We start from the raw sequence: 56,780 nt of genomic DNA, 5'->3' as shown, positions 1-56,780 counted from the left end.
CGATGGCGAACAGGATGACCTGCGAGGCGCTGAACCCGAACACCTGCGCCGCGATGATCCCGCCGAAGGTGAACACCGCGCCGACGCCGTCGCGGAACACCGCGCTGGCGACCAGGAACGCGAGCACGTTGCGTCGCTCGCGCCAGAGCCGGGCGATGTCCCGACCCAGGTCGCGGTAGGCACCGAGCACACCGCCGGTGTGCCGGTCGTCGGGCGCGGCCTCCGGCACGACGATGAAGAGCGGGATCGAGCTGACCGCGAGCCACACGGCGGCGATGCCGATGGCGACGCGGACGTCCCACTGCCCGGTCGCGACGGTGGCCGGCAGCTGCAGGAGTCCACCGACGACGCCGTCGCCGCGGAAGTCCTGGATGCAGAGCACGAGCAGCAGCACGAGCAGCACGATGCCGCCGAAGTACCCGGCGGCCCACCCGATCGCGGACACCCGCCCGGTGCGCTCGCCCGACGAGATCTGCCCGATCATGGCGTTGTAGCCGACGCTCGCGATCTCGTACGCGACCGTGCCGATGCCGAGCAGCGCCGCCCCGAGCACGAGGTACGGCTGGCTCGGCGCGACGAAGACCATGCCGCCGATGGACAGCACGATGCCGATCGTGGCGATGAGCACGGACCGGCGGCGGTGCCCGGACGAGTCCGCCAGGCGCCCGATCGCGGGGGCCACGAGCGCGACGACGATGCCGGCGATCGTCAGTGCCGTGGAGACCACCGCGGCGTTGTGGGCGAGTTCACGTTCCACCAACGCCGTGCCCGCGGCGGACGTGTCGGCCACCTTCGCCGGGTCGACGAACGCCCGGCTGGCCAGGTACGTGCTGAACACGAACGTGGTGACGACGGCGTTGAACGCCGCGGACCCCCAGTCCCACAGCGCCCAGGACACGAGCGCGCGCCGGTCGGTGCGCTGCGGCACGACGGCGGCCGGTGAAGCGGTCATGCGCGAACCGTAGCGCGTCCCGGTGACGCACCGGTGGCCCCGTTCCGGGTCACGTGCCGGACGGGAGGCCCGTGGCGGCCTGGCCACGGGCCTCCCGTCCGCCCTGTGCGGTGTCCAGCACCCGGCGCGCGTCGCGCACGCCGGCTCAGGCGGGCACGCCGCCGGGGTAGACGACCGACTTGAGGGACTCCGGGTCGGTGTCGCTCTCGAGTGCCTCGCGGACCTCGTCGAGGCCGAACCGACCCGTCACGAGCGAGTCGAGGTCGATCTGCCCGGACGCGACCAGGCCGATCGCGACGGGCCACGTGCCGGTGTAGCGGAAGATCCCGGTGACCGTGACCTCGAGGTTCTGGATGTGCTCGATGGGCAGGGTCATCTCGGAGTTGCCGAGCCCCGACGAGCACCGCGGCGCCGGCCGGTCCGACGGCCTTGATGCCGTCGGACACGGCACGGGGAGCACCGCTGGCGTCGATGAACGCGTCGACCGGGGCGATGTCCGAGGCGACGGACACCACGGTCGGGTCGACGACCTCCGTGGCGCCGTACTGCAGCGCACGCTCCGGCGCTCGGGGACCAGGTCGCTGATGACGATCCGGGTGGCGCCGAAGGCCCGCGCGGTCTGGGCGCAGATGATCCCGATCGGACCGGCACCGGCGATGAGCACCGAGGACCCGGGGACGATGCCGGCCTTGCGGACCGCGGCGATCCCGACGGACAGCGGTTCGAGCAGGGCACCGGCCTCGAACGAGACGGAGTCGGGCAGGACGTGGGCGAACTCGGCCTCGATCGTGACGAACTCGGCGAAGGCGCCGTCGACCGGCGGGGTCGCGTAGAAGCGCATGTGCGGGCAGAGGTTGTAGCGGCCGGCCAGCGCTGCGCGCACCGGTGGCACGGGCGCTGCGGTTCGACGGCGACGCGCTCCCCGACGCGGGCGGGGTCGACGCCAGCGCCGACGGCGGTGATCGCTGCCGGACAGCTCGTGACCGAGGACGAGGGGCTCCTCGACGACGAAGTCCCCGATGCGGCCGTGGCGGTAGTAGTGCACGTCGGAGCCGCACACCCCGACGGCGGCGACCCGGACGAGCACGTCGCCCGGTTCGACCTCGGGCACGGGGCGGTCCTCGACGGTCAGGTCCTGGGTCCCGAGCAGCACGCTGGTGCGCTGGCGCTGGATGGAGGTCATGGGGTTCTCGCTTCCTCGGCCGCGGCGGTGCGGTCGGACGTGGGGTGGTGGAGTGGTCGGACGTGTGGGTGGTCGTGGAGTCGGCTGGGGCGGGCCTCGGGACGAGTCCGGCTGCCGTCGGGTCGCGCAGCAGGTCGCGGAACCCGAGTTCGGCGGCGCCGCGGAGCAGGACGTCCCGCCCGAGGGCTGCCGGCACGACGCGCAGCCGGTCGGTCATCGCGGCCATCGTCTGCGCCCGGACGTCGTTCTCGACGCGGTCCCTCGACGTGTCCGAGCAACGTGCTGAGGAACCCGCCGAGCACCACGACCTCGGGATTGACGGTGTGGATCGCGTTGCGGAGCGCGGTGGCGAGCGCCGTCACCTGACGGTCGACCACCTGCTCGACCTCGGGCCGGTGCTCGGCGAGCGCTGCGGCGAGCGCGTCGAGGTCGTCGGGCGGTGTCCCGGTGACGTCGGTGAGCGCCGACCGCGACGCCTTCGGTCTCCGAGGCACCCGACGGCGCCGCAGTGGCACCGGATGCCGTTCGCCGCCACGAAGGTGTGGCCGAGTTCCCCCGCGTACCCGTCGGCGCCGCTGAAGGGCCGCCCGGCGCTGACGATCCCGCCGCCGATGCCGCTCGCGCCGCCGTTCAGGTACACGAGGGCGTCGACTCCGCGGGCGCTGCCGTACAGGCGTTCGGCCCAGGCACCGAGGTTGGCGTCGTTCGCAGCCCGGACGGGCAGGCCGAGACGTTCGGCGAGCGGCACCGCGAGCGGTTCGTCGCGCCAGCCGAGGTGTGGGGCGTTGCGGACGGTGCCGTCCTCGACGCGCACGATGCCGGGAACGGCGACCCCGACGCCGACGATCCGGGTGCCCGGGGCTGTCCGTGCCCGCGCGGTGGTCCGAGTGCTCAGCACGCCGAAGATCCGTTCGACCGCGTCGATCGCCCGGGCTGCTGTCGGCACGGTGGCCTGCGGCTCGACGAGCCGGTCGCGCACGGTGCCGTCGAGGGCGACGAGGGTCACCTCGACCGCGTCGATCTCGACCGTGACGGCGGCGGCGAGCACGTCGCCCGACGCCCGCACGACACCGCTCGGACGTCCGACCCCGACGCCGGGGGCACCGGCGGAGGGCATCTCCTCGAGCACGAGTCCGGCCTCGACGAGTTCGCCGACGAGCGCCAGTACCGGTCGAGCGGGTTCAGGCCGGTGCGCCGGGTGAGTTCGGCGCGGGTGACCGGGCCTTCCTCGTGCACCAGGCGGAGGACGCGCGCGGCGTTGCCGGGTGTCGCGGTCGGTTGCCGGACCATGGGCCTCCTCGTCGGTTGGTTGGTTGCGTCGGTGGGTGGGGCTGCGCCGAGTCTCGCGCTGAGCGACAGTCCTCGCGCTCGCGGGCCCGCGAAGTCGCTCAGCCCGAGTCTCGGCCCCGGCTCACGCCCGCGACTGCGAGAACGCGGCGTCGAACGAGGCCTCCGGCGGCGCGATCGTGCCGAGCTGCCGCACGAACGCCAGCGCTCGGGTCCTCCGACGAGTCGGTCCATGCCGGCGTCCTCCCACTCGACGCTGGTCGGTCCGGTGTGCCCGATGTGGTTCAGCACGCGGAACACCCGCTCCCACGGCACGTCGCCGTGTCCGGCGGTCACGAAGTCCCAGCCGCGGCGCGGGTCGCCCCACGGCAGGTGCGAGCCGAGCCGGCCGTTGCGCCCGTCGAGCTGCTTCACCGACTCCTTGCAGTGCACGTGGTACACCCGGTCGGCGAAGTCGAGCAGGAACGCGGCGGGGTCGAGGTCCTGCCGGACGACAGTGCGAGGGGTCGAAGTTGAACCCGAACGCCGGCCGGTCCGCGAACAGCTCGAGCGTGCGCTTGGCGGTCCAGTAGTCGTAGGCGATCTCGGACGGGTGCACCTCGAGCGCGAAGCGGACCCCGACTTCCTCGAACACGTCGATGATCGGCGACCACCGGTCGTGGAAGTCCTGGTACCCGGCGTCGATCATGCTCGGCGGGACCGGCGGGAAGCCCGCGACGGTCTTCCAGATCGACGACCCGGAGAACCCGGTGACGGTGTCGACCCCGAGCGCTGCTGCGGCGCGGGCGGTCCACTGCAGTTCCTCGGCGGCACGCTGCCGGACGCTCCTCGGGCTCGCCGTCGCCCCAGACGTGCGGCGGCAGGATGTCCTCGTGCCGCTGGTCGATGGGGTCGTCGCGCACGGCCTGGCCGACCAGGTGGTTCGCGATCGTCCAGACGCGCAGCCCGTTGCGTTCCAGGATCGCCTGCCGCTCGGCGACGTACGAGCGGTCCGTCGCGGCGCGCCGGACGTCCAGGTGGTCGCCCCAGCAGGCGATCTCGAGTCCGTCGTACCCCCAGTCGCCGGCGAGCCGGGCGACCTCCTCGAAGGGCAGGTCGGCCCACTGTCCGGTGAACAGCGTGACCGGCCGGGAGGCCCGGTTCGGCTCCGCCTGGTCGCGCTCGCGTCCGTCGTCGTCATCGTCGTCGTCCTTCCGTGCGGTGGTCGGGGTCCGTGCTGTGGTCGAGGTGCGTGCTGTGGTCGAGGTCCGTCACCACGATCCGGGTGCGGACCCGGCGGGGACGGTGGCGGGTCGCTCGACGCGCGAGCGCACGTCGACGACCGCGTGGTCGCGGGCCGCGGCCGAGACGGCCTCCATGACCTCGAGCACGTGGAACGCGAGGTCGCCCGAGGCCCGGTGCGGACGGTCGGTGGCGATCGCGTGCGCCAGGTCGGCGAGCCCGTACCCACGGCCGGCGTCGGCGTACCCGGCGGAGACCGGCAGCCTGCGCCACTCGCGGTCGTCCGCCGTGGCGATCGACACCGGGTCCGAGAACCGGTTCGGGTCCGGGACGCCGAGGGTGCCGCCCGTGCCGGTACACCTCGAAGAGCGGTGCGCGTGGCCCAGACCTCGAACGAGACGGTGACGGTCGAGACGACGCCGTCCTCGCGCTCGAGCGATCGCGACCACGTGGGTGTCGATGTCGACCGGGATCGCCGTGCCGGCGTTCGGTCCGGTCGCGACGGTCCGCTCACGGGTGGAGCGGGCGGCGCTGCCGCTCACCCGGACGACCGGTCCGAAGAACGTGACGAGGCTGGTCAGGTAGTAGGGGCCCATGTCGAGCAGCGGGCCGCCACCGGGCTGGTAGTAGAACGCGGGCGCCGGGTGCCAGAGCTCGTGACCGGGGCGCTCCAGGCGACGGCCGCGCCGACCGGGGTGCCGATCAGGCCGTCGTCGAGGGCGGCCCGAGCGGTCTGGATGCCGGTGCCGAGCACGGTGTCCGGAGCACTGCCGACCCGGAGGCCCGCGGCCCGGGCCGCCTCGAGCACCGGTTCGGCCTCGGCCGTGGACATCGCCAGGGGCTTCTCGCCGTAGACGTGCTTGCCCGCGGCGAGCGCCCGGGTCGCGACGTCGGCGTGGGCGGCGGGGATCGTGAGGTTGAGCACCACGTCGACGTCGTCGGCCGCGAGCAGCTCGTCGACGCTCGTCCCGCGCACGCCCTGTGCGGCGCCGACCGTCTGCGCCCGGTCGACGTCGAGGTCGGCGACCGCGACGAGCGACAGGCCGGGCAGGGCCGGGAAGTGTTCGAAGTACTGCTGGCTGATCACGCCGACGCCCACCACCCCGACGCGGAGGACGGGTTCGTTCACCGTGCTGCCCACAGGAGGCCCCTCTCGATGATGGTGCGGAGTGGCTGCGACTCGACGACCTCGAGGCGGTGCCCGGGCGCGGAGACGAACACGCGGCCCTCGCCCCACTAGCCGTGTCCAGATCGCCGGTGCGGTGACCGGTCGGTTCCAGGCGTCGAAGTCGCGCGCTTCCTGCGTGGTGGTCGCGAGGACGTCGTTGTACTCGTCGGAGCACCCAGTACTGCTCGGTGACGAGGTCGAAGTCCTCGATGCCCTGCGTGATCGGGTGCGACCGTCCGAGGTCGGTGAGGTGCACCGTGTACGGGATGTAGTTGTCGGACTGTTCCCCGACGCGCTCGTCGGGGTGCTTGCCGGCGGGGGCGAACTGGCCTCTCGACCATGTGCAGGTAGTCGGCGGTGTCCGGAACGCGTCCGCGATCCCGCCGTGCCAGCCGGCCAGTCCGGCGCCGTTCAGCACCGCGCGCTGCAGCCCGGCGAACTCGTCGTCGGCGATGGTCGACATGCGTGACGACCTGCACGATCGTCGACTCCGCCATGACGGACTCGTCGTAGACGGCCGTCGAGTCCGACACCACCGCGAACCCGTTGTCGCGCAGCCGGACGAACAGGTCGGTGGTCTCGACGGGCTGGTGGCCGTCCCAGCCTCGCGGACGACGAGCGCCTGGTGTCGCGCGGGTCACGCGGTCACCGTCCAGCTGCTGCCGTCGGCGGCGCTGCGTTCGACGGCGTCGAGCACCCGCTGCACGTGCAGGCCGTCCTCGAACGAGGGCGACGGCTCGGTGCCGGCGACGATCGCCTCGACGAAGTCCTTCACCTGGTGGCTGAAGGTGTGCTCGTACCCGATGAGGTGTCCGGTGGGCCACCACGCCGCCATGTAGGGGTGCTCGGGTTCGGTGACCAGGATGCGGCGGAAGCCCTGCTCCCGCGGGTGCCGACGACTCGTACAGCCGCAGTTCGTTCATGGACCTCGAGGTCGAACTGGATCGCGCCCTGACCCGCTGATCTCGAGCGTCAGGCCGTTCTTCCCGGCTGCGGCGGCGCGCGGCCTCGAACGTGCCGATCGCGCCGTCGGCCGCACCGCCGCCGAGTCGGGCGGTGAAGAACGCGGCGTCGTCGACGGTGACCCGCCCGCGCTCGCTCGATGCCGTGCCGGAGAGTCCGACGCCGTCGGCGAGCAGGGGGCGCTCGGTCGCCGAGCGTCTCGAGCAGCCCGGACACCCGGGTGAGGCTCGGCGCCGGCGACGTGCCGACGCAGGTCGATCGCGTGCGCGCCGATGTCGCCGAGCGCACCGGAACCGGCGAGCCCTGGTCGAGGCGCGCAGGTCATCGGGCCGTCCTCGTCGGCGAGCCAGTCCTGCAGGTAGAGCGCGGACCTGGCGTACGGTGCCGATCCGGCCGTCCTGCACGAGCTGTCGGGCGCAGGCGATGGCCGGCACCCGGCGGTAGCTGAACCCGACCATGGCGCGGACCCCGTGCGCCCGGGCTGCAGCGGCAGCGGCGGTCATCGCCTCGGCCTGTTCGACGGTGTTGGCGAGCGGCTTCTCGCACAGGACGTGCTTGCCGGCCTCGAGCGCGGCGATCGCGATCTCGACGTGCGACGAACCGGGCGACACGATGTCGACGACGTCGATGTCCGGATCGGCCACGACGGCGCGCCAGTCGGTGGACGCCGACTCAGCCGTACTGCACGCGAGCCGCCTCGGTGCGTTCCGGGTCGCGCCCGACGATCACCGCCATCTCGGGCTCGACCCCGAGGTCGAAGAACCCGGGGGCGGTCCCGCCACGCTCAGAGTGTGCGGCTCCCATGAAGCCGTGCCCCACCATGGCGATCCGCAGTCGTTGCTGCCGTCGAAACACTTGCCATCCGCTCGCTCCTTCGCGATCACGTCCTTACCACAGCCAACACTACCGCTTATGTTGGGCGCGGCAACATTTTGTTTCGACGACGAACGGTGACCACCATGGCAACGACGCCCACCCGCTGCCAGACAAGTTCTCCTTCGGTCTCTGGACCATCGGCTACAACGGCCTCGACCCCTTCGGCGGGCCGACCCGTCCGGCCCTCGACGTGGTCGAGGCGGTCGAGAAGCTCGACGAGCTCGGCGCCTACGGCCTGACCTTCCACGACGACGACCTGTTCGCGTTCGGCTCGACCGACGCCGAGCGGCAGACGCAGATCGACCGCCTCAAGGGTGCGCTCGACTCCACCGGCCTCATCGTGCCGATGGTGACGACGAACCTGTTCTCGGCGCCCGTGTTCAAGGACGGCGGCTTCACCTCGAACGACCGCCAGGTCCGCCGCTTCGCACTCCGCAAGGTCCTGCGCAACATCGACCTCGCCGCCGAGCTCGGTGCGTCGACGTTCGTGATGTGGGGCGGCCGCGAAGGCCCCGAGTACGACAGCGCGAAGGACGTGCAGGCCGCACTCGAGCGCTACCGCGAAGCCGTCAACCTGCTCGCCGACTACGTCACCGACAAGGGCTACGGCATCCGCTTCGCCATCGAGCCGAAGCCGAACGAGCCCCGCGGCGACATCCTGCTGCCGACCCTCGGCCACGCGATCGCCTTCACCGAGACCCTCGAGCGCCCCGAGCTGTTCGGCATCAACCCCGAGGTCGGCCACGAGCAGATGGCAGGCCTGAACTTCACGGCCGGCATCGCCCAGGCGCTCTACCAGGGCAAGCTCTTCCACATCGACCTCAACGGACAGCGCGGCATCAAGTACGACCAGGACCTGGTGTTCGGCCACGGCGACCTGCAGAACGCGTTCTCGCTCGTCGACCTGCTCGAGCACGGTTCGCCGCAGGGCGGCCAGGCCTACGACGGCCCGCGCCACTTCGACTACAAGCCGAGCCGCACCGAGGACATCACGGGCGTCTGGGACTCGGCGGCCGCGAACATGCGCATGTACCTGCTCCTCAAGGAGCGCGCGCAGGCCTTCCGCGCCGACCCCGAGGTGCAGGCCGCGCTCGAGGCCTCGAAGGTCGGGGAGCTCAGCACGCCGACCCTGCACGACGGCGAGTCCTACGACGCCTTCCTGTCCGACCGCTCCGCCTACGAGGACTTCGACGCCGACGCGTACTTCGGCGGCAAGGGCTTCGGGTTCGTCCGACTGCAGCAGCTCGCCATCGAGCACCTGCTCGGCGCGCGCTGACAGGCTGCAGGGATGACACAGCTCGTCGCCGGCGTCGACTCGTCGACCCAGTCCTGCAAGGTCACGATCCGCGACGCGGCGACGGGTGCCGTCGTCCGTGAGGGACGTGCCGCCCACCCGGACGGCACGTCCGTCGATCCCGCCACTGGTGGGACGCCCTCGGCACCGCGGTCGCGGACGCCGGCGGGCTCACCGACGTCGGCGCCGTCGCGATCGCCGGGCAGCAGCACGGCATGGTCGCACTCGACGCCGACGGTCACGTGGTCCGCGACGCCCTGCTCTGGAACGACGTGCGCAGTGCGGATGCGGCCGCGCAGATAGTCGAGGAGATCGGACGGGAGTCCTGGGTCGCCCGGACGGGACTGGTCCCGGTGGCATCGTTCACCGGTACCAAGCTGCGGTGGCTCCGCGACGCCGAGCCGGACGACGCCGACCGCGTCGCAGCCGTCGCGCTCCCCCACGACTGGTTGTCGTGGCGGCTGCGCGGGTACGGCCCGGCCGACGAGAGTCCGCTCGGCCCCGACCTCGACGCACTCGCCACCGACGCCTCGGACGCCAGCGGCACGGCCTACTGGGACCCGGTACGCCGGGAGTACGACCCGGAGCTGTTCGAACTCGCGCTCGGTCGCCCGATGCGCGTCGCCGGCTCCGAGCCGACCGCGGACACGGTCGTCGTGCCACGTGTCGTCGCCCACGACGAGGCGATGGGGACGCTCGACGTCGACGTGACACTGCCGAACGGCGCGGTCGCACCGTCCGGACTGGTCGTGGCGGCCGGACTCGGCGACAACGCCGGCGCGGCGCTCGGACTCGGGCTCGCCCCCGGCGACATCGCGGTGTCCCTGGGGACCAGCGGGACCGTCTTCGGCGTCACCGCGACCGAGGTCCTGGACCCGAGCGGGACCGTGGCGGGCTTCGCCGACGGGACCGGGTCGCGCCTCCCGATCGTCACGACGCTCAACGCAGCCCGCGTGCTCGAGGTGATCGGCGGCCTGCTCGGCGTCGACCACGACACGCTCGGCGAGCTGGCGCTGCAGGCGCCAGCCGGGGCCGACGGCCTCGTGCTGGTGCCGTACTTCGTCGGCGAGCGCACGCCCAACCGGCCGGACGCGACCGCGTCACTGCTCGGGATGACCCCGGGCACGACCGACCGACCGCACCTGGCGCGCGCCGCGGTGGAGGGCATGCTCTGTGCCCTGGCCGACGGACTCGCCGCGGTCGAGGGGACCGGCGTGACCGTGTCACGACTGCTGCTCATCGGCGGGGCAGCGCGGAACGAGGCCGTCCGGACCGTCGCCGCGCAGGTGTTCGGGCGCGACGTGCTCATCCCGGAACCCGGCGAGTACGTGGCCTCCGGGGCCGCGCGTCAGGCAACCTGGGCATTGACCGGCGCGCTGCCGTCGTGGGACATCGCGACGACGACCGTGCCGGCGGACCCGCACCCCGAGGTGCTCGAGCAGTACCGCGCCGCGGCGCGCTGACCGAGGAGACCCATGGCACGCACCGACCTCCCGCTCGACGAACTCCGTCGACACCGACCCGAGGTCCGGCGACCGGCCGACTTCGACGCGTTCTGGGCGGACACGATCACCGCGGCCCGGGCGGCCGGAGCGGAGACGGCTCCCGTCCTCGCTCCGGCCGACACCCCCGTGACCGGACTCGTCGTCGAGGACCTGACGTTCCCGGGGTTCGCCGGCGATCCGGTGCGCGCCTGGGTCTCGCGACCGCTGGCCGGTCGTGCGACGGCGCTGCCCGTCGTGGTCGAGTTCCTCGGCTACGGCGGCGGCCGCGGGCGCCCCGGCGAACGCGTGCACTGGGCCCTCGCCGGGTACGTGCACGTCGTCATGGACACCCGTGGCCAGGGCAGCGGGTGGGCCGGTGGCGACACCCCCGACCCGCACGGCTCCGGACCGCACGCGAGCGGGTGGATGACGAGCGGCATCGGCTCCCCCGCCGACCACTACTACCGCCGCGTGTACACCGACGCCGTCCGCCTGGTGGACGCCGTGCGGACGCTGCCCGGTGTCGACCCGTCACGCATCGCCCTGACCGGCGGCAGCCAGGGCGGCGGCATCGCCATCGCCGCAGCTGCCCTGGTCGAGGCCCACGTCGGCCCGATCACCGCGGTCCTGCCCGACGTCGCGTTCCTGTGCGACTGGGAGGGCGGCACCGACATCGCCATCGGCGGCCCGTACCTGGAGCTCGCGACCTACCTGTCCGTGCACCGCGACGCAGCCGACACGGTGTGGGACACCGCGGCGTACTTCGACGGGGTGAACCACGCCGCCGGCATCACCGCCCCGGCGCTGTTCTCCGTGGCCCTGATGGACGACGTCGTGCCGCCGCGCACGACCTTCGCGGCCTTCAACGCGCTGGGGTCGGACGACACGCACGCGTCGGCCGACCGCCGGATCGAGGTCTACCCGTACAACGGGCACGAGGGCGGCGGGTTCCGGCACTGGGAACGACAGGTGGCGTTCCTGCGCGCACGGGCGTGACGGCGATGACCGCGTAGCGTGCCACGCATGGGCGTCAGGAACTTCCTCGTGGAGGGCGTCTCCGGTACCGGGAAGACGGCTGTCTGCCTCGAGTTGCGCCGGCGCGGCTTCCCGGCGGTGAACGGGGACCGTGAACTCGCGTACCAGGGAGATCCCCGCACCGGTGCCGCCGTCGACGCAGCGACGCTCGACGACCGACTCGATGCGCGCGCCGGCGACGAGTGGGCGGGGCGGGGCCGCACGGCCGAGCGGGCCCTGGTCCGTCAGCTCCACACGTCCGGTGCGGACACGCCTCCCGGCACGCCGATCGACGCGACCCGGCCGCTGTCGGCGGTCGTCGACGAGGTCCTGCGGCGGTGCGGCCTGCTCGGGGCGTGACCGACGACCACCCCAGGCCGCCGCGTTCGCTCGCCGCTCACTCCCCCGAAGCGCGCTCGATGCGCTCGAGACCCACCCGGCACCGGTCGACGTACTCGCCGTACCGGTCCGGCCGCTGCTCCCGCGCCCACCGGGTCACGTCGACGAGGTGCAGCGCGGTGAGCGACGCCAGGGTCGCGTGGTCAGCCGGAGTGGCCAGCCCGGCGGCGGCGGTGAACTCGTCGTACTCGGCCCGCGAGATCGTCTCGTCGACGAACGCCCACTCGAACACCCGACGGGCGTCGGTCCACGGTGACGGACCGGTCTCGGCAGCACCCCAGTCGATGAGCACGGGCGCACGACCCGGTCCCCGTGCGATCAGGTTCCGCGGTGCCAGGTCGCCGTGCGCGACCCCGAATGCGAAGTGCTCCGCGGCCAGCCGCTCGAAGTGCCTCCGGAGCGCGACGGCCGAGGCGTAGGCGCCGTCCCGGCGGAGTGGATCGTCCGCGACGAGCGCTGCGCTGTTGTACGCCAGGTGCGCCGACCACGCCCGAGCCAGGTCGGTGCCGAAGCGGGTGTACAACGACGGCGGCGCCTCCGCCAGGCTGATCGAGGCAACGGTGCGCGCGGACGACCCGAGCCACGTCCAGGGTGCTCGATCGGCCGCGGGTCGGGTTCGACGTACTCGGACACGATGAAGGGGACGCCGTCCTGGACACCGTGGCCGATCGGACGAGCGACGGTGATGCCCGCTGCTGCGGCCGCTCGCGCGGCCCACGCCTCGACGGGGAACTCGTCCGAGCGCAGGGGGTCGACGGGGAACCGCACGACGACGTCGGCACCGGCCGCTCGCCGCACCCGGTACGTGTGGTTCACGGATCCGCCCAGCAGCCGTTCGGCCTGGCCGTCCGAGGTCCCGACGGCGCGCAGGACCGCGTCCAGTCGGTTGCGGTGGGTGTCGTCGTCGAGCACGCACCCATCATGACCGTCGCGGTGTCACGCCCGCCGCATCGTGTCCCGGGGGTACTCGCCGTGGCGCTCGAGGTAGGCGGCCGAGAACCGACCAGCGTGGGCGAACCCCCACTGCCGGGCGACGTCGGCGATGCTGGTCCCCGCCGGGTCGGCGTGCAGGAGCTCGTCGCGCACCCGGTCGAGACGGACCCCGCGCAGGTAGCCGTTCGGGCTCACCCCGAGCTGCCGCTGGAACGCCTGCTGCAGTGCACGCAGGCTCAGGGAGGCCACCTCGGCCAGGTCGGTGCTCGTGATCGGCAGGTGGGCGTGCTCGTGCACGTACTCGACGGCCCGGCGGATGTGCGCGTTGCGCGGGAGCAGCAGTTCGTCCGACAGCGTGGCCGACACGACCGGGTACAGCTCGAGCAGCGCCAGTGCCCCCAGCCGGCCCATCTCCGCCTGCAACAGCGGCGAGACCTGCCGATCCAGCACCGTGTGCGAGATGAGCTTGACGGTGTTCCGCCACATCGTCACGGCCCGGTCGTCGGGTTGCACGGTGTGGTCGAGCTGCACGCCGCCCGACGCCGCGCCGCGCTCGCCGGCGACCTCCTCGAGCGACGCCCGGTTGATCTGGACGAGACGCTGGTCGTAGTCCTGGTACGTGAACGCGGCGCCGTCCTGCGGCCAGAGCTGCGGCCGGCCCACGGCGCTCACGAGTCGGTCGTCACCCTCGCCGATGAAGCCGGTACCCCGGGTGATCCACTGCACGACGAAGTCGTCCGACGGCGTCATGACACCGTCGAGGTGCCCGTCGAACCGGATCGCGCGCAACGTCATCGTCGAGTCGCCGACCGCCGAGTACCGGAAGGTGAAGGGCTGCGCGGTCGTCTCGGCGCGCCATTCGGAGGCGTCGTACGCGCCGACCAGGAAGTCGCGTGCTTCGTCGACGTCGGCGGACCGGACGTCGTCCTGCACGCGAGCTCGTTCGTCTGTCATCGGTTCACCGAGAGCAGTGTGACCGAACGGATGCGCGTCGTCCGTGTCGCTGTCCGAGAAGCGCTACCGACGATCGTCGGCGCGTGGACCGGATGCTCGTGGCGACGGGACGATGTCCGGATTTCGACCGCCGGGCCGCTCCCGACATCCGCGATCCGTCGAGTCTCCGGTCCTGGCGCGCACCGACGACCCCGCTGCTTCGTACGGTCGTGTCATCCAGCGGCAACGGGCCGCTCAGGAGAACACGAGGACGACATGACCGCCGTGACCGCAACTCCGGTCCACCCGATCAGCGCACCCAAGCACGCCTTCGAAGCGACGTCGGTGTCCGGCCGGCGCAACCGCCACCGCGGCGGCTTCAGCGAACTGCGGGATGCCCAGCGACAGCGCACGCTGCAGATCGCTGCGGTGAGCACCGGGATCGTCTCGGTGAGCGTCCTCGCGTCCGCCGCCGCCGTGCTCGGACTCTCCGCGTGATCCGCGACGGATCCGCGGTCGAGGACGTCCGCACCCAGGCCATCGACATGACCGCGCTCTTCGCAGAACAGGAACGGCACGATGCCTGACCAGACCACGCTCGAGCAGCTCCGCCAGAGCCCGGTCGAGTGGCGACGACGCGGTCTGACGCCGCCCGCCGACCTCCACGAGATCGTCCAGGCTCGCCTCAGTGCGCACATGGGTCACGCCGACCCGTCCTACGCGGACTTCTTCGTGTCCTGACACCTGCCGCCGTCCGCACCGATCGATAGGGTGATCCACACTTCCCCATGACGCTCCTCACACTCACGCCCCCGGCCGTCGAGACGACCGCGCAGCGCACCGCATCCAAGGCCGCCGACGACCTCTTCACGGCGTACGGCGTGATCCCGGTGCGCTTCGAGGACGTCGCCGCGCACGCGGGCATGAGCGTGGACGAGCTGACGGCGGCCTACCCGTCCAAGCAGGCGCTCGTGGTGGCGGTCCTGCGACGCTGGCACGGTGCGTGGCGTCGGGCCCTGGACCACATCGCCACCACCTCGGCGGATCCCCGCGACGAGATCCTCGGCATCTTCAGCTACCTCGAGGAGTGCTTCGCGGACGAGGGGTGGCGGGGCTGCGCGTTCATCAACGGACACGCCGAGCTCGGACGGCAGGACCCGGAGATCGCCGCGCTCGCAGCCGAGCACTTCCGCGACGTCGCGAGCCACCTCACGTTGCTCTGCACCCGTGCGGACATGCCGGCGCACATCGCCGAGACCCTGTCGCTGCTGGTCGAGGGCGCCCGGGTGGAGTCAGCCGTGCAGGGGTCGGCGAAGCCGGCCCGGAGCGCGCGACTCGGAGCGGCCATGATCATGTCGGTGTTCGAGGAGCGCACGACGTTCTGACCGGGGGCCGGACGTATGATCCGGGGAACCACTCGTCACCGAAGACGGAGACCGGAATGACGCGCACCGAGCCCACCACCACCGCTCACCACGGCACCCCCAGACCGACCCGAGCCACCGCCTCGGTCGCCGCGATCCTGGCCGAGTCCGCCGCGCGGTACCCGGACGACGTCGCCGTGATCGTCGGTGACCACCGCACCACCTACGCCGAGCTGTGGTCCGAGACCCTCGCCTACGCCGGAGCACTCCGGGCCCGCGGGGTCACCGAGGGATCGCGCGTGGCGATGCTCGTGCCGAACGTCGCGGACTTCGCCCGCGTCTACTACGCCACGCTCGCACTCGGCGCCGTCGTCGTCCCCGTGCACGCGCTGCTCAAGCGGCGCGAGATCGAGTACCTGCTGCAGGACAGCGGCGCCATGCTGCTCGTCTGCGCTGCCCCGCTGCTGGCCGAGGGCGCAGCCGGTGCCGAGCTTGCCGGCGTCGACGTCATCACGGTCCTCGCACCGGCCGACCACGACGACCGCGACAGCCACGACGGCCACGACGGCCACGACGGCCCGGACCGCCTCGAGGCCCTGGCCGCGGCAGCCGAACCCCTCGACACCTACGTCCCCCGCGACCCCTTCGACACCGCGACGATCCTGTACACGAGCGGGACCACCGGCAAGCCGAAGGGTGCAGAGGGCTCGCACTTCGCCCTGCTCGAACAGGTCAACACGAACCTGATGAGCACCTTCGACATGCACCGCGGCGACGTCCTGCTCGGGGCGCTCCCGCTGTTCCACACGTTCGGTCAGACCTGCACGATGAACACGGGGTTCCGCGCGGGCGCCACCATCGTGATGCTCCCGAAGTTCGACGGCGACGCAGCGCTGTCGGCGATGGTCGAGCACGGCTGCGAGATCTTCATGGGGGTGCCGACGATGTACATGGCACTGCTCGACGCCGCGACCCGCAACGACGCGAGACCGGACCTGCGCTACGCGATCTCGGGCGGGGCGTCTGCTGCTGTTGGCCGTCCTCGAGCGGTTCCAGACGGTGTTCGACGCGCCGATCCACGAGGGCTACGGCCTGACCGAGACGTCGCCCGTGGCCACCTTCAACCACGTCGGCCGAGCGCCGCGACCGGGGACGATCGGGACGCCCGTGTGGGGTGTCGACGTCGAGATCGCCGACCCGGCCACGCCCGACGCGATCGTGCTGCTGCCGCACGGCGAGATCGGTGAGCTCGTCATCCGCGGGCACAACCTGATGAACGGGTACCTGGACCGGCCGGAGGACACCGACGCGGCGATCGTCGACGGGTGGTTCCGCACCGGCGACCTCGGCACGAAGGACGACGACGGGTTCCTGACGATCGTCGACCGCACCAAGGACATGATCATCCGCAACGGCTACAACGTGTACCCGCGGCAGGTCGAAGAAGTACTGGCGACGCACCCGGACGTCACCATGGCGGCGGTCTTCGGCGTCCCGCACGAGCTGCACGGCCAGGAGATCGAGGCCGCCGTGGTGCTCCGAGCCGGCGCGACCGTCAGTCCGGACGAGCTCGTCCACTTCGTGTCCGACGAGATCGCGGCGTACAAGTTCCCGCGCGTCGTGCACGTGGTCGACGCCCTGCCCCTCGGACCGAGCGGCAAGGTCCTGAAGCGGACGCTGGTCGAGCAGTTCAGCACACCGGTCGACGCGGCGGCTGCTCCGGCCTGACACACTCGGGGCGTGATCACCAGGCCGCGTTCCGCATGCTTCGCCGTCGCCCTGACCGCGGGCCTCGTCCTGTCCGGGTGCGCCGGCCCCGCGGGCGTGGGCGCCGGTCCCACGGGCGCGGACGTCAGCACGCCCGCCTGGTTCGACGTGACGGGCTTCCAGCCGGAGGGAGCGGACCCCGGGCTGATCGACGCCAGCGCATCGGCGTTGGACGTCGTCGGCGTCGACGGGCTGCTGCTGAGCCGGACCGGCGAGCGCGTCACCGCACCGTCTCCCGAGGCCAGGACACAGCGCGACCGGGCGCACGCCCGCGGGCTCGAGGCGCAGCTGCTCGTCAGCAACTACGCCGACGGCGACTTCAGCGAGCCGATCGCCCGGAGGATGCTCCGGTCCCCGCCAACCGCTCCCACGTCGTCCGCGCGCTCGCGACCGACGTGCGATCCGGCGGGTGGGACTCGGTCATGATCGACCTCGAGGCGTTGACCGCGGCCGACACGGCGGGTTTGACGGCCTTCGCGCGGGAGCTCCGTGCGGCGGTCGGCGACGACGTCCGGCTCGACATCGCCCTGTCGGCGTCGACGACCGCGGCCGGGTACGCGCGCATGGGGTACGACCTCCGGGCACTCCGCGCTCCGCTGGACCACCTCACACTGATGGCCTACGACCAGCACGGCCCGTGGGAGCCGGACGCACCGGGGCCGGTCGGGTCGTTGCCCTGGGCGGCGGAGTCCGCCAGGGCGCTCGCCACCCTCGCGCCCGCCGACCAGATCGTGCTCGGCGTCGCCGGGTACGGCTACCACTGGAAGGGGCCGCGACCGGCGGGGCAACTGTCCGACGACCAGGCCCGTCGTCGCGTCCGGAAGGCCGGCGTCACCCCGACCTGGAACGCGACAACAGGCGAGTGGACGGCGGCCCTGCCCAGCGGCGAGGTGCTCTGGTGGTCCGACGCGCGGTCGCTGCGCGAGCGCGTGGCCCTCGCCGAGCGGCTCGGCCTGACCGGGGTCGCCGTCTGGTCCCTGGACCTGTCCGACACGCTGGTCACGGTGCACTGACGGCGACCGACGAGCGGACGGGAGGCCTCGGTGCGGGCCCGCCACGGGCCTCCCGTCCGCCGCCGCGCGACGCAACCGCCGTGGCGGGCTTGACAGCGTAGGCTAATGGTCTTAGCTTTAGCTAACACACTTAGCCATGGAGGCAGTCATGCTCGAACACCTGCGCACCGACGACGGCACCATCGCGTACGACGTCAGCGGCGACGGACCGCTCGTCGTCCTCGCACACGGCATGGGCGACAGCCGGCACGCGTACCGGTTCCTGGTCCCCGAACTCGTCGCCGCCGGCTACCGGGTGGCGAACGTCGACATCCGCGGGTGCGGCGACTCGAGCACCGCCTGGCCGTCGTACCAGCGCGCCGACATCGCCCGCGACCTGGTCGCCGTCGTCCGGCACCTCGGCGGCCCCGCGGTCATCGTCGGGCAGTCGATCAGCGGCGGGGCGGCCACCATCGCCGCCGCCGATGCCCCCGACGTCGTCACCGGCATCGTCGAGCTCGCGCCGTTCACGCGCAAGCAGTCGTTCGACCTCGGCGGCCTGCTCCGGAACCGCCACCACCGTGCCGGCACGTTCCAGCTCGCCAAGGTGATGACGACCGGGAGCCTGGCCGGCTGGCTGGCCTACCTGGACCTCGCCGTGCCGACGAAGCCGACCGACTGGACCGAGGAACTGGGCCGCATCGAGTCGACGCTGCGGCAGCCGGAGCGGATGGCGGTGCTGCGCGCGATGACGAAGACCTCACCCGCCGACGCCGGGGCACGGCTGGCGGACGTGCAGTGCCCGGTCCTGGTCATCGAGGGCAGCGCCGACCCGGACTGGGCCGTCCCGCGGGCCGAGGGCGAGCGGGTCCTGGCCGACCTGTCCGACGGGCTCGGCGAGCTGGCCGTCATCGACGGTGCAGGCCACTACCCGCACACCGAGACCCCGACCGAGGTCCTCGCGCTCGTGCTCCCCTTCCTCGGCCGCACGCTCGCGCCGGTCCGGTGGCCACCGTGGCTAGGGCAGGACTCGACCCCGCCGCCGTCACCACCGCCGCGGCGGGCTGGCCGACGAGATCGGGCTCGCACGGCTGAGCATGAGCGTCGTCGCCGAGCGGCTCGGCGTGAAGTCGCCGTCGCTGTACAAGCACGTCGACGGGCTCACCGACCTGACCCGCCGGATCGCGATCCTCGCCGCGAACGAACTCGGCGACGACCTGCGCGACGCGATGCAGGGGCTCGCCGGGCGCGACGCCGTCGAGGCGGCCGCGCAGACCGTCCGCCGGTACGTGCAGCGGCACCCCGGTCGGTACGAGGCGACGGTCGGGATCCGTCCCACCGGGCCGGACGACCCGTTGGCCGTCGCCCTGGAGCGCACCCTCGCCTCGTTCGCAGCGGCGCTGCGCGGCTACGGGCTCGACCCCGCCGACGAGGTGCACGCGCTCCGCCTGCTGCGCAGTGTCCTGCACGGCTTCGCGACCATCGAGACGTCGGGCGGGTTCCAGATGCGCACCGACGTCGACACGAGCTTCGGGTGGATCATCGCGTTCCTCGACCGGGGGTTCCGCGCGACGACCGCCGCCGCCAGTCATGGTCACGATCCGGACTCCCTGAACCGGTAGGGTTGTCACGAGCCAACATTCACTGCGGAAGGTGTGCCATGCCCCTCGACGATGAAGCCCCTGGTCGTGTGCTCGCACCGGGCCAGACTTGCCGGATCCGGATCTGGCACCGAGCCGATCGCAGTGTGACGACCGTGCACGAGTCCGCCGAGCGGCTCTACGAAGCGCCGAACTGGACCACCGACGGCCGCCTCGTGCTGAACGGCGACGGGGCGCTCTGGACCATGCCGGCCGACGGCGCCGCAGCTCCGGAGCACGTCGCGATCGAGGGCGTCCCGCCGCTCAACAACGACCACGTGCTCGATCCCGACGGCGTCACCGTGCACGTCAGCGCGAACGACTTCCACATCTGGAGCGCCCCGCTCGCCGGCGGCGCAGCGACCCGGGTCACCGCGGACGACGGCGGCCTGCACTTCCTGCACGGCGTCAGCCCCGACGGCTCCGAGCTCGCCTACGTCCGGCTCGAACCGTCCGGTGACGCCGTCTGGTCCTCGGGGACGATCCGGGTGATGGGCGTCGACGGCGGCGCGGACCGCGCCGTGACGACGGACCCCGCCGCTGCCGACGGCCCGGAGTGGACGCCGGACGGCGCGTGGATCCTGTTCAACACCGAGCTGTTCGAGTCCACACCGGGGCACGCGCAGATCGCCCGGATCCGACCGGACGGCACCGGGATCGAGCAGCTCACGGTCGACGAGCACGTCAACTGGTTCCCGCACCCCGCCCCGACCGACGACGCCGCCGTCTACCTGTCGTTCCCGCCCGGCACCGAGGGGCACCCGGCCGACGAGCGCGTGCGGCTGCGCCTCGTCACCGGTGACGGATCCGTCAGCGCCTGGGGACCCGAGGTCTGGCAGGCAGCCGAGACCGTCGTCGAGCTCGACGGCGGGCAGGGCACCCTCAACGTCAACGGGTGGGCTCCCGACGGGTCCGCCTTCGCCTTCGTCGACTACCCCACCGGAGACCCCGCATGATCGTCCACACCGTCTGCTTCACGCTCGTCCACGCCGCCGGCTCCCCGCACGAGGCCGCGTTCCTCGAGACCGCCCGCGACACCCTGCCGGCGATCCCCGGCGTGCAGGACTTCACGGTGTCGCGCCAGGTGTCCACGCAGAGCGACTTCCGGTTCCAGTTCTCGATGGTGTTCGCCGACCAGGACACCTACTCGGCGTACGACGCGCACCCCGCGCACCAGCGCTTCGTCGCCACCCGCTGGGCGGACGAGGTCGCGTCGTTCCAGGAGTTCGACTTCGTGCCCCTGCCCGGCTGAGCGGGCGTCCGCTGGGCGTCCCCAGGTTCCGAAATCCTCGCATCTCGGGGCGCCCAGGGGCCGTCCGCGGAACCTCGGGGAACGTGAGCGGCGGGTCGTGGAACCTCACGGGTCGCGGACGCGGGCTGCGAAGGCAACCACCCGGGTTCCGAAATCGTCGCATCTCGGGGCGCCCGGGGGCCGTCCGCGGAACCTCGGGGAACGTGAGCGGCGGGTCGTGGAACCTCACGGGTCGCGGACGGGACCGGGTGACGGACAGGAGGCACGGTGCCAGCTGGCACCGGGCCTCCCGTCCGTATCTGGTCGCGTCAGGGACGCAAGGCGAGGAACGCGCGCAGGCCAGCGACGACCAGGTCGTGGTCCTCCATCGAGGACAGGCCGGAGGCCGTCGCGGCCGCGACCACACCGGCACCGCGGACCCGGATCGGGAACGACCCTCCGGTCACGGCGTACTCGGCGCCGAGCCACCCGATCGCGGCGGGATCGACCCCGGCGGCGGACAACCGGGCGTCGACGAGCGCACTCGACTGCTCCATCCGGAGCACCACCGCGGCCTTGCGGTCGATCCAGACGTGCTGGTCCGGGGTGATGCCCGGGGTCGCCGCGCGGAACAGCCCGAGGCCAGGACGCCGGATGTCGATGCCGACGGCGTGGCCGGCCTCGTGGGCGATGCCGCGGATCAGGGAGCCCAGCTCCCAGGCGTCGTCGTGGGTGAAGGCGTCGAGCACGAGGTCGCGCTCCTGCTGTTCGAGGGTGGTGATGCGGTCGGACATCGTCGTCTCCTGCTCAACCCGTGGCGATCTGCGCGCGGGCGGTGTCGATGGTCTCGAGGATCGAGATCGTCTCGTCGAGGGTGTGGAACGGGGACTCCGTCCGCCCCTCGCCGACGAAGCGTGCCAGGGCGGTGGCTTCCCAGGCCAGGGCGGCAAAGCCCCGCAGGGGTGTCGGGTCCTGCCAGTGCAGGGCGGGCGAACCGTGTGCTGCTGCCGAGATCGTGAAGGTCGTCGGGTTGTAGAACGGTCCGGCGAAGTCGATCGTGCCCTCGGTGCCGGCGATCGACGCGGTCGTCGGCGTCCGCGCGGCGATGGTCGTGTGCAGGACGGCCTGGGCGGCGCCGTGTTCGAGGACGAGTGAGCCGGAGGCGTCGACGCCGGACTCGGTCATCCGGCCCCGTGCCGTGACGCGGTCCAGGGACCCGAGCACCATCGAGGCGAACTGCACGGTGTAGATGCCGAGGTCGAGCAGCGCTCCCCCGCCGAGCTCCGGACGGAACAGCCGGTGGTCCGGGCCGAACGGGATCGCCTGGCCGTGGTCGGCGAGCACGCTGCGCACCGCACCGAGCGCACCGTCCGCCAGCAGGGTGCGGAGCACCGATGCCTGCGGCAGGTAGCGGCTCCACATCGCCTCCATGACGAACACGCCGGCTGCGCGGGCGGCATCGGCGACCGCACGGGCTTCGGCAGCGGTCGCCGTGAAGGGCTTCTCGACCAGGACGTGCTTGCCGGCGGCGATCGCGGCGAGGGCGGTCGGCGCGTGGTCGCTCTGCGGCGTCGCGATGTACACGACGTCGACGTCGGACCGTGCCAGCAGTGCGTCGACGCTGCCGAGCGCGTCCTCGATCCCCCGTTCCGCGGCGAACCGTTCGGCCCGGTCGAGCGAACGTGAGGCCACCGCGACGACGCGTTGGGCGGTGTGGGCACCGAGCGCGTCGGCGAACTCACCGGCGATCCAGCCGGGGCCGACGATGCCCCAACGCAGGGCGGGCTCGCCGGAGTCGGCGGTGAAGACGTCGGGTTCAGGCAGGGCGCTCGGGATCATGGTGGCGAGGTTAGCACGAGCCAAACGACGTGTGGGCGATGCGGAACGACATGGTGGACGTCGTGCGACGACCACAATGTCGTTCCGGGTCAGCGCGCGACGGGACCCGTCGACTCGCGCACCACGAGGCCGGTCGGTGTCGCGACCCGACGTCGCTCACCACCGTCACCCGAGGTCCGGTCGAGGACCGCAGCGACGGCCGCGTCGACCGTCGCCTCGACGTCCTGGTGCACCGACGTCAGGCGGTGGTAGCTGAGCGACGCGAGGTAGCTGTCGTCGAAGCCGACCACCGACACCCGCCCCGGCACGTCGACCCCGTGCTGCGCGAAGACGGCGAGCAGGCCGGTGGCGCACTGGTCACCGCAGCAGACCACGGCGGAGGGCAGGGCGTCGCGGGCGACGAGCGTGCGGGCGGCTGCGGCGCCATCCTCTTCGCTGAAGCCGCTGGGGACGACGTCGGTCTCGGCTGCGAGTCCGGCGCCCTGCATCGCGTCGCGGTAGGCGGTCGCACGATCGCGGCCGACCAGCCCGTCCTCGCCACCGACATACGCGATGCGGCGGTGCCCCAGGTCGACCAGGTGCTCGACCGCCGCGCGGAGCCCACCGACCTCGTCCACGTGCACGTTGTCGGCGTACGGGGCATCAGTCCACTCACCGAGGAGCACGACCGGCACGAGACGGCTCGCCTCCTCGAGCGCGGTCGCGTCGGGGTCGGGGTTGAACACGACGAGGGCCTCGACGCGTTCGCCGAGCAGGTCGGCCACCACCTGGTCCGTGGAGCGCTCGGCGCCGGCGGGCCCGAGGGCGACGCCGAAGCCCTGCTCGGCCGCACGCGCGAAGAGCCGTTCGACGAACCGCACCTGGAACGGGTTGCGCATGCTGAAGACCGCGCCGATGAGCCGCGTGCGGCCCTCGCGGAGCAGCCGGGCCGAGGTGTGCGGCCGGTAGCCGAGCTCAGCGGCCGCGGCGAGGATCCGGTCGCGGGACTCGGCGCTGGGACCGGGCGCACCGCGGAGCACGAGCGAAACGAGCTGCCGGGACATCCCGACGTGCTCGGCGACGTCGCGCATCGTCGGCAGGCGGCCACCGGTGGGGCGCCGCTCCGGCAGGTCGTCGATCCCCGTCGTCACCCGGCCAGTCTGGCACGGGCGAACGGCTCGACCGGGCGGCTAGGTTCGAGCCATGCCGAGCCGTCGCCTCATCCACCACCTCGGGGTCTTCGCCAGCGACTTCGCCGCGAGCGAGGCGTTCTACACGGCGGCACTCGCGCCACTGGGGGTCGAGGCGGGCTACCGCACCGAGTCCGTCGCCGAGTACTGGACCACCGGCCAGGACACCCCGAGCGTCTCGCTCGAGACCGCACCCACGACGGCGGCGGTGACCCGTGGTCTGCACCTGGCGTTCGAGGCGGCGAGCCGCACCGAGGTCGATGCGTTCCACCGGGCGGCCGTCGCGTCCGGCGGGCTCTCGCGCCACGAGCCTCGGTACTGGCCCGAGTACCGCGCCTACACGGCGTTCGTGAGCGACCCCGACGGCAACAACGTCGAGGCGCTCGTCAAGGAGCACTGAGCGCGGCGACGCCGCCCGTCGGTTCCCTCAGCGTGCCTGCAGGCGACCGTTCGCCGACGCGGCGGCGTCGGTCATGCGTCGCAGGAACGCCAGGACGACCCGCGTCTCCTCAGGATCGGTGTCCCTCACCGTGGCGGCGATCTCGGCACCGGAGAACGCGAGGAACCGCCCGCTCTCGGCTCGCGCGGACTCGGTCGGCCGCAGGGTGACCCGCCGTCGGTCGGCGCTCTCGCGGTGCCGGGTGACGTGCCCGGCCCCCTCGAGGCGGTCGAGCAGTACCGACGTGGCGCCCGACGTCATGCCGATCCGCCGGGCCAACTGCGCCGGGGAGAGTGGCTCGCCGGCCTGGTCCGCCCACACGATCTGCCCGAGGGCGTTCGCGTCGGAACCGGGCAGACCGATCCACGACGACAGGTGGCGCTGGAGTTCGTCGAAGGTGACGGCCCAGTCGCGCAGCGCGTGCATGACGGCCACCTCGTCGTCGGACCACACCGTGGTGAGGGGGTCGATGTCGGGCATCCAGGTTCCTTTACTGTGCAGTCGCTTTACTGTAAAGCATGACCTCACAGCACGCAGTGATCTCCGGAGCCAGCATCGCAGGCCTGTCCGCCGCCTGGTGGTTGCGCCACGTCGGGTGGCAGGTGACGGTGATCGAACGTGCGCCGTCCTTCCGCGACGGCGGGCAGAACGTCGACGTCCGCGGCGTCGCTCGCGAGGTGCTCGAGCGCATGGGCCTGGTCGACGCCGTCCGCGCACGCAACACGACCGAGACCGGGACGGTGATCGTCGATCGTGACGGCAAGGTCCGGTCCGAGCTGCCCTCCGACGGCCCGGACGGTGCCACCGCAGAGCTCGAGGTCCTGCGCGGCGACTTCGCCCGGGTGATCCTCGACGACCTGCCCGACGGCGTCAGCATCGTCTACGGCGAGACGATCCAGGACGTCGACGACCAGGCCGGCGGACGCCGGGCGACCGTGACCACCGACGCCGGACGGGTGCTCGACGCCGACCTCGTGGTCATCGCCGAGGGCGTCCGCTCCCGGACCCGCGACCGGCTCTTCGCCGCGGAGGGCGAGGTCGACGAGCGGGACCTCGGGGTGACCATGGTCTTCGGGACGATCCCGCGCACGCCGTCCGACGACGACCGCTGGCGCTGGTACAACGCTGTCGGCGGGCGTCAGGTCCACCTGCGCCCGGACCCGTACGGCACGACGCGGGCGATCCTGGCCTACGCCGGCGGCGACGACCTGGTCGGCCGCTCGCGGTCGGAGGCCCTGGCGACACTGCGGACCCGCTACGCCGACGCCGGCTGGCAGACCGAGCGCGTGCTCGACGGGTTCGACGGCTCGGACGACGTCTACCTGGACGAGCTGACCCAGATCCGGATGCCGCGCTGGCACCGCGGCCGCGTGTGCGTGATCGGCGATGCGGCCTGGTGCGTGACACCGATGGGTGGCGGTGGCGCTTCGCTCGCCCTGACGAGCGGGTACGTGCTGGCGGCATCGGTCACGGCGGACGAGGACCTCGACCGCGCGCTCGACGCCTTCGACACGTGGATGCGCCCCCTGGTCGACAAGATCCAGGGCATCCCGAAGGGCATCGTGCACTTCGCGTACCCGCAGACCCGGCTCGGGCTCGCCGCCCGGGGTGTGGCGGACAAGGTGCTGCTGTCGGCGCTCTTCCGACCACTGGCAGCACGGCTGACCCGGGTCGCCGACAGCGATCGCCCCCTGCCGCCACAGCCCGAGACCCTGCAGCAGGGTTCGCGGTAGCGCTGCCGGGGCGGGCCGTGCGTCCTGATCCGTCCGCACGGCCCGCCCCGTCGGCGCAGCCCCGGTTCAGGCCACCGTCCACTCGACGACCCGCGGGTCGTCCAGCGTCACCTCGTGCACCGGCCCCGTCACGTCGACCGTGGCGCGCTCCGTCGCGGAGCCGGGGACGGGGTGTCGGACCGGCCCGTCGCCGGACGCGACGATCCCGCCTGCCGGCACCGGGCCTCCCGGTCGTGACGCCGCCGCGTGGGACGCGACCCAGACCTGCACGGCACCGGGTTCGACGACCCGGCGCATGCGACGGTCGGTGAACGCGAACCGCTGGACGGGGACGCGGAAGCGGACCCGGGTGGACTCCCCGCGGCGAGCGCGACGCGCGCGTAGCCGAGCAGCTGGACCTCGGGTCGGGTGACGCTGCCGTGCACGTCGTGGCCGTAGAGCTGGACGACGTCCTCGCCCGCGTGTGCGCCCGTGTTCCGGACGGTCACCGAGGCGTCGAACCACCCGTCGGAAGGCACCGACGCGTCGACCGTCAGCTCCTCGTACGCGAACGTCGTGTAGCCGAGGCCGAAGCCGAACGGGCGGACCGGCGTCGAGTCGGCGGCGGTGACGTCGGACGGCCCGCCGAGCCGCGGGTGCAGGTACGTGTACGGCTGGGCACCGGCGGCACGGGGCAGCGAGACGGGCAGGCGGCCGGACGGTGACGCGGCGCCGGTGAGCAGGTCGGCGATGGCGGTGCCGCCCTCCTCGCCGGGGAAGAAGGCCTGCACGACGGCGGCCGGACGTCCCGCGCCGGCCGGGCCGGCGGCGACGACGCCGTCGCCGCCGCCGTCGAGCGCCCACCCGATGGCGTACGGCCGCCCTGTGAGCAGCACCATCACGGTCGGCGTGCCGGTGGCGACGACCGCCTCGACGAGCGAGCGTTGCACGCCCGGCAGGTCGAGCGACTCGGTGTCGTTCCCCTCGCCGACGGTGCCGCGGCCGAACAGGCCGGCCTGGTCGCCGACGACGACGACCGCGACGTCGGACGCGGCGGCCACGGCGACGGCGTCCGCGAACCCGGCACGGTCGGAGCCGGTGACGGCGCAGCCCGCGGCGAAGCGCACGGCGTCGTCGCCGAGGGCGTCGACCATCGCCTCGCGCACGGTCGGGATGGCGAAACCGAGCGGCAGGTCGGGGTGCGACGCGAGCACGTGGTTGGCGAACGAGTAGCAGCCTTGCAGCGCTTCGGCGCGGTCGGCGTTCGGGCCGATGACGGCCACGGATGCCCCGCGCCGCAACGGCAGGACGGGCGCGGCGGCCGGCACGCCAGCGCCAGAACCAGCACCAGAACCAGAACCAGAATCAGCGCCAGCGCCAGCGCCAGCGATCACATCGCGGTTCGACAGCAGCACCAGCGACCGCGCCGCCAACTGCTTCGCCAACGATCGGTGCCGCGGGGTGTCCAGGTCGATGCCGGTGGGCGGCTCGTCCTCGAACGCCTGCGGGTCGAGCAGCCCCAGTCGCTCCTTCTGCCGCAGCACCCGCAGGACCGCGCGGTCGAGCAGGGCCTCGTCGAGCAGCCCCGAGCGGACCCGTTCGACGAGCGGCGCGAGGTACGCGTCCCCGGTGGGCAGCTCGACGTCGATGCCCGCCTCGAGGGCCAGTGCCGCCGCTTCGCCACGATCGGCGGCGATGCCGTGCATGACCTCGAGGAACGCGACCGAGAAGTAGTCCGCCACGACGGTGCCGTCGAAGCCGAGTTCGTCACGCAGCAGGCCGGTCAGCAGTTCACCGTTCGCCGCGACGGGCACGCCGTCGATCTCGGCGTACGAGTTCATGACGCTCCGGGCGCCCCCGTCGCGCAGGGCCATCACGAACGGCGGCAGGTACACGTCGGCGACCTCGCGCGGTCCGGCGTGCACGGGCGCGTGGTTCCGGCCCGCCTGCGAGGCCGAGTACCCGAGGAAGTGCTTGAGCGTCGCGTCGACGCCGGCCGCCTGCAGGCCGCGCACGTAGGCGGTCCCCACGGTGCCGACCAGGTAGGGGTCCTCGCCGATGCACTCGTCGACCCGCCCCCATCGCGGGTCGCGGATCACGTCGAGGACCGGTGCCAGGCCCTGGTGCACGCCGAGCTGCCGCATCGACGCGCCGATGGCGGCGCCGACCTGCTCGACCAGCTCCGGGTCGAAGGCCGCACCCACGCCAGCGGGGTGGGGAACGTCGCGGCCTTCCACGCGGCGAGCCCGGTCAGGCACTCCTCGTGCACGAGCGCGGGGATCCCGAGCCGGGTCTCGCGCTTGAGTCGCCGCTGTTCCGCCCACAGCCAGGCCGCGCGGTCGTCGGGCTCGACCGGTCGGGTGCCGTAGACGCGGGTGAACTGGCCGATGCCGTCGCGGGTGATGTCCGCCAGGGTGCGGCCGTCGGCGGCCGCCGCCATCTCACCCTGCATGGGCGCGACGACGCCGGTCTGGTCGAGCCAGTAGCCGACGAGCTGCGCCGCCTTCTCGTCGAGGGTCATGGCGGCGAGCAGGGCGGTGGCGCGGTCGGGTCCGGTCGCATCGGGTGCGTCGTGGTCGTCCTGGAGGCGCGGCTGGCGTCCGGTGTCCCGGGTCGCGTCCGTCGTCGTCACCCCTTCACCGCCCCGGTCAGGCCGCCGACGATACGGCGCTGGAAGATGGTGAAGAACACCAGTGCCGGGATCATCGACATCGACGTGAACGCCAGCACCTTGGCCGTGTCGACCGAGTACTGCGACGAGAACGCCTGCACGCCGAGCGGCAGTGTGTAGCTGCCCTCGTTGTTCAGGATGAACAGCGGCAGGATGTAGCTGTTCCAGCTCGCGATGAACGCCAGGATGCCGACCGTGACGACGCCCGGCAGCGACAGCGGCACGACCATGCGGAAGAAGAACCCGAGGCGGCTGGCGCCGTCGATCGACGCTGCCTCTTCGAGCTCGTCCGGGATCGCCCGCAGGAACGGCACCAGGATGATGACCGTGGTCGGCAGCGCGAAGGCGATCTGCGGCAGGATCACGCCGGCCAGGCTGTTCGTCAGACCGAGGTCCTTCACGAGCAGGTACAGCGGCGTGATGGCGACGGTGATCGGGAACATCAGACCGGCGGCGAACAGGGCGTACAGCGCACCGCGGCCGGCGAACCGGTACCGGGCGAGCACGAAGCTCACCATCAGTCCGAGCACGACGACGCCCGCGGTGGTGGTCACGGCGCTGATCGTCGAGTTCGCGAGCTGCTGCCAGAAGATCCCGCTGGACAGGACGGATCCGTAGTTGCCGAGCTCGAACGGCGCTGGCAGCCCGGCCGGGCTCGTGGTGATCTGCGAGTTCGTCCGGAAGCCGCCCAGCACGATGTACAGCACCGGGGCGAGGTTCGCGGCGACGAACAGGATCGCCACCAGGTAGGTGAGCGGGTTCGCGCGACCGATGGCTGCGCTGGACCGCCGCTCCCGAGTGGCCCGCCGCCCGGGGGCGACGATGCTCGTGGTGGCCATCAGTTCTTCCTCTCGGTGAGTGCGCCCGCGGTGTCGCGGCGGAGCACGAAGCGCTGGTAGATCAGGGCGACGGCGAGCGAGATCACGAACATGACCACGGCGACGGCGCTGCCGAAGCCGAAGTTGCCGGACGTGCGGCCGTTGGCGACCATGTACGTCGCCATCGTCGAGGTGCCGGCGGTCGACGAGATGTACTGCCCCCAGATGATGTAGACGAGGTCGAACAGCTGCAGTGAGCCGATGATCGACAGGAACGCCCAGATCCGGATGGTGGGGCCGAGCAGCGGCAGGGTGATCCGCCGCTGGATCTGCCAGTAACCGGCACCGTCGATGGCCGCCGCCTCGAACAGCTCCTCGGGGATGCTCTGCAGGCCGGCCAGGAACAGGATCACCGCGAAGCCGATGTACTTCCACGAGATGATCACGAGCAGGGTCCAGATGGCGATGTCCGGGTTGGACAACCAGTCGGCCCGCAGCCCGCCGAGGCCCATGCCCTGGAGCAGGTCGTTCACCGCGCCGTTCGACTGGAGCATCAGGCTCCAGCCGGTGCCGACGATCACCTCGGAGATGACGTACGGCACGAACACGAGCACGCGGACGAGCCCGCGGCCGTGCATCTTCTGGTTGAGCAGGAGCGCGAGCACGATGGCGATCGGCCCCTGCAGCACGAGCGACAGCACGACGATGAAGCCGTTGTGCATCAGGACCGCGTGGAACGCCTTGTCCTGGAAGATGATCAGGTAGTTCTGCAGCCCCACGAAGTCGGTGGGCGGGCCGTAGCCCTGCCACTTGAAGAACCCGTAGTAGGCGGCCAGCACCACGGGCAGGATCACGAAGGTGACGAAGACGATGACCGCGGGGCCGGCGAGCACCGCGATCTCGACGCGCTTCCGCCAGTCCGCGATGCGGCGCGTGGACCGCCGTCCGGCGGGGAGCGGCGTACCGCTCCCCGCCGGGGACGTCCCCGCGGCCGTGTCCGACCCGGTGGTCGGGGTCGTGCCGAGCGAGGTGTCGAGGGTCATGGTCAGCCCTTGGCCGCAGCCTGGTTGGTGGTGTCCACGATGTCCTTCGCGCTGCCCTTGCCGGCGAGCAGGTCGACGACGCTGGTGTTCAGCGCGTTGCCGACGTTCTGGCCGTACAGGGTGTCCAGGTACTGCGACACGAACGGGGCCTCCTGGTAGGCGGCGAGGGCCGACTTGAGGTAGTCCGCGTCGACGACCGACTGGGCCTCCTGGTTGACCGGGATGGCCTGGAACGCCGTGTAGTAGGCCTCCTGGTTGTCCTTCTGCACGATGAAGTTGAGGAAGTCCGTGCAGGCCTTCTTCGGGGCCTTCGCCGAGCAGGAGTTGCCGTCGACGCCGCCCATCATCGACTTCGGGTCACCCTTGCCACCGTCGATGGTCGGGAACGGGAACCAGCCGAGGTCGGCCAGCGGCTTGCCGTCCGGGGTGAGCGAGCTGATCACGCCCGGGTCCCACGCCCCCATGAGCTCCATGGCGGCCTTGTGGTTGGCCAGCAGACCGGCGGAGCTGCCGGCACCCTGCTGGGCAGCGGTCGTCAGGAAGCCGTTGTTGAACGGCTCGGTGGCGTTGAAGTCCTCGAGCTGCTCGCCGGCCTTCGTCCAGCAGGCGTTGTCGAACTTCAGCGACTTCGCCGCGCCCTCGAGCGTCTTCTGGCTGCACTCGCGCAGCGCGAAGTTGTAGTACCAGTGGGCGGCGGGCCAGGCGTCCTTCGCGCCGACGGCGACGGGGTCGATGTCGGCGGCCTTGAGCTTTGCGATGTCGTCGTTCAGCTCGTCCATCGTGGTCGGAGTGCCGTCGATGCCGGCCTTCTGGAACAGGTCCTTCGAGTACCAGATGCCCTCGGGGAGCACGGCGCCGGGCATGGCGTAGGTGGCGCCGTCCTTCTCGTAGCCCGCGAACGTCCCGGCGCTGATCGACTTCTTCGCGTCGGCGCTGATGGAGTCGGAGATGTCCATGAGCTGCCCGGCGGCGATCATCGCGTCCATCTTGCCGCCACCGCGCTGCAGGAAGACGTCCGGCCCGTCGCCCGAGTTGAGCGCGGTCTGCAGCTTGCCGTCCAGGTCCTCGTTCTGGATCGCCTGGGTCTTGATGGTGACGTTCGGGTACTTCGCCTCGAACGCCTTGACCGTCGAGGCCCAGTAGGCCTTGCCCGGTCCGGTGGTGGAGTTGTGCCAGAAGGTCATCGTGACCTTCCCGTTGCCGTCGTCGGCCGCGTTGCCGCCTGCCGAGCAGCCCGTGGCCACCAGTGCTGTCGCCCCGATCAGCGCGATGGCTGCCGCGGCACGGATCTTCCTCGTCATCGTGGAACTCCTCGTGTCGTCGTTGACATGCAGCGACATCCACTGCCGCTGCGGAGAGCGTGCCAGGTGCTCCTGCCGCTTGTCAATCGATATCGATAACGTTTTCTACGCCGTTTCGACGCTCCATCAGCGGTACGGTGAGCACATGGACTCGGCACTCGGCGCGCGTCCCGGTGCCGGCCGGGTGACGATCGGCGACGTCGCACGGGTCGCGGGGGTCTCGATCCCCACCGTGTCGAAGGTCATCAACCAGCGCGACGGCGTCGCCGCGGCCACGATGATCCGCGTGCAGCAGGTCGTCGCCGACCTCGGCTACGAGACGTCCTTGGTCGCCCGCAGCCTGCGGAGCTCCCGCACCGGGGTCGTCGGCATCCTGGTGCCCGAGTTCGAGCCGTTCTCGACCGAGCTCCTGCGCGGCATCTCGAGCGCGACGACCGGCACCGGCTACGAGCTGCTCGCCTACGCCGGCCTGATGACCGGCGCCGACCGTCCGGGCTGGGAACGCCGGTCACTGTCACGCCTGTCCGGCACCCTCATCGACGGCGCCATCGTCGTCACCCCGACCACCGCCCTGTCCAGCTCGTCGATCCCGGTCGTCGCGATCGACCCGCACACCGGACCCGAGGGCCACGCGACGGTCGACGCCGACAACGAGGGCGGGGCCGTCCAGGCCGTCGAGCACCTGCTCGCGCTCGGGCACACCCGGATCGCGCACCTGCGCGGCCGAGTCGACCTGGCGTCCGCCCAGCTGCGCGAGGCCGGGTACCGCTCCGCACTGACCGCCGCCGGACTCACGATCGACGAGCGGCTCGTCCGCGACGGCGACTACCAGGAGGAACAGTCCGCGGCCGTCGCGCGGGACCTGCTCACGATGGACGAGCGACCGACCGCGGTGTTCGCCGCGAACGACTCGTCGGCCGTCGGTGTGCTACGGGCCGCGGCAGAGCTCGGCCTGCGGGTGCCGGAGAACCTGTCCGTCGTCGGGTTCGACGACGTCCCCCAGGCATCGATCACGACACCACCCTCACCACCGTCTCGCAGCCGCTGGCCGAACTCGGGTCCCGCGCGGTCGAGATGCTGCTGACGATGCTCCGTGGCGAGGCCGCGTCGGACCACGTCCGCCTGTCGACCACCCTGCGGGTACGCGCCAGCACCGGTCCCGTGAAGAACACCGGCATCGAGCACTGACGGCCTCCCCTGGGGTGGTGGGGAGGCCGTCGGTGGTGGTGCTGGGGGTGGGTGTTACTGCTTGGGGGTGAGGGTGAAGGGGCTGGACTTCGAGGTGGTGTTGTCGGTGCGGGTTTGTTCCGCGGTGAGGGTGTAGGTGATGTTGGGGCCGAAGCCGCGGTAGAACTCCCAGACGCCGTTGTTGTTGGCGGTGACGGTGGTGAGGGTGCCCCACTGGGAGCTGATGGTCACGGTTGCGCCGGGGCTGGCGATGCCGTGCACGCGGGTGCCGCCGGTGGCGTTGTACCCATCGGTCGGGCCGGCGATGGCGACGGGTGCGGTCTGGGACGGCTTCGGGGACAGGGTGAACGTCTCCGAGGTGCTGGTGCTCTCATCGACGCGGGTCTGGGTTGCGGTGAGCTGGTAGACCGCGTCGGGGCCGAAGCCGCGGTAGAACTCCCACTCGCCGAGCGCGTTGGCCGTGACGGTCTTGATCGGACCCCACTGGGTGCTGATCACGACGGTCGCGTTGGACGCGGCGGTGCCGGAGACCTTGTTGCCGCCGCTGGTCGGGTCGTAGAAGCCGTCGGTGGGGCCGGTGATCGCGACGGGTGCGGTGAAGTCGCTGCCCTCGGGGCTCAGCGTGAATGCTTCGGATGTGGATGTCTGGCGGTCGCTGAGGGTCTGGGTTGCGGTGAGGGTGTAGATGACGTTGGGTCCGAAGCCGCGCCAGAAGGACCAGTTGCCGTTCTTGTCGGCGGTGACGGTCTTGATGGTGTTCCACTGCGTGGCGATGTCGACGGTGGCGTAGGGGGTCGCGGTGCCGGTGACCTCGATGGTCTTGCCGTTGGCGTAGGTGGCGGGGCCGTTGATCACGACGGGCAGCAGCTGCTGGTCGCCGTCGCCGGTGACCTGCACGTCCGTGGTGGTGCGCAGGTTGCCCTTGGAGTGCTGCTCGACGGTGATCCGGGTCGCGTCGGTGGATGCCGGGATCTCGATCTCGGTCGAGTACACCCCATCGACAACGGTCGTCGTGGCGGTCTTGCCGCCAGCCTTCACGGTGATCTGCGCGCCGGTCTGGCCGGTGCCCTCGACGGTGACCATGCCCGGGGTGACCTTCCCCGCGGACGGGGAACCGATCGTGGCTGCCTGACCGTAGTCGGCGGTGGTCGTGGCGGTCTGGACGCCCTCGATCCCGGACTGCTCGATCCGGATCGTCTGCTCACCCGGACCGATCGGGTCGATCTGGGTCGACCAGGTGCCGTTGCGGACGGTCGCGGTCCCGATCCGCTCGGCGCCGTTGAACAGGGTGATCGTGGCCCCATCGACACCAGTCCCAGCCACCGTCGCCTTCTTCGACATGTCGTTCTCATCGAACGTGACGGTGCCGGTGGGGTCGGCGATCGTGGACGCGCCCGGGTTCACGGTCACTTCCGCGGTCGTGGTGTTCTGCCCCTTGGACTGCTGCGACACCACGAGCGTGTGCTTGCCCGGGGCGAGGTCTTCGGTCGTGACGGACCAGATGTTGTTGCCCAGGACCGAACCCGTGGCGAGTTCCTTCGTGGAACCCTTCTCCGTCACCGACACCGTCGCACCGATCTGGCCGCGGCCGCTCATCTCAAGCGGGCCGCCGGGGAAGTCGGAGTCCTGCTCCGGGGACGAGATGCTCACCCCGGCGCCGTAGTTGATGGTGTGCTCCACCGGGGTGGTCTCATCCGAACCGCCACCGGTCTTCGCCAGCCGCTGCGCGACCGTGACCGTGTAGTCGCCGGCCTTGTTCGGTGCCGGCAGGTCCAGGTTCCACGTGCCGTTCGTGCCGACCGGGGCCACGTGGGTCTGCTCATCCGGGGTGCGGACCACGACGTCAGCGGCCTTGTCTGCGGTCCCGGACAGCTGGACACGCTCGTTCGTGTTGCCGGTGAAGGTGTTCTTCACCGTCAACGGCGCGATCGCGAGGTCCACCTCGACGGTGATCGGCTCCCCGAGCCGTTCGCCGTCCTTCCACTGCTCGACCTTCACGGTCTGCTTCCCCAGCTTCAGGCCCGTGAGCTGCTTCGACCAGCGCCCGTCACCATCAGCCTCCGCCGGGATCGTGTCGTTGATGATCAGATCCGCACCCGGCTCCGCCGTGCCCTTCAGCACCGCAGACCGCCCAGGAACATCGACCGACTCCACCTGAGCTCCGAGTGGGCTGAGGGAGTACTCCGTCGCCCCCGTCCCGTAATGCGCGTACTGGCGCCCTTCGGAAGCCTGGAAGCCGTCGATGTGCAGGTCTTGGTGTGCCTTGTTCACCAGCTGACCGTTGACCAGCTTGAAGTGGCTCAGGTCGGCCGAGGCGTTGCAGGTTGAAGTCGCGGTAATGATCTTGCGTGAACCGATACCCAAGCAGCCCGTGTACTGGCCCCACGTCCAGGTGAGCACCGACCACGAATCGGACGATACATCGAACGTCCGCGCATTGGCGACCGCCTCCGTTCGAGAGGAGTACTCGATGAAGTGGGTGGCGTTGCCGGTCTTCGCCATTGCCCAGAACGAGCCGCCCCCGGACAGCACGAAGGGCATCGACTCCGTTGCGGTGATGCCGGGAGTGCTGGTTGTGGCGGTTGCTGCGGCGGTGCCGAAGCTGAGGCCGGAGACGAGGGTGGCTGCCGCGATACCCGCGGCACCGATCGCCTTGAAGGAAGTACGCATGATGATGCTTTCTGTCTGGGCTCGACAACGAGGAGCGACGTCGAGTCGCGGAGAAGGGGAAGGCAGCGCCCGGAGACACGGACACCGCGCAACACAATATATCAGACGTGGTATGCAAAACGCATCTACCGCGCCGCGGCATGATCGGCCGCAACCCGCAGAGGGCGCCAGGATGCCTTGAGAGACCTTTCGACCGCGCTCGGGGTCCGCTCGGACACCGAGCGCGTGCCACCTATCTGGCCCGAACCGATCCGCCCTCGACCGCCGGGCGCGGCCGTCAGCGGCGCAGGGTCTGCTTCGGGTACTCGCCGAACCGCGCCGCGTACGACGCCGAGAACCGACCGAGGTGCGCGAACCCCCAGCGTCGGGCGACGTCCCCGATCGCTCCGACCTGCGGGTCGAGTGCGAGGAGTTCGCTGCGCACGCGGTCCAGACGGACGTCCCGCAGGTAGGTGAGCGGCGACACGTCGAACACCCGACGGAACGACTCCTGCACCGACCGCACGCTCAGGCCGGCCACCGCAGCGAGGTCGGCGATGGTCACGGTCTCGGACGCGTGCGCGTGGACGTACTCGACGGCGGCGCGCAGCCGGGCGTTCCGCGGCAGGGCCAGTTCCGCCGGCAGGTCGTCGAGCTGCGGCGGGAAGGTCTCGAGGAACGCGGCGATCGCGAGCGACTTCGCCTCGGCCCAAATGTCGGAGTCCGAACCGCCCACACGGAGCGCGCGGGACAGCGCGGCGAGGGCACCCTGCCACCGGCCGTACATCGCGTTGTCCGGTTCGCGCGCGTGGTCGAAGCGGAGCGGCCGGTCCCCCAGGTCGAGCTGTTCGCCGGCGATCCGGTGCACGAGCTCCCGGTCGAGGTGCACCAGGCGCTGGTCGTGGTCCTCGGCCGCGAAGACGAACGCGGTGTCGCAGGGCAGCAGCGTCGGCACGTTCCGGTGCAGGTCCACCCGCTGCCCGGCGACGTCGAGGTGGGCGCTGCCGCTCGTCATCCACGCGACGATGTAGTCGGTGCTGATCGGCATCGCACCGCGCAGCACGCCGCGCATCTGGGACCGACGGATGCTGATCTCCGTGTCGCCGACCGCGGTGTAGCGGTAGACGAACTCGCTGCCGGTCTGCTGGGCGGACCACTGCTCGGCACCGTGCACCGTGGCCAGGTCACGCGCCGCTGACTCCGGATCGCTGCCGGACACCTCGAAGCGCACCGGCTCGCTCGCGCGTCCACCGGCGCGCGGGGCCTCGTAGGTGTCAGTCACGGTGCATCGCCCCGTGCCGGACACCCGAACCTGACCGTGCGACTCGTTATGTGGATACGCTGACCCGGTGAGCACGGCGTACGGTGGCGCGGACCCGATCGGTTCGAAGGGGGCGTGCTCGTGAGCGATCTCGACCTCGTGGCGGCGCTGACCCGACTCGAAGCAGCAGTGTCCGCACTGCGGGCGCGGTTGCGCGACCAGCTCGACGTCTCGGGCAGCGACCTGACCGTGCTGCAGTTCGTGTCCCGCGCCGAAGAGGCCGACCGGACCGTCCGCGTGAAGGACCTCGCGAGCACCTCGGCCTGACCGGCCCGGCGGTGACCGGCATGGTGGACCGGCTCGAACAGAGCGGGCACCTCAGCCGCGTGCCGAACCCGGCCGACGGGCGGAGTCGCCACATCGAGCTGACCGAGACCGCCAGGCGTGACTACTCGATCGCCATGGACGGCACGAACAAGCACCTGCACGAGCTGTTGGCCTCCTTCTCGGAACGGGACAGGGTCCGGTTCGTCCGGATCGTCGACCGCATCATCGCGGCCGTCGACCTCGGCGCCCCGAGCCCCTGACGGCAGATTACGGGCGCTCAGCGTGCGGCTCCGGTGATTGTCCACCATGCGCAGCTAGGTAACGATGCTACCTATCTCGGGGCCGGGCCGTTCCGACGAGCGACACCGAGTTCGGCCCCACCACGGCGCTGGCCAGGTCGACGCGGGCCAGTCCCCCGGGCACCAGGGCGTCCGCGACCGACAGGCGGAGTGCGGTCTGCGTGTACTGCCCGGTCGTCGCACGGCCGGCCGGGGTCGGGGCGGCCGCGAGGTCCTGCTGCACGTTCACCCGGAGCGAGAGCACCCCGGGCAGCCGCGAGAGGACCGTCCCGAGCGCACGGACGACCGGGCCGCCGATCGTCGTCGTCAGCGTCGTGCCGAGCGTCCCGACGAGCGCGAACAACCGGGTCGTGAGCGTCCCCACCACCGCCTGTGTCAACGGGTTCACGAGCGACGTCGCGAGGCCGGTCACGACGCCGAGCAGGCCACCCAGGTCGAGTCCGAGCAGCGCGACCCCGACCGACAGCTTCGTCTGCCCAGCCATGAGCGCCGCGACCCCGGTGTCGACGCCGATCGACAGCGTGGCGATCTTCACGCGGATGCCGAGCACCAGGGATGCGCTGAGATCGGCGGCGAGCGCGATCCGGACGTGCAGGGCCCCGAGCGCGGTCGTCAGGGCGGTCGTGATCTTCCCCGCCCAGGCGTCCACCACCTGCCCGAGCCGGTCGGCCAGCGCACCGAGGGTGACGGCGTCGAGCACCACCTCGTGGTTCGGCGGCAGGTCGTTGAGCCCGTGCTCGTCGTCGCCGAGCAGGTGCGCGAGGTCGACCCGGACGGATCCGGCCGACAGGTCGAGCGACAACGTTCCGCCGGCGTCCTGCACGGGTTCGGCGAGCAGCGGCGCGACCGCTCCTGCCAGGTCCGGCCCGGTGATCTCGACCGTGCCCCCGATGGTGCCGAGCCCGAGGCTGCCGGTGAGCCCGCCGAGCACCCCGAGCACGCCCTGGTTGATCGTCCGTGCGAGCACCCCGTCCGTGCCACCGAGCGTGTCGACCGCGGCGTCGAGCTGCACCACGGTGTCGTTCACCGCCGTGACGAGCGCGCCGACGAGCGGGCTGTCCACGCGGAGGTCGAGGCTCGCGATCCCGTAGTCGCGCTCGAGCCCGACGCGCCCGCTGTCGGCAGCGACCTGCTGCACTGCGGCACGCAGGTTCGTCGCGAGCGTGCGCTGGACGACCCCGCCCCACACGTCTTGGCTGATGGCGTCGCACCCGGCGAGCTGCGCACTCGCACCGACGGCACCGACGTCGAGCCCGACGTCGGTGACGTCCGCGATGCCCGGTAGTGCGCGGCCGAGCGTGATCGAGGCCGGGTCGGGCAGGTCGCCGGACGGGGTCGTCGGTGTGACGAGCACGCCACCGGAGTCCGCGACGAGCCCCGACGCCGCCACGGCTTCTCCGGTTCCCGACGCCGTCGCGACCTGGTTCACCGCGCCCGCTGAACCGGCCGGCAGTCCGAGGCCGAGACCGGTGAGGTCGATGCCCGCCACGTCGCCGAGCAGGCCGACGTCGAGCGGGTTGCCGAACGCCTGCGTGAACGGGCGGCCGCCGGTGCCGAGCTCGGGCGCGGTGGCCGGCTCGACCGATGCCGGTGCGGCGCCGGTCTTCGCGACGTCGACCCCGCGCACCGTGGCGACGTCGTCGAGGTCGATGCCGGCGATGCTCCCGCCCAGGAACCGGCTCGAGGCCGTCGACGTGTAGTCCGCGTCGGTGCCGCAGTCGAACGACGACGTGCCCACGGCCCCGTGCGCCCACTCGCGGTCCGACCACGACGCGGTGCTCGGGACGGCGGTGGGCGTGACCAGGGCTGCTGCGACGACGATGCCGGTGACGACCGCGATCCGGCCACGGCGCAGGTGCAGCGGACGCCGGCTCACGACCGGCTCCTGGGGCGCCGGAGTCGGAGAGCGACGCCGGCGAGGACGGCCGCGACCGCGACGAGCACCGGCCCCGCGAACCCGCCACCCGTCATCGCGAGGACGACCGGGCCGACGCCAGCGCCCTCGCTGTCGCCGTTGCCGCCGCCGTGTGCCGGGTGTCCGGACACGACGGGGTCCCCGCCGCGGGCGGTCACGCCGACGCCGACCTCGGCGGTCCGGGGCACCGTGGTCGCGGCGTCACCGAGGGACAGCCGGACGAGCAGGTACGCCGAGCCGTCGCCGTCCGGGTCTGGCACACGGACCGACGGCGCGGAGGTCGCCCAGTCGACGAGGGGGACCGTGTCGACGAGGGCGGCGGTCCGCCCGCCGCACGTGGGGGCTCCGGACGGGTCCGCCCACGGCTGGTCGCACGTCGCGACCGACACGAGCACGCCGTCGGTCCCGCCCGGCAGGCCGCCCCGCCCCGTGAGCTGCAGGTCGAGGGTGACCGGGCCGGGCTCGTCGACGCTCGTCCGCACCTGCCACGTGACGTCCGCGTCGTTCCCCGCCCCGGGCAGCACGAGGGGCTCCGGACCGGTGTGCAGCACCAACCGGCCCGGCGTGCCGGTCTCGGCCACGAGCCTCCAGTCCGTCGCGGCGACCGCCACCGCCGTCGTGCCGATCCCGGTCGCACCGACGAGCACCGCGGCGACCGCCGCGGAGGTGGCGAGGACGCGGGTCACGAGTCCTCCCGCCGGGCCGGCCAGAACGCCCACGCGACGAGCACGCCGACGAGCGCGACCGCCAGCCCACGGGCCGGGGCACTCGTCACCACGACGAGCACCGAGCCCAGGCCGGGGGCGTGCGCCAGCACGAGTCCGGCGTGCCGGACGACGTACGGGTCGCGGTCGTCGGAGGCGTTGTCGTCGCCCCGCAGGGTGAGCGACCGCGCCGCGGAGTCCCCGGGACCCGGTCCACCGCGACCACCCGGTGGGTGACGGGCAGGGCCGACCCCGCGCGTGGGACCGTGACGACGTCCCCGTCGGTGATCTCGGCCGCGGGCACGCGGTGCGTGATGGCGAGCCCGCCCGCGGGGATCGTCGGGGCCATCGACCCGGTGGTGACGACGACGAACGACAGTCCGGTGAACGCCACGGCGGCCCAGGCGAGCAGGCACGTGAGTCCGATCGCGCCGGCGACCGTCAGGACGACGGAGCGGACGCGGTCGGCGGGAGGACGGGGCGGCGCCACGCCCTCGTCGGAGGACGTCGGCGCGGTGGAGCCGCGCACGGCCGCGCTCAGTCGGACTCGGCGGCGAACTGCCAGGCGGGCGCAGCCGTCCGCCCTTGGAGCGCGTCGACCGTGGTGCCGGCGGGCAGCGTCGGTGACTCCGGCAGCGAGACCTCGAAGCAGTACACCTGCGTCGACCCGCTGGCCGCGGCGAGGGGCCGCGCGATCGTCGCGGCAGCCGTGCCGAGCGGCCCGGACGCGACGCTCGTCCACGGCACGTCGAACGCGGTGGCGTCGCAGACGGCGGTGGTGTCCGTGATCGCGGCGACCCGGACCTGCAGGGCGTTCCACAGCACGTCGTCGGCGTCGGAGACCGTGACCCCGGTCGCCGGCACCGCTGCCCGGAGCACCAGGTCGCCCGCGATCGAGTCGGCGGTGGTGCGGAGCGCGACGGGGGCGTAGGTCGCGGTGCCCGGCGACAGGGCGAGCGCGTCGACCGTGAACCGGAGCGCCTGCCCCGGGTTCGTCTCGTCCGAGGTGAAGCCCGCCGCGGCGAACGGCGCCGTGACGTTCTGCTCGACCTCGAACCCGGAGGTGCCGACGCCCGGCCCGCCCGAGCCGTTGCCGCCGAACACCCACTCGGTGTCCGTCCACGACGCGAGCGTGTAGCCCGCACCGCCGATGACGAGGACCCCGCCAGCAGCGAGTGCGAACACCCGGTTGCGGCGCCGGGTGCGGCGGGCGGTGTCGTCCGCGGCACGACGGCCGTGGTTGCGGGCGCGCGGGGCGCAGTGCTGTCAGCCATGACGTGTCTCCTGATCCGTGACGCCGATCGGTGGCGGCGACGGCCGGGGTGGTTGGTCCCGACCGTCGCCGTCGACGTCTGCTCCGATCCTGGCCGACTATCCCTCAGGAATCAATGGACGCGTCACCCCTTGACGGCGCCGGAGGTGAGTCCCGACACGATCGAGCGGCGGAACACGAGCACCAGGATGACGATCGGCACCGTCGCCGCGACGCTCGCCGCGAAGATCTGCGCGAAGGGCACCGTGAACTGCGTGCCGAACAGTGCGATGCCGACCGGGATCGTCCGGAACGAGTTCTCGCTGTTGAACGTCAGCGCCATCAGGAACTCGCTCCACGACGCCGTGAACGTGAACACCCCGACCGTGAACAGGCCCGGCTTCGCCATCGGCAGGATCACGCTGAGCACGGTGCGCCAGGCCCCGGCCCCGTCGATCTCGGACGCTTCCTCGATCGTCGAGGGGATCCCGACCAGGTAGTTCCGCATGATCCAGATGGCGAACGGCAGGTTGAACGCGACGTACGGCACGATCAGGCCCGGGTACGAGTTGAGCAGTCCGAGGTTGCGCTCGAGCAGGTACAGCGGCGTGAGCACCGCGATCGCCGGGAACACCGAGAGCATGAGCAGCGACGTCATGATCGCCGTGCGGCCCGTGATCCACCGGCCGGCGAGTGCGTAACCCGCCAGGAACGCCAGCGCGAGCACGATCACCGTCGTCGACACCGACACGATGACGCTGTTCACCATGTACTGCCCGAGCGCGTTGTCGCGGAAGGCCACCACGAAGTTGTCGAGGGTGAACGACTGCGGGAACGCGGTGGGCGGCGACTGCCCGATCTCGGACGCCGGCTTGAGCGACGTCGACACCAGCCAGTACAGCGGCAGCGCCGTGAGCACCGCGATGACGACGCCGCTGACGTTGACGGTGTTGACCCACCTGCGCCAGCCCTTGCGCACACGTTGACGGGGCATCAGGCATCCCCTCCCTTCGCCTGGTTCCGGAACGCCCGGAGGAACAGCAGACACCCGGCCGCGACGATGATCGCGGTGGACGTCGCGATCGCCGCGCCCGGGCCGATGTTGATGTCCTGGAACAGGACCTTGTAACCCATGATCGCGAGCGACTGGGTGGCGGTGCCCGGTCCGCCGTTCGTCAGCACGAACGGCAGGTCGAACACCCCGAACGCCTGCAGGATGCGGAACAGCACCGCGATCGTCAGCGTCGGGGTGAGCTGCGGCAGGACCACCCGCCAGAACGTCTGCCAGGTGCTGGCCCCGTCGAGCTCCGCGGCCTCGTAGTGGTCCTCGGAGATCTGCACGAGCCCGGCGAGCAGGATGATCGCCACGAACGGCGTCGTCTTCCAGATGTCCGCGACCATCAGGCCCGTGATCGCGGGCACCGGTTCGCCGAGGATCACCGGGGCGTCCCCGAACAGGCCGAAGAACCACGTCGCGACGCCGTAGGTGCTGTCGTAGATGTACTTCCACAACTGCGCGTTGACGATGGTGACGAGCGACCACGGGATGAGCATCAGCGCGAGCATCCAGCCGCGCGTGGCCCCGAGCCGCTCGAGGACCAGGGCGACGAGCATCCCGAGCACGAGTTCCACCGAGACGGTCACGACCGTGTACAGCACCGTGAAGCCGAGCGCGCGGTACCAGTCGGCGCTCTGCAGCAGGGCCGCGTAGTTGCCGAGCCCGAACGACTGGATCGTGAACCCCTCGTAGCCGACCTCGACGTCCGCGAAGCTCAGGACGATCGAGTAGACCACCGGGAAGATCGTCACCGCCGCGACGACCAGGAGCGCCGGGGCCGCGAAGCCCACGCGCCCCGCGCGCGGATGCGGTCGAGACGCGACCGTCCGCTCAGGCGGGGCGGCGGGTCGAGGCGACCCGTGCCTCCCGGCCTGGTGCCCAACCGGGTGGCCGTGCCGGCGCTCACAGCGCCTCCCCTGCAGGGCGAGCGCGATGGCCGAGGCCATCGTGCTCGTGCCGCCGTCGACGGACGCCTGCCCGCCGAGGATGCTGTTGCCGTTCTGGTACACGCCCTGCGAGACCTTCGGGTAGTACGCCGTCGACGTCGGACGGGGCACGAGTGTGATGCCGGCCGCAGTGTCGTAGGTGGGTCGCTGCTGGCGCTTCGCGTCCTCGCTGACGAGCGAGGCGCTGCGGGCCGGCAGGACGCCGCCCTCGCGGGTCAGGAACTGCTGCGCCGTCTCGCTCGACATCCAGCGTGCGAACGTCAGTGCCGCCGCGGGCTGCTGCGTGTGCGGGTTGATGTAGTTCCCCCACCCGCCGATCGTCGAGTGGTGCTCGTCCTGCCCGTCGAACGTGGGACGGGCGGCGAGCCCGACCTTGCCCGCGACCCGGCTGTCCGGCCCGTTCGCGATGCCCCACGCGTACGACCAGTTGCGCAGGAACGCCGCCCGACCGCCGGAGAAGGCGTCGTTCGTGTCCTGCTCCTGGTACGTCAGCGTGGCCCGGGGGCTCGCGCCGTCCGTGATCAGGGACCGCATGAACTCGAACGCCCGCTTCGTCTCCGAGCTCGTCGTCTCGGGCTTCGTCAGGTCGTCGTTGAGCAGCGAGCCGCCGGCGTCCGCGACGAACTCGGTGACGTTGCAGGTGAGGCCCTCGTACACGTCGCCCTGGAACGCGAACCCGTACGACACGTCACCGGTGTCGACGAGCTTCGCGGCCGTCTCGCGCACTTCCTCCCACGACCGCGGCACCTGCAGGGAGTGCTTCGCGAGCAGGTCCTTCCGGTACAGGAAGAACGACTCGTCGATGTAGAGCGGGAACATGTAGTACGTCCCGTCGACGCTCGCCGCCTGCCGCAGTCCTTCGGGGAACTGGTCGAAGAAGTCCTCGCCCACGAGTTGGTTCACGGGGGTGGCGAGCTTGTTCTTCGCGAACTGCCCGGGCCACGCGACGTCCCCGAGGTAGACGTCCGGCGTGCTGCTGCCGGCCGCGATCTGCGTCGTCAGGCTCGTCCGGTTCGTGTCCGTGTCGCTCGGGGCGCTCACGATGCGCACCCGGATGTTCGGGTGCTCCTTCTGGAACTCGGCGATGAGCCGGCGCCGCAGGTCACCGCCGTCCTTCGAGGCGACCTGGCCCGCCCACCAGCTGATCGTCGCCTCGCCTTCCGGCGGGTCGGTGGGCCAGTCCTGGACCAGCGTGCGCTCGGGGCGCGTGGAGCAACCCGCGAGGAGCAGCACCCCCGCTCCCCGAGCAGGAACATCCTGCGGTCGATGGCCATCCGTCCTCCTCGACGTGTGGTGCTGCGAACCTGTGCGTCCACACAACCAACGGACCCTGAGCGCCCGGTGGGTGGGCGGCGGCGGCATGGCCGAGTCTCGGGGTGGGCGACATTCCTCCGGGCTGACGGCGCGAGGCGAGTCGCTGCGCGCGAGTCTCGTGGGTGTGTCACGTGACCATCCGTCGGACGGGAGGCGCAGTGCGGGCCCGCCCCGCGCCTCCCGTCCGTCTCCTGGCCACGTCACGGGCGCGGGCGAGTCTCGGGGCGGGCGACAGTCCTCGGGGGCGCCGGCGCGAGGACTGTCGCTGCGCCCGAGTCTCGGGGACGCGGCGCCGAGACTCGGGCGGGGTCGGCAGGTGGTCAGGCGGGGGCGGGGGCCGTGGACTCCGCGGTGCGGAGCGTGCACGGCAGCAGGAAGTGCGGCAGGTCGTCGGACGTGCCGTCGAGCTGCTCGATGAGGGCGTCGGCGGCCCGGATCCCGAGCTCCTGACCCGGCGCGACCATGGTCGACAGCCGCGGGTAGTGCTGGTCGGCGTTGGCCTCGGACGACGCGATGCTGAGCACGGAGACGTCCTCGGGGACCCGCCGGCCGGCGGTGTAGAGGCCGACCAGGACACCCGCGGACGAGTCGTCCTTCATCACGAGCAGTGCCGTAACGTCGGGGTCCGCCGCGAGCAGGTCGCTCGTGGCCTGGCGTCCGCCGTCGCTGCCCGGCCCGGCGGTGACGACCGTTCCGGCCAACCCGCGCTCGGCGATCGCTCGCCGGAAGGTCGCCTCGACGCGCAGGTGCGGTGCGTAGCCGGCCATCGGGGTGCCCTCGAGGTCCTCGAGCACGAGTCCGAAGCGGCGGTGCCCGAGCGTCTCGAGGTGGTCGAGGCTGTCCTCGATGGTCGTCTCGAAGTCGATGTCGACGAAGGGCAGACCGCTGCTGTCGCGGGTCCGGCCGATCAGGGTGAACGGCACGCCGAGGTCGGTGAGGACGGCGACGCGGGGGTCGTCCATCCGCACCTCCATCAGGATGACGCCGTCCACGAGCCCACCCGAGACGAGGTCGTCGAGGTCGTCTCCAGCGGGGTCCACCGGCCAGAGCACGAGGTGGTGTCCCCGCTCGGACGCCCGTTCCGCCGCACTCATGAAGAACTGCGAGGTCGTCGGGCTGAAGCGGTTGCCGGTGGTCGGGAACAACAGCGCGATGATCCGGGTCCGCCGGCTCGCCAGGGCCCGGGCGACGACGTTGCCGCGGAACTTCAGCTCGCGCATCGCGGTCTTCACCCGCGCGGTGGTGCCGGGAGTCACGTACTTCGTCCCGTTCACCACGAAGGACACGGTGGCGATCGAGACCCCCGCCCGATCGGCGACCTGCTGCATCGTGGCCATGGCGCTGATCCTAGCGCGCGGGAACTCAGAAAAGCGCTTTACAGGTGAAGCGCTTATCTGTTAGCTTCTCGCCCCAGGAGCACAGCGACGATGACGTCAGCGGCCTCGTCGATGCGTGCCTGCCCCAGCATCCGTCAAGAGAAGAGCTCTGCAATGAAGCAAAGATTCCCCTCCATGTCCCGCCGGACGCGCGCCCTCGTCGGCGCAGTCGCCGTCGTCGCCACGATCCCCCTGGTCCTGTCCGGCTGCTCCGGCTCCGGATCGGCCTCGTCGGGCGGCAGCAAGGCCCTGACGATCGAGGACTACTACGACGCGAACTACAACCCGGTCTACAAGCAGTGCGCGAAGGAGGTCGGCGCGACGGTCACGATCAACCACGTCGCCGGCGCCGGTCTGATCGCGAAGGTGCTGCAGCAGGCATCGTCGAAGACGCTGCCCGACGTCCTCATGCTCGACAACCCCGACGTCCAGCAGATCGCCTCCTCCGGTGCCCTGTCCGACCTGTCCGACTACGGTCTCGACGCCGACGGCGACGTCCCCGGCGTGAAGGCCGCGAGCACCTACAAGGGCAAGCTCTACGGCCTGCAGTCGAACACGAACTCCATCGCGCTCTACTACAACAAGAAGCTCCTGGCGGACGCCGGCGTCCAGCCGCCCAAGACGTGGGACGAGCTCAAGGCCGCCGCGAAGAAGCTCACCAAGGGCTCGACCTACGGCTTCGCGATGAGCAACATCAACACGTACGAGGGCACCTGGCAGTTCCTGCCGTTCTTCTGGTCGAACGGCGGTGACGAGAAGGACATCGCCACCGCGGACGCTACCCAGGCGCTGCAGCTCGTCGAGGACCTGCAGGACGACGGCTCGATGTCGAAGAGCTCGATCAACTGGGCCCAGGCGGACGTCAACAACCAGTTCCTGGCCGGCAAGGCCGCGATGATGATCAACGGCCCCTGGCAGCTGCCGGCGCTCAACGAGAAGAAGGGCCTCGAGTTCGACAGCGTGCCGATCCCGACGCGCACCGGCGAGGCCACGGTCGCACCGCTCGGCGGCGAGGCGTTCACCGTCCCGCAGACCGGCGACAAGGACAAGATGCAGCTCGCCGGCAAGTTCGTCGGCTGCCTCCACTCGCAGAAGATGCAGAAGACCCTGTCCGAGGTGAGCGGCAACGTGCCGACCAACCTCGAGGCCGGCGCCGCCTGGGCGAAGGACCACCCGCAGGTCGCGTCCTTCGTCACCACGGTGCAGACCGCCCGCGCCCGCACCGGTGAGCTCGGACCCGACTGGCCCAAGGCCGCCACGAAGATCTACACCGCCGTCCAGCTCGCCCTCACCGGCAAGGCCAGCCCCGAGGCAGCGCTCAAGCAGGCGCAGTCGCAAGAGCAGTAGTCCACGGGGAGCCGGCCGACCGGTCGGCTCCCTCCGGCGTGCAGGAAAGGACCCCGGCGTGAGCGCCTCGACACAGACACGACCACGGACGATCCCGCCCGTGGTGACCCCCGACCCGGGCAGCGACGAGCCCGGTTCCGATCCGGCCTGACCCGATGGCTCTTCGTGGTGCCAGCGGCGGTCTTCGTGGCCGTCTTCTTCGGCTACCCCGTGGTGAAGAACATCATCATGTCCTTCCAGGACTACACGACGGCGACCTTCTTCACCGGCGAGGCCCCCTGGGTGGGGCTCGGCAACTACATCTCGGTGTTCCAGAGCTCGGTCTTCACGACGAGCCTCGTGAACACCGCCCTGTTCACGGCCGGCTCGATCATCCTGCAGTTCGTCATCGGGCTGAGCCTCGCGCTGTTCTTCCGTCGGCACTTCCCGCTGTCGGGCTTCCTGCGGGGGCTCCTGCTCCTGCCGTGGCTGCTGCCGCTCATCGCCTCGAGCGCGGTGTGGAAGTGGCTGCTCGACCAGGACAGCGGGGCACTCAACCAGCTCCTCGGCCTGGTGGGCATCGCGCCGGTCCCGTGGCTGGTCAGCCCGAGCCTCGCGCTCATCGCCGTCATCGGCGTCAACGTGTGGCTGGGCATCCCGTTCAACACGACCATCCTCTACAGCGGCCTGCAGTCCGTCCCGCCGGAGCTCTACGAGGCCGGGTCGCTCGACGGCGCCACCGGGTTCAAGGCGTTCTGGTACATCACCTGGCCGAGCATCCGGTCGGTGGTCAGCGTCGTGGTCGTGCTCGGGGTCGTCTACACGTTGAAGGTCGTGGACATCATCCTCGGCCTGACCGGCGGCGGGCCGGCGAACTCGACCCAGACCCTCGCCACGAACGCGTACCACCAGTCGTTCATCAACTTCCAGTTCGGCATCGAGGCCGCGGTGAGCAACGTGCTCATCGTCGTCTCGTTCGTCTTCGCGATGGTCTACATCGCGATCTCCCGGAAGGCGGTCGACGAATGAGCGTCGGACTCGCGAACCAGACCGTCACCGCCACCCGCGCGATCACGACGAAGCGGACCACCCGGGCACCCCGCCCGCGCGGTTCCGCCAAGGGCATCCCGTTCACGATCCTCGGGTGCGTGTTCCTCGCGATCATGGTGTTCCCCGTCTACTGGATGGTGAACACCAGCCTGCAGCGCGACGTCCGGGGCCGCCACGGCGACGTGGTTCCCGTTCTCCCCCACCTTCGCCGGGTACGAGGCGGCGTTCGCCCAGCAGGGGCAGAACTTCCTGTCGAGCATGATCATCGGCCTCGGCACCGTCCTGCTGACACTGGCCATCGCGACGCCGGCCGCCTACGGGCTGGCCCGGTTCCGGATGCGCGGCGGCCGGGTGTTCCTGCTCGTGCTGCTCATCACCCAGATGATCCCGGCGATCGTCATCGCGAACGCGCTGTACACGCTGTTCAACAACATCGGGCTGCTCAACAGCTACGTCGGGCTGATCCTGGCCGACAGCGCGGTCCAGGTGCCGTTCGCCATCCTGCTCATGCGGGCGTTCATGGAGTCGATCCCGCCGAGCCTGGTCGAGGCGGCACTCGTCGACGGCGCCAGCGACTTCCAGGCGTTCGTGTCGATCGTCGTGCCGATCAGCCGGAACGCCATCGTCACCGCGGCGCTCTTCACGTTCCTCGGCGCGTGGGGTGACTTCCTCATCGCACTGACCCTGACATCGACGACCGCGGTCCGACCGATCACGCTCGGCATCTACAACTACATCGGGTCGAACGTCACCGACTGGGGGCCCGTCATGGCGACCTCGGTGCTGGCGTCCCTGCCGCTGCCGTCCTGCTGATCTTCGCGCAGAAGTACATCTCCGCTGGTGCCCTCGGCGGTGCCGTCGAGTGACGGCCCCGGACCGACGCCACCACGTACCACCGTCTGAAAGGCACACCATGACCACCTCCCCGCTGCGCATCACCGTCTGGGGCGAGAACGTCCACGAGCAGGTCGAGCAGCACGTCGCCGAGCGGTACCCCGACGGCATGCACGGCGCGATCGCCGACGGCATCCGCGAGAACCTGCCCGACGCCGTCGTCCGGACCGCCACCATGCAGGAGCCCGAACACGGCCTGACCGACGAGGTCCTGGCCGCGACGGACGTCCTGACGTGGTGGGGCACGCCGCGCACCAGGACGTCGACGACGCCGTGGTCGACCGGGTGCACAAGCACGTCCTGTCCGGCATGGGCCTGGTCGTCCTGCACTCCGGCCACTGGTCGAAGATCTTCGGCAAGCTGATGGGCACCACGTGCACGCTTCGCTGGCGGAGCGAGCACGACCAGGAACTCGTCTGGACCGTCAACCCGCAGCACCCGATCACCCGCGGCGTCCCGAACCCGATCGTCATCCCCGAGCAGGAGATGTACGGCGAGTACTTCGACGTGCCGACCCCCGACGAGCTCGTGTTCATCTCGGGCTTCACCGGCGGCGAGGTGTTCCGGAGCGGCATGACGTACCGCCGCGGCCTCGGGAAGATCTTCTACTTCTCGCCCGGCGACCAGGACTTCCCCGTGTACCACCACAAGGACGTCCGCCGCGTGATCGCGAACGCGACCGAGTGGGCGCGGCCGGAGCGCGAGCGCGAGATCCCGACGCTCCGCCGGTACGACCTCGGCGAGTACTTCGAGGGGCAGCACTACCGCGGCCCGTTCGACGACGCGCCCGTCGACGACGCCCCGGTCGAGGACGCCGCCGTCGGCGACGCGCCCGTCGACGACCACGCCGGGGGGCAGGCGTGACCGCGGCTCCGCGTCCTGCAGGTCGGCGCCGGGGGCATGGGTCGGGCCTGGCTCGGCACCGTCGCCGCCGACCCCGACGTCGAGCTGGTCGGCATCGTCGACCTCGACCTCGGACGCCGCCCGGGCCGGTGCCGAACACGCCGGCGACCCGAGCATCCCCGTCGGCACCGACCTGACCGTGCTCGCCGCCGAGACCGGTGCGCAGGCGGTGCTCGACATCACCGTCCCGGTCGCGCACCACCCCGTCACGCTGCAGGCCCTGCACGCCGGACTCCCCGTGCTCGGCGAGAAGCCCGCCGCGCAGACCGTCGCCGAGGCACTGTCGCTCGCCGCGGCCGCCGAGGCCACCGGCAAGCTGTTCATGGTGTCGCAGTCGCGGCGCTACAACGACCAGCTCGTCGCGTTCCGCCAGCACGTGCGCGGCCTGGGCGCGATCGGCGGCCTGGGCACCCGGTTCGCCAAGGCCCCGCACTTCGGCGGCTTCCGCGAGCAGATGGACGACGTCCTGCTGCTCGACATGGCGATCCACGCGTTCGACTCCGCCCGCTACGTGCTCGAACGGGACCCGGTGTCGGCGTACTGCGAGTCGTGGAACCCGTCGTGGTCCTGGTACCGCGGCGACGCGGCGGCGGCAGCGGTCTTCGCCTTCGAGGACGACATCCGGTACGTGTACGACGGCTCGTGGTGCGCACCGGGCGCCGAGACCTCGTGGAACGGCGACTGGCGGGCCTCGGGTGCTGCCGGCACGGCGCTGTGGGACGGCGACCACGACCCGTCCAGCGACCTCGACGGCACCCGCGGGCACACCGTCGTCCGCAGCGAGCGTCGGGCACGAGATCGCCGGAGCGCTGACGTCGTTCGTGCACGCCGTTCTGCTCGGGTGAGACCCCGGACGGTGAGGTGCACGGCAACGTCATGAGCCTCGCCATGGTCGAGGCGGCGATCGCCTCGACCCGCACCGGGCAGCGCATCGTCATCGACGAGGTGCTCGAGCGCGCGCACGCCGAGGCACTCGCCGCCGAGCGCAACGACGCGGTCCGCGACCGCCTGGCAACGTGGGGTTCGGTGCGCGAGGCCCTGGAGCGCGTCCGTCCCCACGCCGTAGGCGCCCTTCCCGCCCGGCACGCCCGCCCGGCACGAACGCGCGGTCCCCCCGAGGTTCCGAAATCCCGGCATGTCGGCGTCTGACAGCCTCCGGATCGGAACCTCGGCGGACGTGAGCGGCGAGTCGCGGGACCGCGACCGCTCCTGGTCGGGCGCGGCGCGCGCGATGGACGCGACCGAGGACGGACGGGAGGCCCGTGGCGACGCCGCCACGGGCCTCCTGTCCGTCCCGCGGCGGTCACGTCAACGCGGATGACCGAGAACAGGAACTTCTTGCGGACCATGTACCAGGCCAGCAGGATCAACGCCGAGTGCACCACTGAAGCCGATCCAGAAGTCACCCCACGGCACGCCGGGGATCGACGCGATCGCCAGCGCGAAGAACACCTGCCACACGAAGACGTACAGGCTGGCCTGCCCGATCGGGATCCAGAGCCAGCCGATCGCCGTCGAGATCGGCTTCCAGAACACCGTCAGGATCGCGTACGAGACGATCGCGAAGAACGCGATGTCGACCAGTCGGCCCCACTGCAGGTCCACCCGCTGGTACGCCGTGTTGTACAGGTCCTCGTACATCGACGCCGGGAACGGGACCGGTGTGAACCCGGCGTGGTTCGCCGCCCAGACGTACACCAGGAACGCCGCGTAGCCCCCGACACCGATGCCGACCAGGACCTTCCCGAGCCGCCCGGTGAGCGCGCCGATGATCTGCCGTCGGTAGTACCCGAGCACGAGGCCGTGGGTGAACACGACCTGCCAGGTGAGCAGCGGGAACACCGCCTCGAACTGCGAGTTCAGCGGGCGGAACTCCGGGTTGAGGGCCTGGAACACGTACAGCGCCCAGCTCACGACGAGCACCACCCACCAGAAGCCGCGGCGGATCAGCCAGAGCAGCGGTGGGATGAACAGGCTCAGCACCACGAACAGGCCCATGATGTTGAACGGCCACGGGCCCATCTCGAGCAGCAGGAACTGTCGGATGGCGTACCACGGCGGCGGGTAGCCGAGCAGCTGCATCGCGTTCGGGTACAGGTCGTACACCCGGCCCTCGGCACCGACGCCCCCGGTACCGGTCCCCCGGTCGGTGAACGTCGTGATCGCGTCGGTGTTCAGGAACGGGACGAAGCTCAGCGCGAAGACGACCGCGATCACCACGAGCGTGACGAGGTACTGCTTGCGGGCACGCTTCCACGCCCTGATCGCAGCCGCCCACTCGCCGAACTTCTTGATGGCGAACGGGTAGGTCACGTGCCGAGGACCATGCCGGACAGGAACACGAACATCTCGGCGCCGGTGATCGCACCGACCGCGTGCAGCGTGAGGTAGGAGTACGGCCCGCCGATCTCGATGTGGGTGATCACCACCGCCAGGATGATGAACCCGCGGAACAGGTCGAGCCGCAGGTCGCGCCCGGGTTTCCCGTCGTCGGGGTAGCGCCAGCTCGGCAGCAACCGGCCGAACAGCCCGCTCAGCAGGAACACCACCGCCAGGCCCACGGCGACCCAGACGATCCACGCCATCTGGTCGCCGCCGGTGTCGTACTGCTGGTCGGTCGCGGCGTTGCCCTGCTGCGTGGTGACGCGGTCGGTGACGGGCCCGAAGGCGAAGTGGTCGCCGCGCTCGAGGTCGGTGCGGAACGAACCGGCGATCCCGGGCACCGCGGTGTCGCGCCAGTCGGCGACACGGTTGCCCGCCTCGGGCTCGCGGCGGTTCGTCTCGAGGAAGGTCACGCCCTGGATCAACGGGCGGTCCTCGACCGAGGCGAGCACCTGCCGCCACCAGCCCTGCTTGACCGGGAGCTCCGCGTCGCCCCGAGGGTGTGGTCGTACAGCGCACCGGTGTCGAGCAACATCGACCGGTCGCCGCCGACGGCGAACCGGTCGTAGAAGCTGTCGGCCTGCTGCTGCTCGTAGCCCCAGGTCTCGTCGAACCGGGATTCGACCTCGCCGCGCTCCGGCACGTCGTTGCGGGTGAGGGGGACGTCACGACCGGCCGCCGCAGTCGACTTGCCCTTGCCGAAGGAGTACATCGACAACCCGACCCAGTCCACCGAGGCGTCGCCCGGCCAGTACGGCTCGTAGGGGTCGTCGGCCGCGGTCAGCTCGCCGTCGCCGTTGGTGTCGAGCTTCGCGACGTCGGTCGCGGAGAGGTCCGCCAGACGTCCCGCGGACTCACCGAACGGGTACCCCGCGCCGTACGACGGCGACCACACCATGCGCGCGTCGGAGTCGCCGCCGTGCACCGCGGTCGCGAGCGTCCGGAACGCCTGCACGAACTGGGTCGGCTGCTGCCCCAGCGCACCCACGTGCCGTTCATCTGCGGCGCGAACCGCACGAGCACCTGGGTGTCGTACTGGTCGTGGACCTCCTGGAACACGGTGTTCGCGGCGCGGGCGTCGGCGGCGTCGAGTGACCGGAGCGACTGCCCGGGCTCGAGGCTCACGACGAGGACCGCGCCCTGCGTCGCCGCGGCACGCGTCGCACGGAGGAGCTCCCGCCGGGCCGAGCGGTCGAGCGGGTAGTCGATCTCCACCCCGTACATCGACGGCGTCGCGCCGAGCCGTCCCTCGTAGCCTGCCGGGGAGTCGTCGCCCCAGTCGAGGTCCGGGCCGAACCAGGTCGTCCCGCTCGCCGGCTCCGTCGCCGCGGCCGTGGTTCCGTCGCCGCGGCCGTGTGCACCGTCACCGCGGACGCCGGCAGCGCACCACCGAGCAGGAGCGTCGCGATCGTGACGAGGACGGCGACCACGCGGGCCGCCAGCAGCCTCACCGGTCGCACACCAGCGTCCAGACGTTGTGCCCGTGCTCGTGCCGGTGCTCCAGGCGGTCGAGGGCGGCGATCGCGAGCGCCAGGCCACGTCCGCTCTCCTGCTCGACGTCGGCCATCGTGACGGCGCTCAGGTCGATGTCCACGGGCAGACCGTTGTCGGTGAGCTCCGCGGTGAGCGCCCGCTCGGTCGACTCGAGCCGCACGGTGTAGCGCCGACCGGTCTCCTGGTCGGAACGCGCGGTGTGCTCGACGATGTTCGCGGCGACCTCGGCCAGCGCGGTCTCCAGCGCGAAGCGGAGCCGGACGTCGTCGATGCCGAGCCCGTCCCACCAGGCGCCGAAGCGGTCCTGGACCTCGTCGAGCGACACGGGCGTCGCGGCGACGTCGAAGGTGGTCTCGGCGTTCACAGTGGCCCTCCGGCGGTGCTCGACTCGTGCTCTGACTGGACTCCCGTGCTCGGGCCGCGGTAGCGCACTGCCCGGATCACGATGCTGAAGATGAACAGGTCGAAGACGACCCACGCGGTGTTGACGAGCGGCGCGATGCCCGACGCCTGCCCGGTCAGGTAGCGGATGCCGATCAGGATCAGGGCCGCGACCAGCGCCCCCATCGCGATGAGCTGCGGCTTGACGAGGTCCCACCGGGGCTTCTGCTCGGTCTCGTCGCGCACCTTGGGCGTGACCCGGAACCCGAGCGGCTTGCCGCGGAACACGTTCTCGAACGCACTCGTCACCGCCTCGATCCACACCGGGAAGAGCGCGAGCGAGTACTGCTGCCCGCGCCACGTCGGTCTGCCGGCGGCCACCACCCAGAACAGCAGCTGGTTGAGCACGAGGAACGGGATCAGCCGGGCGAAGAAGTCGACGCTGTAGGCCTGCACCGGGACGACGCCGAACGACAGGCAGAGCGCGGGGGCCGCGATGTAGACGATCGCGGCGAACCCGGACAGGTAGCTCCACATCGTCGAGAAGTACATCAGGCGCTGGCCCCAGGACAGGCCCTTCTGCACCAGCGGGTTCTCGCGGAAGAACACCTGCATGGTGCCCTGCGCCCAACGGAGCCGCTGCACGAGCATGGTCGGCAGGTCCTCCGGCGCCAGACCCTTCGCCAGGATCTCGTCGTGGTACGCCGACTTCCAGCCGAGCCCGTGCAGCCGCATGGCGGTGGCCATGTCCTCGGTCACCGAGATCGTCGCCAGCGGCATGATCGGCTGCGCCTCGTCGTCGCGGTTGACGTCGAGTGCCCGTGCGAGGACCGCGATCGACTCGATGGCCGCCACGGGCGATGCGTCACGCCGCCCGAGCACGTCGAGCGCGGCGTCGTCGAGCCCGGCGAAGGTGTTCGCGTCGGTCGACATCGCGGCGAGTTCCTGCAGGTCGTTCCGCACGGACTCGAGGTCGGCGGCGGCGAACCGGAAGGCGATCGTGTCGATCCCCCGCTGGAACGCGTAGGTGACGTCGCCGAGCGGGTCGCCGGCCCGGACCTGGTCGCGAGCGCGGTCGACGACGGCTTCGGCCTCGTCCAGGGCGCCGAGCACCCGCGGGTCCGTCTCGGTCTCGCGGGCACGGGCCAGCAGCTTCCGCGACGTCGTGATCGTGCGCTGCACCGAGGCCTCGACCTCGACCACGTAGCGGGAGATGCCGAGCTGCATCAGTGCCTCGCGCCGCAGGATCGCGTTCGACCCGCAGAAGAACGCGGCGTTCCAGCCGTCCTTCGACTGCTGGATCGGCCCGTAGAACAGCGGCGCCTGACTGCCGAGCAGGTCCGCCTCGGGGACGTTCTCGAACCACTGCGGCGTCTGCACGAGCGCCATCCGCGGGTCCTTGAAGTAGCCGAGCGTGCGGTCGAGGATGCCGGGTTCCGGTACCTGGTCGGCGTCGAGGATGAGCAGGAACTCGCCCTGGGTCGCGAGCAGGGCGTTGTTGAGGTTGCCGGCCTTGGCGTGCCGGGGACGGTCGATCCAGTCGGCACCGCGGGTGATGACGCCGATGCCGAGCGAGTCGGCGGCCGCACGCATCTCGGGGCGGTTGCCGTCGTCGAGGATCCACGTCGTGTGCGGGTGCGTGATCGCCTGCGCCGCGCGGGCCGTGCGCACGACCATCTCGACGGGTTCGTTGTAGGTGGTGATGAAGACGTCGACCGTGACGTCGGAGGACGGCTTCGTCGGGGGCTCGCCACGCTCGCGCAACCGCCACGCCCCGAACGCGAACAGGAGCGAGTCGATGACGCTGTAGGTCTCGGCCAGGATGAGCGGCACGGCGATCCACCAGGAGTGCCAGTTCACCGAGGCGGCCCAGCGCCAGACGACGTAGTTCACACCGGCGATCGACGCCAGGAGTGCGACCGTGCGCACCGTGACGAGTCGTCGGCGAGCCGTGCCGGTGGTGAGCCGGCGGCGGTCCTGGCGGCTGACGTCGAGCGCCGTCACCCGGTCACTCCGTCTGCGGGGTCGCCGGCCGAGCTGCGTCGCAAGGGTGCCTCCTGATCCGCGCGGACCCCGGCCGCAGCGCACGCCCGGGTGTGGTGCCGTCCGACCGCTGCCCAGGGGGCACCGTGCCGGCCGTCCGCTCCGGTCGTCGGGCACGACCTCGGCGTAGGGACCTGTCTACCGCAGTGACCGGCACTCTGTCAGGCCCCGAGTGCGAGTCGTGGACAACGGCCTGGGCCGACCGGACGACCGGATCAGAACGCGGCTGCGAACCCGAGGTCGTCGGCGAGCCGCGCGACCACCTGGTCGAAGTAGGCGGCACCGTCGGACACGGAGCCGACGAAGTGGCCGAAGAGCTCGAACG

General features: G+C 71.5%; 49 protein-coding genes and 10 pseudogenes (2 of these 59 only partly in view). 25 read left to right on the top strand and 34 right to left on the bottom strand.

The window, feature by feature from the left end; translation table 11 throughout:
* From ACZZ0J_RS16885 to ACZZ0J_RS16850, 8 genes and pseudogenes are all read right to left on the bottom strand, one after another.
* Positions 1-952 carry the 5' portion of an MFS transporter gene (locus ACZZ0J_RS16885; protein WP_463437774.1) on the bottom strand. 431 nt of this gene lie to the left of the window's left edge, so the window shows 952 of its 1,383 coding nt (coding positions 1-952); the start codon lies at positions 950-952; its stop codon lies beyond the left edge, outside the window.
* Positions 953-1,097: 145 nt separating this feature from the next.
* Positions 1,098-2,135, bottom strand: a pseudogene (locus tag ACZZ0J_RS16880) (NAD(P)-dependent alcohol dehydrogenase).
* A gap of 358 nt (positions 2,136-2,493) precedes the next feature.
* Positions 2,494-3,264, bottom strand: a complete 771-nt coding sequence (locus tag ACZZ0J_RS16875) for an ROK family protein (protein WP_463437773.1) — start codon at positions 3,262-3,264, stop codon at positions 2,494-2,496.
* A 282-nt stretch (positions 3,265-3,546) separates the two neighbouring features.
* Positions 3,547-4,540: pseudogene (locus tag ACZZ0J_RS16870) on the bottom strand (sugar phosphate isomerase/epimerase family protein).
* Between the two features lie 132 nt (positions 4,541-4,672).
* Positions 4,673-5,239, bottom strand: a complete 567-nt coding sequence (locus ACZZ0J_RS16865) for a hypothetical protein (protein ID WP_463438217.1) — start codon at positions 5,237-5,239, stop codon at positions 4,673-4,675.
* Positions 5,221-5,772 (bottom strand): Gfo/Idh/MocA family protein, encoded by a 552-nt coding sequence (locus tag ACZZ0J_RS16860; protein ID WP_463437772.1) that lies wholly within the window; start codon positions 5,770-5,772, stop codon positions 5,221-5,223. The genes ACZZ0J_RS16865 and ACZZ0J_RS16860 overlap by 19 nt, the downstream gene beginning before the upstream one ends.
* A 262-nt stretch (positions 5,773-6,034) precedes the next feature.
* A pseudogene (locus ACZZ0J_RS16855) lies at positions 6,035-6,274 on the bottom strand (ThuA domain-containing protein); the annotation flags it as partial.
* A gap of 174 nt (positions 6,275-6,448) precedes the next feature.
* Positions 6,449-7,596 (bottom strand): annotated as a pseudogene (locus ACZZ0J_RS16850) (Gfo/Idh/MocA family protein).
* Here ACZZ0J_RS16850 and xylA point away from each other — a divergent pair.
* From xylA to ACZZ0J_RS16830, 4 genes and pseudogenes are all read left to right on the top strand, one after another.
* Positions 7,595-8,926: a xylose isomerase gene (gene xylA / locus ACZZ0J_RS16845; RefSeq protein ID WP_463437771.1), complete on the top strand. Its 1,332-nt coding sequence runs from the start codon at positions 7,595-7,597 to the stop codon at positions 8,924-8,926. The pseudogene ACZZ0J_RS16850 and the gene xylA sit on opposite strands and share 2 nt — an antisense overlap.
* A gap of 12 nt (positions 8,927-8,938) precedes the next feature.
* Positions 8,939-10,407: pseudogene (locus tag ACZZ0J_RS16840) on the top strand (xylulokinase).
* A 12-nt stretch (positions 10,408-10,419) separates the two neighbouring features.
* Positions 10,420-11,424, top strand: coding sequence for an acetylxylan esterase (locus ACZZ0J_RS16835; protein ID WP_463437770.1), 1,005 nt, complete (start codon positions 10,420-10,422; stop codon positions 11,422-11,424).
* Positions 11,425-11,451: 27 nt separating this feature from the next.
* Entirely contained in the window at positions 11,452-11,802 is a 351-nt protein-coding gene (locus tag ACZZ0J_RS16830; protein ID WP_463437769.1) for a hypothetical protein, read from the top strand.
* 37 nt (positions 11,803-11,839) lie between these two features.
* On the opposite strand, the gene ACZZ0J_RS16825 is transcribed toward ACZZ0J_RS16830, so the two are convergent.
* Positions 11,840-12,559: a phosphotransferase gene (locus ACZZ0J_RS16825; RefSeq protein ID WP_463437768.1), complete on the bottom strand. Its 720-nt coding sequence runs from the start codon at positions 12,557-12,559 to the stop codon at positions 11,840-11,842.
* A 218-nt stretch (positions 12,560-12,777) separates the two neighbouring features.
* On the bottom strand, positions 12,778-13,707 hold the full coding sequence (locus ACZZ0J_RS16820) for an AraC family transcriptional regulator (RefSeq protein ID WP_463437767.1): 930 nt from the start codon (positions 13,705-13,707) through the stop codon (positions 12,778-12,780).
* 276 nt (positions 13,708-13,983) lie between these two features.
* Between ACZZ0J_RS16820 and ACZZ0J_RS16815 the strand changes: the two genes are divergently transcribed.
* The 10 genes and pseudogenes from ACZZ0J_RS16815 to ACZZ0J_RS16770 all read left to right on the top strand — a co-directional run bounded on the left by ACZZ0J_RS16815 (position 13,984) and on the right by ACZZ0J_RS16770 (position 20,722).
* Positions 13,984-14,205 (top strand): hypothetical protein, encoded by a 222-nt coding sequence (locus ACZZ0J_RS16815; protein WP_123672963.1) that lies wholly within the window; start codon positions 13,984-13,986, stop codon positions 14,203-14,205.
* 81 nt (positions 14,206-14,286) lie between these two features.
* A complete protein-coding gene (locus ACZZ0J_RS16810; protein ID WP_194648835.1) occupies positions 14,287-14,448 on the top strand; it encodes a hypothetical protein in 162 nt (53 codons plus the stop codon).
* A 47-nt stretch (positions 14,449-14,495) separates the two neighbouring features.
* The gene (locus tag ACZZ0J_RS16805; RefSeq protein ID WP_463437766.1) at positions 14,496-15,092 is read left to right on the top strand and encodes a TetR/AcrR family transcriptional regulator; all 597 of its coding nucleotides are present in this window, start codon (positions 14,496-14,498) and stop codon (positions 15,090-15,092) included.
* A 56-nt stretch (positions 15,093-15,148) separates the two neighbouring features.
* A pseudogene (locus tag ACZZ0J_RS16800) lies at positions 15,149-16,799 on the top strand (long-chain-fatty-acid--CoA ligase).
* Positions 16,800-16,811: 12 nt separating this feature from the next.
* On the top strand, positions 16,812-17,264 hold the full coding sequence (locus tag ACZZ0J_RS16795; protein ID WP_463437765.1) for a hypothetical protein: 453 nt from the start codon (positions 16,812-16,814) through the stop codon (positions 17,262-17,264).
* Complete coding sequence (locus ACZZ0J_RS16790; RefSeq protein ID WP_463437764.1) at positions 17,234-17,851, top strand: glycosyl hydrolase family 18 protein; 618 nt, start codon at positions 17,234-17,236, stop codon at positions 17,849-17,851. The genes ACZZ0J_RS16795 and ACZZ0J_RS16790 overlap by 31 nt, the downstream gene beginning before the upstream one ends.
* Before the next feature lie 136 nt (positions 17,852-17,987).
* Positions 17,988-18,734: pseudogene (locus tag ACZZ0J_RS16785) on the top strand (alpha/beta fold hydrolase); the annotation flags it as partial.
* A 193-nt stretch (positions 18,735-18,927) separates the two neighbouring features.
* On the top strand, positions 18,928-19,452 hold the full coding sequence (locus tag ACZZ0J_RS16780) for a TetR-like C-terminal domain-containing protein (RefSeq protein ID WP_463438216.1): 525 nt from the start codon (positions 18,928-18,930) through the stop codon (positions 19,450-19,452).
* 125 nt (positions 19,453-19,577) lie between these two features.
* Positions 19,578-20,426: a TolB family protein gene (locus tag ACZZ0J_RS16775; protein ID WP_463438215.1), complete on the top strand. Its 849-nt coding sequence runs from the start codon at positions 19,578-19,580 to the stop codon at positions 20,424-20,426.
* Positions 20,423-20,722: a Dabb family protein gene (locus ACZZ0J_RS16770; protein WP_463437763.1), complete on the top strand. Its 300-nt coding sequence runs from the start codon at positions 20,423-20,425 to the stop codon at positions 20,720-20,722. Before ACZZ0J_RS16775 ends, ACZZ0J_RS16770 begins: the two co-directional genes overlap by 4 nt.
* A gap of 308 nt (positions 20,723-21,030) precedes the next feature.
* Here the strand turns inward: ACZZ0J_RS16770 and ACZZ0J_RS16765 are convergent, their stop codons facing one another.
* From ACZZ0J_RS16765 to ACZZ0J_RS16755, 3 genes are all read right to left on the bottom strand, one after another.
* Entirely contained in the window at positions 21,031-21,495 is a 465-nt protein-coding gene (locus ACZZ0J_RS16765; protein WP_463437762.1) for a heme-degrading domain-containing protein, read from the bottom strand.
* 13 nt (positions 21,496-21,508) lie between these two features.
* A complete protein-coding gene (locus tag ACZZ0J_RS16760) occupies positions 21,509-22,540 on the bottom strand; it encodes a Gfo/Idh/MocA family protein (protein WP_463437761.1) in 1,032 nt (343 codons plus the stop codon).
* Between the two features lie 89 nt (positions 22,541-22,629).
* Entirely contained in the window at positions 22,630-23,670 is a 1,041-nt protein-coding gene (locus ACZZ0J_RS16755) for a LacI family DNA-binding transcriptional regulator (RefSeq protein WP_463437760.1), read from the bottom strand.
* A gap of 52 nt (positions 23,671-23,722) precedes the next feature.
* Between ACZZ0J_RS16755 and ACZZ0J_RS16750 the strand changes: the two genes are divergently transcribed.
* Positions 23,723-24,109 carry a VOC family protein gene (locus ACZZ0J_RS16750; protein ID WP_123313220.1) on the top strand — a complete coding sequence of 129 codons (387 nt, stop codon included), beginning with the start codon at positions 23,723-23,725 and terminating at the stop codon, positions 24,107-24,109.
* Positions 24,110-24,136: 27 nt separating this feature from the next.
* Here ACZZ0J_RS16750 and ACZZ0J_RS16745 read toward each other — a convergent pair whose 3' ends face one another.
* Positions 24,137-24,628: a MarR family winged helix-turn-helix transcriptional regulator gene (locus ACZZ0J_RS16745; RefSeq protein WP_123340594.1), complete on the bottom strand. Its 492-nt coding sequence runs from the start codon at positions 24,626-24,628 to the stop codon at positions 24,137-24,139.
* A gap of 38 nt (positions 24,629-24,666) precedes the next feature.
* On the opposite strand from ACZZ0J_RS16745, the gene ACZZ0J_RS16740 reads away from it, so the two are divergent.
* Complete coding sequence (locus tag ACZZ0J_RS16740; protein WP_159573313.1) at positions 24,667-25,881, top strand: FAD-dependent monooxygenase; 1,215 nt, start codon at positions 24,667-24,669, stop codon at positions 25,879-25,881.
* A gap of 66 nt (positions 25,882-25,947) precedes the next feature.
* Here ACZZ0J_RS16740 and ACZZ0J_RS16735 read toward each other — a convergent pair.
* The 4 genes and pseudogenes from ACZZ0J_RS16735 to ACZZ0J_RS16720 all read right to left on the bottom strand — a co-directional run bounded on the left by ACZZ0J_RS16735 (position 25,948) and on the right by ACZZ0J_RS16720 (position 31,693).
* A pseudogene (locus tag ACZZ0J_RS16735) lies at positions 25,948-28,381 on the bottom strand (glycoside hydrolase family 3 N-terminal domain-containing protein).
* 107 nt (positions 28,382-28,488) lie between these two features.
* A complete protein-coding gene (locus tag ACZZ0J_RS16730; RefSeq protein ID WP_123313217.1) occupies positions 28,489-29,370 on the bottom strand; it encodes a carbohydrate ABC transporter permease in 882 nt (293 codons plus the stop codon).
* Positions 29,370-30,392, bottom strand: a complete 1,023-nt coding sequence (locus ACZZ0J_RS16725; RefSeq protein WP_123313216.1) for a carbohydrate ABC transporter permease — start codon at positions 30,390-30,392, stop codon at positions 29,370-29,372. The genes ACZZ0J_RS16730 and ACZZ0J_RS16725 overlap by 1 nt, the downstream gene beginning before the upstream one ends.
* A gap of 2 nt (positions 30,393-30,394) precedes the next feature.
* Positions 30,395-31,693 carry an ABC transporter substrate-binding protein gene (locus ACZZ0J_RS16720; protein ID WP_194648823.1) on the bottom strand — a complete coding sequence of 433 codons (1,299 nt, stop codon included), beginning with the start codon at positions 31,691-31,693 and terminating at the stop codon, positions 30,395-30,397.
* Between ACZZ0J_RS16720 and ACZZ0J_RS16715 the strand changes: the two are divergent.
* Positions 31,662-32,881: pseudogene (locus ACZZ0J_RS16715) on the top strand (LacI family DNA-binding transcriptional regulator). The gene ACZZ0J_RS16720 and the pseudogene ACZZ0J_RS16715 overlap by 32 nt on opposite strands.
* A gap of 54 nt (positions 32,882-32,935) precedes the next feature.
* Here ACZZ0J_RS16715 and ACZZ0J_RS16710 read toward each other — a convergent pair.
* Both ACZZ0J_RS16710 and ACZZ0J_RS16705 read right to left on the bottom strand, forming a co-directional pair.
* The gene (locus ACZZ0J_RS16710) at positions 32,936-35,551 is read right to left on the bottom strand and encodes a hypothetical protein (protein ID WP_463437759.1); all 2,616 of its coding nucleotides are present in this window, start codon (positions 35,549-35,551) and stop codon (positions 32,936-32,938) included.
* Between the two features lie 277 nt (positions 35,552-35,828).
* Positions 35,829-36,812, bottom strand: a complete 984-nt coding sequence (locus ACZZ0J_RS16705; protein ID WP_463437758.1) for an AraC family transcriptional regulator — start codon at positions 36,810-36,812, stop codon at positions 35,829-35,831.
* A gap of 120 nt (positions 36,813-36,932) precedes the next feature.
* Between ACZZ0J_RS16705 and ACZZ0J_RS16700 the strand changes: the two genes are divergently transcribed.
* Together ACZZ0J_RS16700 and ACZZ0J_RS16695 are read left to right on the top strand one after the other, a co-directional pair.
* Positions 36,933-37,118, top strand: coding sequence for a hypothetical protein (locus ACZZ0J_RS16700; RefSeq protein ID WP_463437757.1), 186 nt, complete (start codon positions 36,933-36,935; stop codon positions 37,116-37,118).
* Positions 37,119-37,138: 20 nt separating this feature from the next.
* Positions 37,139-37,378, top strand: a complete 240-nt coding sequence (locus tag ACZZ0J_RS16695) for a MarR family winged helix-turn-helix transcriptional regulator (protein ID WP_463437756.1) — start codon at positions 37,139-37,141, stop codon at positions 37,376-37,378.
* 67 nt (positions 37,379-37,445) lie between these two features.
* Here the strand turns inward: ACZZ0J_RS16695 and ACZZ0J_RS16690 are convergent, their stop codons facing one another.
* The 7 genes from ACZZ0J_RS16690 to ACZZ0J_RS16660 all read right to left on the bottom strand — a co-directional run bounded on the left by ACZZ0J_RS16690 (position 37,446) and on the right by ACZZ0J_RS16660 (position 45,943).
* A complete protein-coding gene (locus tag ACZZ0J_RS16690; protein WP_463437755.1) occupies positions 37,446-39,293 on the bottom strand; it encodes a choice-of-anchor G family protein in 1,848 nt (615 codons plus the stop codon).
* Entirely contained in the window at positions 39,290-40,018 is a 729-nt protein-coding gene (locus tag ACZZ0J_RS16685) for a hypothetical protein (RefSeq protein ID WP_463437754.1), read from the bottom strand. The genes ACZZ0J_RS16690 and ACZZ0J_RS16685 overlap by 4 nt, the downstream gene beginning before the upstream one ends.
* Before the next feature lie 85 nt (positions 40,019-40,103).
* On the bottom strand, positions 40,104-40,565 hold the full coding sequence (locus ACZZ0J_RS16680; protein WP_463437753.1) for a S26 family signal peptidase: 462 nt from the start codon (positions 40,563-40,565) through the stop codon (positions 40,104-40,106).
* A gap of 8 nt (positions 40,566-40,573) precedes the next feature.
* On the bottom strand, positions 40,574-41,221 hold the full coding sequence (locus ACZZ0J_RS16675; protein WP_463437752.1) for a SipW-dependent-type signal peptide-containing protein: 648 nt from the start codon (positions 41,219-41,221) through the stop codon (positions 40,574-40,576).
* A 212-nt stretch (positions 41,222-41,433) separates the two neighbouring features.
* Positions 41,434-42,282, bottom strand: coding sequence for a carbohydrate ABC transporter permease (locus ACZZ0J_RS16670; RefSeq protein ID WP_463437751.1), 849 nt, complete (start codon positions 42,280-42,282; stop codon positions 41,434-41,436).
* Positions 42,282-44,525 (bottom strand): extracellular solute-binding protein, encoded by a 2,244-nt coding sequence (locus ACZZ0J_RS16665; protein WP_463437750.1) that lies wholly within the window; start codon positions 44,523-44,525, stop codon positions 42,282-42,284. The genes ACZZ0J_RS16670 and ACZZ0J_RS16665 overlap by 1 nt, the downstream gene beginning before the upstream one ends.
* A gap of 401 nt (positions 44,526-44,926) precedes the next feature.
* Positions 44,927-45,943 carry a LacI family DNA-binding transcriptional regulator gene (locus tag ACZZ0J_RS16660; protein ID WP_205464017.1) on the bottom strand — a complete coding sequence of 339 codons (1,017 nt, stop codon included), beginning with the start codon at positions 45,941-45,943 and terminating at the stop codon, positions 44,927-44,929.
* A gap of 174 nt (positions 45,944-46,117) precedes the next feature.
* Between ACZZ0J_RS16660 and ACZZ0J_RS16655 the strand changes: the two genes are divergently transcribed.
* Positions 46,118-47,329, top strand: coding sequence for a sugar ABC transporter substrate-binding protein (locus tag ACZZ0J_RS16655; RefSeq protein ID WP_131922241.1), 1,212 nt, complete (start codon positions 46,118-46,120; stop codon positions 47,327-47,329).
* Positions 47,330-47,476: 147 nt separating this feature from the next.
* Complete coding sequence (locus ACZZ0J_RS16650; protein ID WP_463438214.1) at positions 47,477-48,337, top strand: carbohydrate ABC transporter permease; 861 nt, start codon at positions 47,477-47,479, stop codon at positions 48,335-48,337.
* Here ACZZ0J_RS16650 and ACZZ0J_RS16645 read toward each other — a convergent pair.
* On the bottom strand, positions 48,301-48,624 hold the full coding sequence (locus ACZZ0J_RS16645) for a hypothetical protein (protein WP_463437749.1): 324 nt from the start codon (positions 48,622-48,624) through the stop codon (positions 48,301-48,303). The two genes, ACZZ0J_RS16650 and ACZZ0J_RS16645, sit on opposite strands and share 37 nt — an antisense overlap.
* Here ACZZ0J_RS16645 and ACZZ0J_RS16640 point away from each other — a divergent pair.
* From ACZZ0J_RS16640 to ACZZ0J_RS16625, 4 genes and pseudogenes are all read left to right on the top strand, one after another.
* Complete coding sequence (locus tag ACZZ0J_RS16640; RefSeq protein WP_463437748.1) at positions 48,617-49,171, top strand: carbohydrate ABC transporter permease; 555 nt, start codon at positions 48,617-48,619, stop codon at positions 49,169-49,171. The two genes, ACZZ0J_RS16645 and ACZZ0J_RS16640, sit on opposite strands and share 8 nt — an antisense overlap.
* Positions 49,172-49,271: 100 nt before the next feature.
* Positions 49,272-50,116 (top strand): annotated as a pseudogene (locus ACZZ0J_RS16635) (ThuA domain-containing protein).
* Between the two features lie 178 nt (positions 50,117-50,294).
* A complete protein-coding gene (locus tag ACZZ0J_RS16630) occupies positions 50,295-51,035 on the top strand; it encodes a Gfo/Idh/MocA family protein (RefSeq protein WP_463437747.1) in 741 nt (246 codons plus the stop codon).
* On the top strand, positions 51,032-51,304 hold the full coding sequence (locus ACZZ0J_RS16625; protein WP_463437746.1) for a hypothetical protein: 273 nt from the start codon (positions 51,032-51,034) through the stop codon (positions 51,302-51,304). Before ACZZ0J_RS16630 ends, ACZZ0J_RS16625 begins: the two co-directional genes overlap by 4 nt.
* A gap of 159 nt (positions 51,305-51,463) precedes the next feature.
* Here the strand turns inward: ACZZ0J_RS16625 and opgC (ACZZ0J_RS16620) are convergent, their stop codons facing one another.
* The 6 genes from opgC (ACZZ0J_RS16620) to ACZZ0J_RS16595 all read right to left on the bottom strand — a co-directional run.
* Positions 51,464-52,468 carry an OpgC domain-containing protein gene (gene opgC / locus ACZZ0J_RS16620; RefSeq protein WP_463437745.1) on the bottom strand — a complete coding sequence of 335 codons (1,005 nt, stop codon included), beginning with the start codon at positions 52,466-52,468 and terminating at the stop codon, positions 51,464-51,466.
* Positions 52,465-52,989 (bottom strand): OpgC domain-containing protein, encoded by a 525-nt coding sequence (gene opgC, locus ACZZ0J_RS16615; protein ID WP_463437744.1) that lies wholly within the window; start codon positions 52,987-52,989, stop codon positions 52,465-52,467. Before opgC (ACZZ0J_RS16615) ends, opgC (ACZZ0J_RS16620) begins: the two co-directional genes overlap by 4 nt.
* On the bottom strand, positions 52,959-53,525 hold the full coding sequence (locus ACZZ0J_RS16610) for a hypothetical protein (RefSeq protein WP_463437743.1): 567 nt from the start codon (positions 53,523-53,525) through the stop codon (positions 52,959-52,961). Before ACZZ0J_RS16610 ends, opgC (ACZZ0J_RS16615) begins: the two co-directional genes overlap by 31 nt.
* Before the next feature lie 459 nt (positions 53,526-53,984).
* Positions 53,985-54,395: an ATP-binding protein gene (locus ACZZ0J_RS16605; RefSeq protein WP_185002695.1), complete on the bottom strand. Its 411-nt coding sequence runs from the start codon at positions 54,393-54,395 to the stop codon at positions 53,985-53,987.
* Positions 54,392-56,416 (bottom strand): glycosyltransferase, encoded by a 2,025-nt coding sequence (locus tag ACZZ0J_RS16600; protein WP_463437742.1) that lies wholly within the window; start codon positions 56,414-56,416, stop codon positions 54,392-54,394. The genes ACZZ0J_RS16605 and ACZZ0J_RS16600 overlap by 4 nt, the downstream gene beginning before the upstream one ends.
* Before the next feature lie 254 nt (positions 56,417-56,670).
* Positions 56,671-56,780 carry the final stretch of a WHG domain-containing protein gene (locus tag ACZZ0J_RS16595; protein WP_463437741.1) on the bottom strand. 502 nt of this gene lie beyond the right edge of the window, so the window shows 110 of its 612 coding nt (coding positions 503-612); its start codon lies beyond the right edge, outside the window — the gene reads right to left on this strand; its stop codon occupies positions 56,671-56,673.

The sequence above is a fragment of the Curtobacterium sp. AC272 genome (genome assembly GCF_979258155.1).
The sequence above is the reverse complement of the archived record's forward strand: the minus strand, read 5'-3'. Positions and strand labels throughout refer to the sequence as shown.

What these genes read in the sequence shown, in the direction of transcription:
- ACZZ0J_RS16670 (WP_463437751.1), bottom strand. Translation starts at nt 42,282, where the DNA reads ATGCCCCGTCAACGTGTGCGCAAGGGCTGGCGCAGGTGGGTCAACACC.
- ACZZ0J_RS16835 (WP_463437770.1), top strand. Translation starts at nt 10,420, where the DNA reads ATGGCACGCACCGACCTCCCGCTCGACGAACTCCGTCGACACCGACCC.
- ACZZ0J_RS16645 (WP_463437749.1), bottom strand. Translation starts at nt 48,624, where the DNA reads ATGATCATGCTCGACAGGAAGTTCTGCCCCTGCTGGGCGAACGCCGCC.
- ACZZ0J_RS16740 (WP_159573313.1), top strand. Translation starts at nt 24,667, where the DNA reads ATGACCTCACAGCACGCAGTGATCTCCGGAGCCAGCATCGCAGGCCTG.
- ACZZ0J_RS16810 (WP_194648835.1), top strand. Translation starts at nt 14,287, where the DNA reads ATGCCTGACCAGACCACGCTCGAGCAGCTCCGCCAGAGCCCGGTCGAG.
- ACZZ0J_RS16765 (WP_463437762.1), bottom strand. Translation starts at nt 21,495, where the DNA reads ATGTCCGACCGCATCACCACCCTCGAACAGCAGGAGCGCGACCTCGTG.
- ACZZ0J_RS16625 (WP_463437746.1), top strand. Translation starts at nt 51,032, where the DNA reads ATGAGCCTCGCCATGGTCGAGGCGGCGATCGCCTCGACCCGCACCGGG.
- ACZZ0J_RS16760 (WP_463437761.1), bottom strand. Translation starts at nt 22,540, where the DNA reads ATGATCCCGAGCGCCCTGCCTGAACCCGACGTCTTCACCGCCGACTCC.
- ACZZ0J_RS16770 (WP_463437763.1), top strand. Translation starts at nt 20,423, where the DNA reads ATGATCGTCCACACCGTCTGCTTCACGCTCGTCCACGCCGCCGGCTCC.
- ACZZ0J_RS16730 (WP_123313217.1), bottom strand. Translation starts at nt 29,370, where the DNA reads ATGGCCACCACGAGCATCGTCGCCCCCGGGCGGCGGGCCACTCGGGAG.
- ACZZ0J_RS16725 (WP_123313216.1), bottom strand. Translation starts at nt 30,392, where the DNA reads ATGACCCTCGACACCTCGCTCGGCACGACCCCGACCACCGGGTCGGAC.
- ACZZ0J_RS16660 (WP_205464017.1), bottom strand. Translation starts at nt 45,943, where the DNA reads ATGGCCACGATGCAGCAGGTCGCCGATCGGGCGGGGGTCTCGATCGCC.
- ACZZ0J_RS16815 (WP_123672963.1), top strand. Translation starts at nt 13,984, where the DNA reads ATGACCGCCGTGACCGCAACTCCGGTCCACCCGATCAGCGCACCCAAG.
- ACZZ0J_RS16830 (WP_463437769.1), top strand. Translation starts at nt 11,452, where the DNA reads ATGGGCGTCAGGAACTTCCTCGTGGAGGGCGTCTCCGGTACCGGGAAG.
- ACZZ0J_RS16720 (WP_194648823.1), bottom strand. Translation starts at nt 31,693, where the DNA reads ATGACGAGGAAGATCCGTGCCGCGGCAGCCATCGCGCTGATCGGGGCG.
- ACZZ0J_RS16750 (WP_123313220.1), top strand. Translation starts at nt 23,723, where the DNA reads ATGCCGAGCCGTCGCCTCATCCACCACCTCGGGGTCTTCGCCAGCGAC.
- ACZZ0J_RS16780 (WP_463438216.1), top strand. Translation starts at nt 18,928, where the DNA reads ATGAGCGTCGTCGCCGAGCGGCTCGGCGTGAAGTCGCCGTCGCTGTAC.
- ACZZ0J_RS16640 (WP_463437748.1), top strand. Translation starts at nt 48,617, where the DNA reads ATGATCATCGGCCTCGGCACCGTCCTGCTGACACTGGCCATCGCGACG.
- xylA (WP_463437771.1), top strand. Translation starts at nt 7,595, where the DNA reads ATGGCGATCCGCAGTCGTTGCTGCCGTCGAAACACTTGCCATCCGCTC.
- ACZZ0J_RS16695 (WP_463437756.1), top strand. Translation starts at nt 37,139, where the DNA reads ATGGTGGACCGGCTCGAACAGAGCGGGCACCTCAGCCGCGTGCCGAAC.
- ACZZ0J_RS16745 (WP_123340594.1), bottom strand. Translation starts at nt 24,628, where the DNA reads ATGCCCGACATCGACCCCCTCACCACGGTGTGGTCCGACGACGAGGTG.
- ACZZ0J_RS16710 (WP_463437759.1), bottom strand. Translation starts at nt 35,551, where the DNA reads ATGCGTACTTCCTTCAAGGCGATCGGTGCCGCGGGTATCGCGGCAGCC.
- ACZZ0J_RS16805 (WP_463437766.1), top strand. Translation starts at nt 14,496, where the DNA reads ATGACGCTCCTCACACTCACGCCCCCGGCCGTCGAGACGACCGCGCAG.
- ACZZ0J_RS16865 (WP_463438217.1), bottom strand. Translation starts at nt 5,239, where the DNA reads ATGGGCCCCTACTACCTGACCAGCCTCGTCACGTTCTTCGGACCGGTC.
- ACZZ0J_RS16655 (WP_131922241.1), top strand. Translation starts at nt 46,118, where the DNA reads ATGTCCCGCCGGACGCGCGCCCTCGTCGGCGCAGTCGCCGTCGTCGCC.